The 57,671-nt window shown below is 39.8% G+C and carries 47 protein-coding genes and 1 tRNA gene (1 of these 48 running past the window's edge); 21 read left to right on the forward strand and 27 right to left on the reverse strand.

Annotated elements, in window-relative coordinates; all coding sequences use genetic code 11:
* From H4J61_RS03485 to H4J61_RS03495, 3 genes are all read right to left on the reverse strand, one after another.
* The coding region (locus H4J61_RS03485) for a chorismate mutase (RefSeq protein ID WP_182183726.1) at positions 1 to 365 on the reverse strand (365 nt) is incomplete at its 3' end.
* Positions 366 to 774: 409 nt separating this feature from the next.
* Positions 775 to 1,158 carry an MAPEG family protein gene (locus H4J61_RS03490; RefSeq protein ID WP_182183728.1) on the reverse strand — a complete coding sequence of 128 codons (384 nt, stop codon included), beginning with the start codon at positions 1,156 to 1,158 and terminating at the stop codon, positions 775 to 777.
* Between the two features lie 53 nt (positions 1,159 to 1,211).
* Positions 1,212 to 3,647, reverse strand: a complete 2,436-nt coding sequence (locus tag H4J61_RS03495; protein ID WP_182183730.1) for a penicillin acylase family protein — start codon at positions 3,645 to 3,647, stop codon at positions 1,212 to 1,214.
* Between the two features lie 271 nt (positions 3,648 to 3,918).
* Between H4J61_RS03495 and H4J61_RS03500 the strand changes: the two genes are divergently transcribed.
* The 7 genes from H4J61_RS03500 to msrQ all read left to right on the forward strand — a co-directional run bounded on the left by H4J61_RS03500 (position 3,919) and on the right by msrQ (position 10,291).
* Positions 3,919 to 4,551: an NTP transferase domain-containing protein gene (locus H4J61_RS03500; protein ID WP_182183732.1), complete on the forward strand. Its 633-nt coding sequence runs from the start codon at positions 3,919 to 3,921 to the stop codon at positions 4,549 to 4,551.
* A gap of 78 nt (positions 4,552 to 4,629) precedes the next feature.
* On the forward strand, positions 4,630 to 5,106 hold the full coding sequence (locus H4J61_RS03505) for a (2Fe-2S)-binding protein (protein WP_182136016.1): 477 nt from the start codon (positions 4,630 to 4,632) through the stop codon (positions 5,104 to 5,106).
* On the forward strand, positions 5,103 to 7,358 hold the full coding sequence (locus tag H4J61_RS03510) for a xanthine dehydrogenase family protein molybdopterin-binding subunit (RefSeq protein WP_182183734.1): 2,256 nt from the start codon (positions 5,103 to 5,105) through the stop codon (positions 7,356 to 7,358). The genes H4J61_RS03505 and H4J61_RS03510 overlap by 4 nt, the downstream gene beginning before the upstream one ends.
* 182 nt (positions 7,359 to 7,540) lie before the next feature.
* Positions 7,541 to 8,092, forward strand: a complete 552-nt coding sequence (locus H4J61_RS03515; RefSeq protein ID WP_182183736.1) for a DUF2058 domain-containing protein — start codon at positions 7,541 to 7,543, stop codon at positions 8,090 to 8,092.
* A gap of 55 nt (positions 8,093 to 8,147) precedes the next feature.
* Positions 8,148 to 8,510 (forward strand): glutaredoxin, encoded by a 363-nt coding sequence (locus tag H4J61_RS03520; RefSeq protein ID WP_182136013.1) that lies wholly within the window; start codon positions 8,148 to 8,150, stop codon positions 8,508 to 8,510.
* Between the two features lie 129 nt (positions 8,511 to 8,639).
* Positions 8,640 to 9,647, forward strand: coding sequence for a protein-methionine-sulfoxide reductase catalytic subunit MsrP (msrP, locus tag H4J61_RS03525; RefSeq protein WP_182136012.1), 1,008 nt, complete (start codon positions 8,640 to 8,642; stop codon positions 9,645 to 9,647).
* Positions 9,647 to 10,291: a protein-methionine-sulfoxide reductase heme-binding subunit MsrQ gene (msrQ, locus tag H4J61_RS03530; protein WP_310650029.1), complete on the forward strand. Its 645-nt coding sequence runs from the start codon at positions 9,647 to 9,649 to the stop codon at positions 10,289 to 10,291. The genes msrP and msrQ overlap by 1 nt, the downstream gene beginning before the upstream one ends.
* A gap of 86 nt (positions 10,292 to 10,377) precedes the next feature.
* On the opposite strand, the gene H4J61_RS03535 is transcribed toward msrQ, so the two are convergent.
* From H4J61_RS03535 to H4J61_RS03565, 7 genes are all read right to left on the reverse strand, one after another.
* Positions 10,378 to 10,677: a peptidylprolyl isomerase gene (locus H4J61_RS03535; RefSeq protein WP_182136011.1), complete on the reverse strand. Its 300-nt coding sequence runs from the start codon at positions 10,675 to 10,677 to the stop codon at positions 10,378 to 10,380.
* Between the two features lie 555 nt (positions 10,678 to 11,232).
* Positions 11,233 to 11,424 carry a DUF2892 domain-containing protein gene (locus tag H4J61_RS03540; protein WP_182183738.1) on the reverse strand — a complete coding sequence of 64 codons (192 nt, stop codon included), beginning with the start codon at positions 11,422 to 11,424 and terminating at the stop codon, positions 11,233 to 11,235.
* Positions 11,425 to 11,788: 364 nt separating this feature from the next.
* Positions 11,789 to 12,367, reverse strand: a complete 579-nt coding sequence (locus H4J61_RS03545; protein ID WP_182136009.1) for a hypothetical protein — start codon at positions 12,365 to 12,367, stop codon at positions 11,789 to 11,791.
* 383 nt (positions 12,368 to 12,750) lie between these two features.
* The gene (locus H4J61_RS03550) at positions 12,751 to 14,925 is read right to left on the reverse strand and encodes a malate synthase G (protein WP_182183739.1); all 2,175 of its coding nucleotides are present in this window, start codon (positions 14,923 to 14,925) and stop codon (positions 12,751 to 12,753) included.
* A 582-nt stretch (positions 14,926 to 15,507) separates the two neighbouring features.
* On the reverse strand, positions 15,508 to 16,233 hold the full coding sequence (locus H4J61_RS03555; protein WP_259363077.1) for an LrgB family protein: 726 nt from the start codon (positions 16,231 to 16,233) through the stop codon (positions 15,508 to 15,510).
* 5 nt (positions 16,234 to 16,238) lie between these two features.
* Positions 16,239 to 16,607 carry a CidA/LrgA family protein gene (locus H4J61_RS03560; RefSeq protein ID WP_310649940.1) on the reverse strand — a complete coding sequence of 123 codons (369 nt, stop codon included), beginning with the start codon at positions 16,605 to 16,607 and terminating at the stop codon, positions 16,239 to 16,241.
* A gap of 23 nt (positions 16,608 to 16,630) precedes the next feature.
* The gene (locus H4J61_RS03565) at positions 16,631 to 17,566 is read right to left on the reverse strand and encodes a LysR family transcriptional regulator (RefSeq protein WP_182183741.1); all 936 of its coding nucleotides are present in this window, start codon (positions 17,564 to 17,566) and stop codon (positions 16,631 to 16,633) included.
* A gap of 343 nt (positions 17,567 to 17,909) precedes the next feature.
* Between H4J61_RS03565 and H4J61_RS03570 the strand changes: the two genes are divergently transcribed.
* Both H4J61_RS03570 and H4J61_RS03575 read left to right on the forward strand, forming a co-directional pair.
* Positions 17,910 to 19,493: an isocitrate lyase gene (locus H4J61_RS03570; protein WP_182183743.1), complete on the forward strand. Its 1,584-nt coding sequence runs from the start codon at positions 17,910 to 17,912 to the stop codon at positions 19,491 to 19,493.
* Between the two features lie 757 nt (positions 19,494 to 20,250).
* On the forward strand, positions 20,251 to 22,872 hold the full coding sequence (locus tag H4J61_RS03575) for a TonB-dependent siderophore receptor (RefSeq protein WP_182183745.1): 2,622 nt from the start codon (positions 20,251 to 20,253) through the stop codon (positions 22,870 to 22,872).
* A gap of 623 nt (positions 22,873 to 23,495) precedes the next feature.
* On the opposite strand, the gene H4J61_RS03580 is transcribed toward H4J61_RS03575, so the two are convergent.
* Positions 23,496 to 24,347, reverse strand: a complete 852-nt coding sequence (locus H4J61_RS03580; RefSeq protein WP_182183747.1) for an AraC family transcriptional regulator — start codon at positions 24,345 to 24,347, stop codon at positions 23,496 to 23,498.
* Between the two features lie 202 nt (positions 24,348 to 24,549).
* Between H4J61_RS03580 and H4J61_RS03585 the strand changes: the two genes are divergently transcribed.
* The 4 genes from H4J61_RS03585 to H4J61_RS03600 all read left to right on the forward strand — a co-directional run bounded on the left by H4J61_RS03585 (position 24,550) and on the right by H4J61_RS03600 (position 29,833).
* Positions 24,550 to 25,218 (forward strand): glutathione S-transferase family protein, encoded by a 669-nt coding sequence (locus tag H4J61_RS03585; protein WP_182136002.1) that lies wholly within the window; start codon positions 24,550 to 24,552, stop codon positions 25,216 to 25,218.
* A gap of 255 nt (positions 25,219 to 25,473) precedes the next feature.
* On the forward strand, positions 25,474 to 25,968 hold the full coding sequence (locus H4J61_RS03590) for a (2Fe-2S)-binding protein (RefSeq protein ID WP_182136001.1): 495 nt from the start codon (positions 25,474 to 25,476) through the stop codon (positions 25,966 to 25,968).
* Positions 25,969 to 25,974: 6 nt separating this feature from the next.
* A complete protein-coding gene (locus tag H4J61_RS03595; RefSeq protein WP_182183749.1) occupies positions 25,975 to 28,260 on the forward strand; it encodes a xanthine dehydrogenase family protein molybdopterin-binding subunit in 2,286 nt (761 codons plus the stop codon).
* Between the two features lie 808 nt (positions 28,261 to 29,068).
* Entirely contained in the window at positions 29,069 to 29,833 is a 765-nt protein-coding gene (locus H4J61_RS03600; RefSeq protein ID WP_259363078.1) for an ice-binding family protein, read from the forward strand.
* Between the two features lie 218 nt (positions 29,834 to 30,051).
* Here the strand turns inward: H4J61_RS03600 and H4J61_RS03605 are convergent, their stop codons facing one another.
* From H4J61_RS03605 to cynS, 3 genes are all read right to left on the reverse strand, one after another.
* Positions 30,052 to 31,755, reverse strand: a complete 1,704-nt coding sequence (locus tag H4J61_RS03605) for a bifunctional protein-serine/threonine kinase/phosphatase (RefSeq protein ID WP_182183752.1) — start codon at positions 31,753 to 31,755, stop codon at positions 30,052 to 30,054.
* 329 nt (positions 31,756 to 32,084) lie between these two features.
* Positions 32,085 to 32,897, reverse strand: coding sequence for a formate/nitrite transporter family protein (locus H4J61_RS03610; RefSeq protein ID WP_182135998.1), 813 nt, complete (start codon positions 32,895 to 32,897; stop codon positions 32,085 to 32,087).
* A gap of 178 nt (positions 32,898 to 33,075) precedes the next feature.
* Positions 33,076 to 33,516: a cyanase gene (gene cynS, locus H4J61_RS03615; RefSeq protein ID WP_182183754.1), complete on the reverse strand. Its 441-nt coding sequence runs from the start codon at positions 33,514 to 33,516 to the stop codon at positions 33,076 to 33,078.
* Positions 33,517 to 33,853: 337 nt separating this feature from the next.
* Between cynS and H4J61_RS03620 the strand changes: the two genes are divergently transcribed.
* Positions 33,854 to 35,725 (forward strand): sigma-54-dependent Fis family transcriptional regulator, encoded by a 1,872-nt coding sequence (locus H4J61_RS03620; RefSeq protein ID WP_182183756.1) that lies wholly within the window; start codon positions 33,854 to 33,856, stop codon positions 35,723 to 35,725.
* A gap of 187 nt (positions 35,726 to 35,912) precedes the next feature.
* On the opposite strand, the gene H4J61_RS03625 is transcribed toward H4J61_RS03620, so the two are convergent.
* Together H4J61_RS03625 and H4J61_RS03630 are read right to left on the reverse strand one after the other, a co-directional pair.
* Positions 35,913 to 38,891, reverse strand: a complete 2,979-nt coding sequence (locus tag H4J61_RS03625; protein ID WP_182183759.1) for an EAL domain-containing protein — start codon at positions 38,889 to 38,891, stop codon at positions 35,913 to 35,915.
* A gap of 308 nt (positions 38,892 to 39,199) precedes the next feature.
* A complete protein-coding gene (locus H4J61_RS03630) occupies positions 39,200 to 39,640 on the reverse strand; it encodes a MarR family winged helix-turn-helix transcriptional regulator (RefSeq protein ID WP_182183761.1) in 441 nt (146 codons plus the stop codon).
* 125 nt (positions 39,641 to 39,765) lie between these two features.
* Here H4J61_RS03630 and H4J61_RS03635 point away from each other — a divergent pair, with 125 nt between their 5' ends.
* Entirely contained in the window at positions 39,766 to 40,194 is a 429-nt protein-coding gene (locus H4J61_RS03635) for an organic hydroperoxide resistance protein (RefSeq protein ID WP_182183764.1), read from the forward strand.
* 370 nt (positions 40,195 to 40,564) lie between these two features.
* Here the strand turns inward: H4J61_RS03635 and H4J61_RS03640 are convergent, their stop codons facing one another.
* The 8 genes from H4J61_RS03640 to rpsU form a co-directional block, all read right to left on the reverse strand.
* Positions 40,565 to 42,094, reverse strand: a complete 1,530-nt coding sequence (locus tag H4J61_RS03640; protein ID WP_182183765.1) for an ABC transporter permease — start codon at positions 42,092 to 42,094, stop codon at positions 40,565 to 40,567.
* 9 nt (positions 42,095 to 42,103) lie between these two features.
* Complete coding sequence (locus H4J61_RS03645; RefSeq protein WP_182183768.1) at positions 42,104 to 42,814, reverse strand: ATP-binding cassette domain-containing protein; 711 nt, start codon at positions 42,812 to 42,814, stop codon at positions 42,104 to 42,106.
* Positions 42,814 to 43,680: a putative selenate ABC transporter substrate-binding protein gene (locus H4J61_RS03650; RefSeq protein ID WP_182183770.1), complete on the reverse strand. Its 867-nt coding sequence runs from the start codon at positions 43,678 to 43,680 to the stop codon at positions 42,814 to 42,816. The genes H4J61_RS03645 and H4J61_RS03650 overlap by 1 nt, the downstream gene beginning before the upstream one ends.
* Before the next feature lie 512 nt (positions 43,681 to 44,192).
* A tRNA-Ile gene (locus H4J61_RS03655) sits at positions 44,193 to 44,269 on the reverse strand.
* Positions 44,270 to 44,780: 511 nt separating this feature from the next.
* The gene (gene rpoD, locus H4J61_RS03660; RefSeq protein WP_182183772.1) at positions 44,781 to 46,616 is read right to left on the reverse strand and encodes an RNA polymerase sigma factor RpoD; all 1,836 of its coding nucleotides are present in this window, start codon (positions 46,614 to 46,616) and stop codon (positions 44,781 to 44,783) included.
* A 132-nt stretch (positions 46,617 to 46,748) separates the two neighbouring features.
* A complete protein-coding gene (dnaG, locus tag H4J61_RS03665; RefSeq protein WP_182183774.1) occupies positions 46,749 to 48,506 on the reverse strand; it encodes a DNA primase in 1,758 nt (585 codons plus the stop codon).
* Positions 48,507 to 48,657: 151 nt separating this feature from the next.
* The gene (locus tag H4J61_RS03670; protein WP_182135591.1) at positions 48,658 to 49,104 is read right to left on the reverse strand and encodes a GatB/YqeY domain-containing protein; all 447 of its coding nucleotides are present in this window, start codon (positions 49,102 to 49,104) and stop codon (positions 48,658 to 48,660) included.
* Positions 49,105 to 49,157: 53 nt separating this feature from the next.
* Entirely contained in the window at positions 49,158 to 49,373 is a 216-nt protein-coding gene (rpsU, locus tag H4J61_RS03675; protein ID WP_011045067.1) for a 30S ribosomal protein S21, read from the reverse strand.
* Between the two features lie 419 nt (positions 49,374 to 49,792).
* On the opposite strand from rpsU, the gene tsaD reads away from it, so the two are divergent.
* A complete protein-coding gene (gene tsaD / locus H4J61_RS03680) occupies positions 49,793 to 50,842 on the forward strand; it encodes a tRNA (adenosine(37)-N6)-threonylcarbamoyltransferase complex transferase subunit TsaD (protein WP_182135592.1) in 1,050 nt (349 codons plus the stop codon).
* A 35-nt stretch (positions 50,843 to 50,877) separates the two neighbouring features.
* Here tsaD and plsY read toward each other — a convergent pair whose 3' ends face one another.
* Positions 50,878 to 51,450: a glycerol-3-phosphate 1-O-acyltransferase PlsY gene (plsY, locus tag H4J61_RS03685; RefSeq protein ID WP_182183776.1), complete on the reverse strand. Its 573-nt coding sequence runs from the start codon at positions 51,448 to 51,450 to the stop codon at positions 50,878 to 50,880.
* Between the two features lie 236 nt (positions 51,451 to 51,686).
* Between plsY and folB the strand changes: the two genes are divergently transcribed.
* The 5 genes from folB to H4J61_RS03710 all read left to right on the forward strand — a co-directional run bounded on the left by folB (position 51,687) and on the right by H4J61_RS03710 (position 56,031).
* The gene (gene folB, locus H4J61_RS03690) at positions 51,687 to 52,058 is read left to right on the forward strand and encodes a dihydroneopterin aldolase (RefSeq protein WP_182183778.1); all 372 of its coding nucleotides are present in this window, start codon (positions 51,687 to 51,689) and stop codon (positions 52,056 to 52,058) included.
* Entirely contained in the window at positions 52,058 to 52,552 is a 495-nt protein-coding gene (folK, locus tag H4J61_RS03695; protein WP_182183780.1) for a 2-amino-4-hydroxy-6-hydroxymethyldihydropteridine diphosphokinase, read from the forward strand. The genes folB and folK overlap by 1 nt, the downstream gene beginning before the upstream one ends.
* 24 nt (positions 52,553 to 52,576) lie before the next feature.
* Complete coding sequence (locus H4J61_RS03700) at positions 52,577 to 53,377, forward strand: undecaprenyl-diphosphate phosphatase (protein ID WP_182183782.1); 801 nt, start codon at positions 52,577 to 52,579, stop codon at positions 53,375 to 53,377.
* 217 nt (positions 53,378 to 53,594) lie between these two features.
* On the forward strand, positions 53,595 to 54,749 hold the full coding sequence (locus H4J61_RS03705; protein ID WP_182183784.1) for an acyl-CoA dehydrogenase family protein: 1,155 nt from the start codon (positions 53,595 to 53,597) through the stop codon (positions 54,747 to 54,749).
* 436 nt (positions 54,750 to 55,185) lie between these two features.
* A complete protein-coding gene (locus tag H4J61_RS03710; RefSeq protein WP_182183786.1) occupies positions 55,186 to 56,031 on the forward strand; it encodes a tetratricopeptide repeat protein in 846 nt (281 codons plus the stop codon).
* A gap of 309 nt (positions 56,032 to 56,340) precedes the next feature.
* Here the strand turns inward: H4J61_RS03710 and msrA are convergent, their stop codons facing one another.
* Together msrA and H4J61_RS03720 are read right to left on the reverse strand one after the other, a co-directional pair.
* Positions 56,341 to 56,901: a peptide-methionine (S)-S-oxide reductase MsrA gene (gene msrA / locus H4J61_RS03715; protein WP_182183788.1), complete on the reverse strand. Its 561-nt coding sequence runs from the start codon at positions 56,899 to 56,901 to the stop codon at positions 56,341 to 56,343.
* Between the two features lie 468 nt (positions 56,902 to 57,369).
* Positions 57,370 to 57,671, reverse strand: partial view of a DUF3083 family protein gene (locus H4J61_RS03720; RefSeq protein WP_182183790.1) — the 3' end only. The gene runs 823 nt beyond the window's last position; only the last 302 of its 1,125 coding nucleotides appear in the window; the start codon falls outside the window, past its right edge; the stop codon is at positions 57,370 to 57,372.

Here is a 57,671-nt window from a genome sequence, read left to right on the forward strand (position 1 = left end):
TGGCTTGCTAAGTAACTGTAAGAACCTTTATCACCAAGAAAAGCGACACTAACTGATGGCTCTTGTATATTTGGATTGGCTAAGGTTTGCAGGTAAGCCTGCTGATTAAGCACGGAATCTTCAATAATGGTTTGAAAGACACTGGTCACGTAATGCGCATCTAAGCCTAGTTTTTTACCTTGGGTGATCAAGCGGATCAGTAACTCTTGTTCGCGCTGTTGGTCTCTTACTGGACGAATGAGATGAGCTTTGCTTTTCGCAACATTTAAAGTAAGGGCGCGGCGTTCAGCAAATAATGCCAGTAGTTGCTGATCGAGTTGGGTAATTTTTTCACGTATTTTATTTAAATCTAATGCTTCGTTCACCGCGTTTTCCTAATAGGTAGTTATGAGTGTATTCGCTTTTATTATCATATTCTGCGAGTTATTTATTACTGTTACTTGTTGCGACCACTAAAACTAAAAAACCTCCATTAGGAGGTTTTTAGTGAATGCCAAAACCTAAAGCGCGCTCAGAGAACTGAGAGAAAGAAAGTGTTAAAGAAAAAGGCTAGTTTTGTCATTTGCATAGCTTTACTTTAGCCACCATCACACCAGAGTACAACCGTTTCTTTATGCCAATTTTTATCTAAAGGGATAAAAAAGGCTTATCAGCAAGAATTTTGACCAAGACACCGCGAATAACTGATGTCTAATCACTGATGTCTAATCACTGATGTCTAATCACTGATGTCTAATAACTTAAACGTGATAGCTAATCACTATTATCTGTCAGTTAAATACATTGATAGATAATAGTGAAAGAACTCATGATGCCAACCCCCCATATTAATGAACGTATGACGCCTATATTCATTAAATAGGCAATATTGTAAAGCACTCTGGCAACAATATGGGTAATAGCGAGTTGCTCGATAAAAACGCCGGTGTTTTGTGTCGCTATGGCTAACAAGACGGCAGGGGCGAAGATAAGCAGCGATTCAAAGGCATTTTGATGTGCGGCAAAAGCTCTAGCGCCAAAGCCGGTTAGCTTCGCTTGTTGAGCACGAGGGTGATTGTTGTTGTAACCGCCCATGTTATGCATGGCAATAGCTACCGGAATTTTGGCAATAAAAGGTAATAGGGTGGCGATAAATAAACAAATAATTAAGGTGGTCATTATTGTTCCTTGGTATGTTGATAGTTTGGGTTACTTTGCTTCGCTTCACTTCACTAGTAACTGAGTAAAGTCAGTGTGTACTTGCTTGGGCCGGGTAAAAAGCTAGAGGCTTGACCTTTTATCCAACGCTCATGTCCTAAACCATAATATGGACTCCAAGGATGACCTGATTGACTGGTGGGCATATGAAAAATGCCACTTTCTTCGTGTCCAGGAGAAACCACCATGCGCTGCGAGGCACCAAATGATTGTCCTTGCACTCTTGGCATGTAGCTATCACCGGGTAATTCTACTTCAGGCATATCAAGCCATTGGCCAATAAATGGCACAGCACGACTTAATGGGTGCTGAATTTTGCTGATATTTTGTTTACCCCAAGTGGCGTTCGCCAGTGTGCTTGATTCGGTCATTTGACTGAGTGTTGTCTCAAGGCTAGCTTCAAATAAGGCCGACCAACTTTCATGACTACGCCAGAGAAAGTTCTCGGGCTGCTGATTGATTAACTGCCATAATGGCGTTTCTATTTGGTGACGTATGCTATGAAAACTGTAACTTTTATCAAGCTTGGTCATATTTTCATTGAAAATTTCAAACACTTGCTCTCTGACGGCTAAGCGAAAATTTCTGATCAGGCGATAGGCAACAGAATCTGTGCTTGCTGACAAATGTTCAACATCGATAATTTTCTTCACTTTATACCAGTCATGATGCTTAGCCAACATGGCGTCAGTAAGTACATCAGACAAGATAAATCTTTGCCAACGTAATAAAAATTTAGCCCGGTTATCAAGGGCAATATCGAGTAAGGCTTGTTCATCAAACGAAGCTTTAGCCTCGAGGTTTTGTTTTATTTGTGAAGACCGCGCACCGATGGCATAGCCGCCATTACCGACTTTGTTCAACATATCGCCACCAATAACCCGTGAATTTGCTGTCCATAAGCGCGAATTGTCTGGGTTGATGACTTTGGGATACGCTTCAGCTGGCAAAAGTCCTAACCATTTATTTTCGCCATTGGCCCAAGATGTCGGTATTTCACCAAAATTTGCGCTGCGTTGTGGGATCGGCCCCATGATGGTCCAGCCAATATTACCTTGTTTATCGCCCACCATTAAGTTTTGTGCGGGTAAGCCGGCACGAGCCGCAATAGCGAAGGCCTGCTCTACATTGGTAGCGGTTTCAAATTCAACAATAGCCATGTTAACCGCGGCTTTGTCGTGAGCAATCCAACGATAGGCAAGTAAATCGCCTTGAGCATTTTCACCGATCACAGGTCCCCAAATGGTATCAGTTACCGTGATGTCGACCGCTTCTTGATCTTTTACTGCGATAATTTGTTTACGTTTGATAAAGTTTTGGTAGCCATCGGGCGTTAAGTATTGGCTTTTATCGGCATTGGTTTCAAGAATGATCACATCGCTCCAGTCGCCATAACTGTTGGTAAAGCCCCAAGCAATATGACCGTTGCTGCCAATAATAATGTTGGGTGTGCCAGGTAATGTTGCGCCGGTGACTTTGATGGCCGTATTATCGACACTTTGATATTCAAAAGAGGCTCTAAACCAAGTGTTTGGTACCCGAATGCCCAAATGCATATCGTTGGCAACCATAGCGCTGCCGGTTGAACTGATATTACCGGCAATAGCCCAATTATTTGAACCTGGGAACTCTTCATTTAAAGCTGCTTTTTCTCTGGCCAGTGGTGAGGAAAACCCGTCAGCTATCAGCGGGTCTAGCGCTTGATGCTTTAGCAAAGCCGCCATACCTTCACTCGATGCAGAAGGCCACGCTGCTTTTGGTAATGGCGATGCAGGAAACTCAGTGCCATCTATAGCCGCATCCCAACGACTGCCTTTAGGGTTAAGAAAAGCATACACTTCAGAGCTTAAAAGCGAATGCATTAAGCCTAGGGTTCGTTCGCGCTTTCCGTCTTGATACTGTAAGTCGATATACATACTGAGTACGGTTAAAATGGTATCTTCTTCTTGCCATTCGACGGGGGCTTGGCGTAGTAGTAAATATTCAAATGGTGGCGCTTTAAGGTATTTTAAGCCCTGATTTACCCCGCGGGTGTAGGCTTTTAGTAGGTCTAAATCTGCGGTTGATAATTGTGACACTATGTTAGTAGCGCGTTCACGAAAACGATGGCGGCGAATGTCACTGTCATAGGCTATTGCGGCGTCACCAAATAGGCTGGCAAGTTCGCCAGCTGAATTTCGGCGTAATAAATCCATTTGAAAAAAGCGTTCTTGAGCATGAACAAAGCCTGTGGCGATGGCGATGTCTAAGCGATTATCTGCTTTGATGGTGACAATACCTTGCGAGTCTCGCTCTACAATAGTGCTGGCAGATAAGCCATAAAGTGTTTGCTTACCGTCTAATTGTGGTAAGGCACTGTCGATTTGACTGTATATCCAAGTACTCAACGTCGCGATAACTAAGAAGAGAATAAATAGTATGCCGATCAGCGTATTTTTTAAATGTTTCATTAGGCTTAGCAAAGTAAACAATTTCGATAGCGTAGAGTACCTTAAAACAAATGAAGTTTGAATCTTGATGATTCGCTAAATTCATCCTAACCATAGATTACAGTTACATAAAGAGATACACATATATACATTTGGTAAAATCCGATGCTTGGCTGAAATTGCCTTGCTGATTTTATTTGATGTTACACTCATGCTATTGGTATTCAGATGTATGGGTATTAAGATGGTTTGCCAACAAAAGGCTTAAGATGATGGTAGAGATGAAATTAAAATGACGAGTTGCGCAAATAATAATTTTGCCATCATAGTGTTGGCAGCAGGGCAGTCGTCTCGTTTAGGTCAGATGAAGCAATTAATTAATATCCACGAACAAAGCTTAGTTGAATGGCAATTAGCGCAAGCTTTAAAGGTGACAAGTCAGGTCTATTGCGTTTTAGGTTTTAATGCCAGCCAAATTCAAGCGCGTATTGACCATCTCCCCATCAAGACTATTATTAATAGCAAGTTCTCAGACGGTATGGCGTCATCGATTGCTGTTGGTGTTGCAGGATTAGCTGCTAATATAAAAGTGGTTATGATCGTATTAGTTGACCAATGGCAGCTAACCTCAGCTGATTTGATTCGTCATCAAGGTTATTGGCAAGCTAATCCTCATGCTATTGTTGTTGCACAAGACTTAAGGGCAGTTGCGTCAAACGAAAAAGAAAACATTGGCCCGCCGGTGATATTTTCTCAAGACTATTTTACTGAATTAACCCAGTTAACAGGTCAGCAAGGGGCAAAGCCGCTGCTAGCGCAATACCAAAATAAATTATTAAAAGTACCACTCGCGCATGCGTTTATTGATATAGATACACCAGAGCAATTAACATACATGGTTAAAAAGCTTGGTATTAATACATAACATCACTAGCTAACGCTAGGCTTAATCAAAGCAAGACTAACCAAAGCAAGGTTCAACAAACTTAAAGGAAATGATTGTATGATCACCTTAACGGTCAATGGTAAAGAACATCAATTTAATGATGATGGCGATATGCCCTTGTTGTGGGCATTAAGAGATATTTTAAAATATACCGGTACCAAGTATGGTTGTGGTAAAGGCTTATGTGGCGCTTGTACGGTTCATGTTGATGGCCAACCTGTTCGCTCATGTGTTATGCCAGTGTCGGCTATTGCGCAGCAAAAAATCACCACGATTGAAGGACTTTCTGAGCATGGAGAACACCCGGTTCAACAAGCGTGGCAAGCATTAAATGTGGCACAGTGTGGTTATTGTCAGTCAGGACAGATGATGTCAGCGGTAGCATTGTTAGACCGCAAACCTACACCAAACGATGAAGATATTGAACTCGCCATGAGTGGTAATATTTGTCGCTGTGGTACTTATCAACGCATCAAACAAGCGATTCACCTTGCCGCTGACTTGGGCACTGAAGTAAAAGGAAGCGGATCATGAAACATATTGAAAATGTTAGCCGTCGCGGCTTCTTAAAAACACTCGGTATCAGTTCTACGGCTTTGGTGCTTGGGGTGCAATTACCGTCCATGCTAACGATTCCAAAAGCCTTGGCAGGTGTTATAGCCGCTGATAAATTTTCACCCAATGTTTATGTCCAAATAGGTAGCGACAATATAGTCAGTATTGTGGTGCATAGGTCAGAAATGGGTCAAGGGATCAGAACCAGCATTCCGATGATTGTCGCCGACGAACTCGGCGCTGATTGGCAACAAATAACCGTTGTACAAGGTTTAGGTGATAAAAAATATGGTAGCCAAAATACTGATGGCTCACGCTCGGTAAGACGTTTTTATCAACCCCTGCGAGAAGCTGGTGCAACGGCACGTATGATGCTGCAACAGGCGGCAGCCAAGCAATGGCAAGTTGATGTGAGTGAAACCGCAGCGCTAAATAGCACTATTGTCCATAAAGAAACGGGTCGAACATTATCTTTTGGCAGCTTAGTTGCCATAGCAAGCACGCTAGCCTTGCCTGCACAATCGGCCTTAATATTAAAAGATAAGAAAGATTTTAATCTTATTGGCAAATCGGATGTGGCTTTAGTTGACGGTGAAAAAATCGCAACAGGTGCTACTACTTACGGTTTTGATGTTGAATTAGACCAGATGCAATATACTGTTATTGCTAGGCCACCGGTACTGGGGGCAAAGGTTAAATCATTTAATAGCGCGGCGGCAAAAGCCATTGTGGGTGTTATTGATGTAGTGCAATTACCTGATTTAGAAGAGCCTGCGGTATTTAAACCTTTAGGGGGCGTTGCCGTTATTGCTAAAAATACTTGGGCGGCAATGAAAGGTCGAGAAGCATTAGCAATGCAATGGCATGAAAGTGCGCATCAAAGTTACAACAGCGATGATTATAAACAAGCATTAGCAAAAAGCTGTGATAACCCGAGCAAAGTGTTGCGCAGTAAAGGTGATGTAGGTAAAGCATTAATTGCGGCTAAACAAGTGATCACAGCATCCTATTATGTGCCGGAATTAATTCATGTCCCTATGGAGCCACCAGCCGCTGCCGCACATTTTCATGACGGTATTTTTGATATTTGGGCTTGTACTCAAACACCACAGTCAGCGCAAAGTACCGTGGCACAAATTACCGGTATTGCGCCAGAAAATGTCAATATTAATGTCACTTTATTAGGGGGTGGCTTTGGTCGAAAATCTAAGCCTGACTTTATTGTTGAAGCCGCGATACTCTCTAAACAGTTAAATGTGCCCATTAAAGTGATGTGGACTCGCGAAGATGAAATTCAAAATGGTTATTATCATGCGGTTAGTTATCAAAAGCTTGCGGCCGGTATTGACGAAAATGGCACGGTGACTGCGTGGCAACATCATGTGGCAGAGCCGCCTATTGGCTCAACGTTCAGCCAAGGTGAAGACTTAATTGGCTCAGAAGCTGATTTAGGCTTAATTGATATGCCCTATGATATTGCTAATGTCAGTTGTGCTGCCGGCAAAGCGCCAGCCCATACTCGTATCGGCTGGATGCGTTCAGTCACCAATATCAACCATGTTTTTGCAGTAAGTTCATTTGTGGATGAGCTGGCCCAAGCAAAAGGTTTGGACAGCAAAGACAACTTAATCGCTATGTTGGGCGCAGATCGTAAAATTGACTTCTCTAAAGAGCAGGCTAAATACGGAAATTATGGTGAAACACTAGAGAAATTCCCTGTTGACACTGCACGTATGAAAGCCGTAATAGAAAAAGCCAGTACCATGGCAAAGTGGGGCAGAAAGCTACCTAAAGGCCATGGTTTAGGTATTGCTATGCATCGAAGCTTCGTTAGTTATGTGGCTTGTATTGTTGAAGTATCAGAAAACAGTGACGGGAAAATTAAAGTTAATGACGTTTGGATGGCGGTAGATTGTGGTTTAGCGGTAAACCCTGAACGCATTCGCTCGCAAATGGAAGGCGCGGCTATTTTTGCTTTATCATTAACCTTTTTTAGTGAACTAACCGCGAAAGATGGGGCCATTGAGCAAAATAATTTTGACAGTTATCAAGTAGCTCGAATTGCAGATACCCCAACCACACATGTAGAAATAATTGACAGTGACGCGCCTCCAGGCGGTGTCGGTGAGCCGGGTGTTCCGCCTATTGCCCCTGCTATTTGTAATGCTATTTTTAATGCTACAGGTAAGCGTTATCGAGAATTGCCATTAAAAAAATATGGTATAGTGTAAATACGCATGGTTAGCTAGCTGCAGCGGTTTTAGGCTGTGCTAGCGGCCAATCTAATTTGATAAATTAATCAGAAAAAAGCAGCAAATTATGCTGCTTTTTTATTGAATGCTGTAAAATGGTAAACGAACTGATAAAATAGTAAAAATCGATATTCAATTGGTATTCTACCATAGGAAAATAGATGGCTTCATTACAAGACCAGTTGCTTAAAGCAGGTTTAACCACCAAGCAAAAAGCACGACAAGCAAATAGTGATAAACGCAAAACAGGCAAACAAAAGCGCAGTGGCGTCAAGGTTGACACTAGTTTACAAGAGCAAGTTAAACAAGAGCTTGAGCTGGCGAAAAAAGACAAGCTAGCCCATGATATCGCCTTGAATAATGAAAGAAAACAAACCTTAGCAGCAAAAGAGCAACAGCAGAGAATTTTACAAATTTTGCAACATCATCAAGTGAGCAATGTTAAAGGCGAAGCAGAATATAATTACACTTTTAATAGCAAAATTAAGAAGTTATTTGTTGATGCTGTCACCCATAAAGCCTTAGTTAATGGCCGTTTAGCCTTATGTGGTGTCAATGATACAACTTATATCGTTACCACCGAAACGGCAGAAAAAGTAGCGAGTTTAGATAAAGCAGTTATTTTGGTGCAAAACACCAAGGTGGCTGATGAAGTTATTGCTGAAGATGACCCTTACGCAGAATTTCAAATTCCTGATGATATGATGTGGTAATAAAATCATGTCATTCTTTTAGTTTATTTACTTAACAGTGAGCACAAACCCTACTATGTTTTTAATTCGTTGGCCGATTGGCCGTTTAATTTTGTTATTAAATTTTATATTTTCTCCCAGTGCGCCAAAACGCTCGCCACAACTACAAAAAGAAGTGGATGCTAGTACGGCACATTTAAGCTTGTATCAATTACCTGCTTGTCCATTTTGTGTGAAAACCCGTCGCGCTATGAAGCGATTAGGCTTAAATATTGAATTACGCAATATAAACCAGCATGAGCAATACCGTGAAGAGTTGATCCGAGAAGGTGGTAAAAGAACCGTACCTTGTTTAAAAATTATCAATGCAGATCAATCAATTACTTGGATGTATGAATCAGGTGAGATTATTAACTATTTAGAGAAGTTTTCTCGTTAAGCACTATATTTAATTAAACATGACTTTTAATTAAATATTGAGCTTTTATTAAGAATTTTTTCACCTCTTTATGGGTCTGTATATTGCAAGTTAATCAGATGGCTATAACTAGATCGATCAGAGGTGAAAATGTTAATTAACACGAAAAAAAACCATCAACTGTCCGAGCAGCAAGTAACAGACGAGTCAGTTTATTATGGTCGACGTGAGCTGTTAAAGAAGCTTGGTTACCTAGGTGCGGGTAGTTTATTAGCACAATCTGCCAGTACGAATGCTGGCGCACTAGACTTTTTCAGTAGTAAAGAAGCCGAGGTGTTTAAGCGTCAAGCCTTAAAGTTTGCGCCAGCAGGCGAGTCTTTACAAATACTCACCCCTGAAGCTAAAATTTCCAGCCATAATAATTTTTATGAATTTGGTACGGGTAAGAGCGATCCCGTTGAAAATGCGCAAGGATTTAAGGTTAACCCTTGGCAACTAAGCATTTCTGGTGAAGTCGATAAACCTTATACCTTAGGTTACGATGATTTATTTAAACACTTTCCCTTAGAAGAACGTATCTATCGTTTACGCTGTGTTGAAGCATGGTCAATGGTTATTCCATGGGTAGGTTTTGGCTTAGCAGAGTTAATTAAAAAAGCAGCACCTAATTCACGAGCAAAATATGTCGCCTTTGAAACTTTATATGATCCAGAGCAGATGCCAGGACAAAAAAGTCGAATGGGCGGAGGTGTACAATACCCCTACGTAGAAGGTTTACGTATTGATGAAGCTATGAATCCGCTAACGTTTATGAGCGTAGGTTTATACGGTAAAACCCTACCCGCGCAAAATGGTGCGCCTATACGATTAGTTGTGCCGTGGAAGTATGGTTTTAAAAGTATTAAATCCATTGTCGGTATAAAATTAGTTGAGCATAAACCACCCACAACCTGGAATATACTCGCTGACAGGGAATACGGCTTTTATGCCAATGTTAATCCAGCTGTAGATCATCCGCGTTGGAGTCAGGCAAGTGAGAGACGTATAACCACTGGCGGCTTATTTGCCCGTAATCGTATTGCGACCTTACCATTCAATGGCTATGGTGAGGAGGTTGCTCACTTGTATAAAAATATGGATTTAAGGAAGCACTATTAGTGCAAACTAAGGCAACTGGGGTGAGTAAAGAGGCTTTAAAAGCCGTATTTTTACGCAATAGAGTGATGTTACTTAAAATTGCGATTCACTTGCTGGCTTTTTTACCCTTATTTGTCCTGTATTTTTTAGCCTTTACCGAGCAGTTGGGTGCAGACCCTGTAGAAGAGGTTATTCACTTTACCGGTATGGGCGCCTTTAATTTATTACTGATTTCTCTGCTGGTAACACCGGTTGCGAAAAAATATCGCCAAGGCTATTTATTACAAATAAGGCGATTACTGGGTTTGTATAGCTTTACCTATGCGATGTTTCATTTACTGAATTTTTTAGCTTTTGAAGTGCAATTTGATCTTGTGCTATTTTTTGACGAGATTATTGACAGACCTTACATTACTGTCGGTATGGCAGCGTTAATGATACTTTTTTCTTTAGCAATCACTTCAATAACCGCACTAAGGCGCAAAATGGGTACAAAGTGGCAAAAGTTACACAACGGGGTTTATCTCGCGGTATTACTGATTGCACTACACTTTTTTTGGTCAGTAAAATCTGACATTGTTGAACCCATGATATATTTTACTATGGCCGTATTACTATTAATTTTACGCAAAGATAAAATTAAGCGTTGGTTTAAGTCATCATGATTGGTTTTTTAGTCAAAAAAAACGAAGGCATTAGCCTTCGTTTTATATCTTAGATGTGATACCTAAGGATATTAAATCGTTTGGTTTTAGTCGTCTCGAGCAGTAACTTCAAGCAAGTGATAACCAAATTGAGTCTTAACAGGCCCTTGTACTTCATTCAATGGCGCTGTAAATACAACTTCATCAAACTCTGGCACCATTTGGCCGCGACCGAAAGAGCCTAATGCTCCACCTTGCGCTTTAGAAGGACAGTTTGAATGCGCTTGTGCGATGGCAGTAAAATCTTCACCGGCGACTATTTGTTGCTTTAATGTTAGACATTGCTCTTCAGTATCTACCAATATATGACGTGCTGACGCTTTTGACATTGTGTCTCTCTTATTCATTACTTTAAAATTTATCGGTGGACTTTAACGTATTTTTTTTGAGAATAGAATAGCCAAAAAGATAAATTATATTACTTAAGGTAAAGGGGGGTATAACCGACAAACTAAATAACCTGATAAATTGAGCGTATATCTCTTGATAATGTAATTGATTATCAACTTCATAGATTAAATCTTAGTTGGTTTTTATTCCCCGCCACTTGCGGTGCAAAAAGGAAGATAACCTAACTATCTAAAGATACCCCGTTTTGCGTAGCAAATTTCGCCTCAGCGAAACCCTTGGGACGTGGAGTATTAAATTATCTGGGTATTGGTCTACATAGCCAGTGATTGTTTCTGTATTTGAGCTAGTTAGAACTATTTTTATTTTAAATTATGCTTAATAAAACCTGAGTTAAAAATAGTATTGATAGTGCTTATAACGCCTGGGGTGATATTTCATTTCAGCTAATAATTTATGTCATTCAAGTTATTATAATAACTCAAGTGATTAATTATAATAGTGAGTGGATTAAAGCTTGCTGCATATGACACTCTTTGGTGTTGCTCACCTTATTAAGTATCTTTTAAGCCCATTTTTTTTAAAAAAGTCATCATTAAACACCACTTTGTGAATGATGATTGTAATAAATTAAGGCCAATAAAAGCGGTAAACCATAACCAATTTTGTGAATAGGTTACGGCTAAATAAAGTGAAATTAAAATCATAATACCTGCAACTAGACGAAGTGCTTCATTAAGTGTCATGAGAATATCCTTTTGAGTTAAAGCTTAAGTTAAAGTCAGAATATGTACTTTATTAGGTACATTAGTAAAGTCTAATGTAATTATATTAGGTTTTGCTAATGTAAAAAGCAAGGGTAATTAAAATTAATTTTGATCCGTAAGTTGCATCAAGAGCCAAACTAATGAGCGCTAAAGCTAGGTGATTAAGTTGAGCGACTCTTTTTAGTGACTCTCTTTAGTGACTACGCTCAGTGGTTATGCACAGTGGCTATGGTTTGGTAGGATTTTTTAGTGATTAGGTTTAAGTGAAACACCGGCATTAAAAAACCGCTAAAGGGCGGTTTTTTTACTATCATCAATCAGATTAAGTGCCCTTAACTAGTACTCAGTATAAATTGCTCTGAACTTTACTGACCCTAGCATTGGCCTGTAATGCTTTCTTGCTATTTTTAGCAATCAAGCTAGATTTTTTCTTGGAATCTTTTTCGCTAATATTTTTGTTTTTACTGTCGGTGCTGGTGGATGAAAAGTCAAAATAGGCGAGTACTTGTTGCAGCTTGTCATTAAATTTAGCCGCAAACTCAAAGAGAGAATTTTTTTTAGCAAACTTATGTGGTGCTAAGTTTGCAAAATCAGTGACTTTAATCCCCAACGATGGTTGTTGAGATATTTGAGAAGTTGACTGTATAGTGATTTGACTGTATTGATTGAATACTTCGCTGGTAATACTGGGGTAAGCGTAGTTATTAACAAGCTTATTTGTTGGTGATTTTACCTCGCTAACAACCTTGTTTATGATTAAAACAACTTTAGCTTGGTTTTTCACTTTAGGTGCTGCTTGAGGTGCTGCTTGAGTTGCTGAGCAGTATAAGCCTAATAAACCAATCATAAGCAATATAGCGCCACTTAAGTTAGGTTTCTTTGGTGCTGTCTTTTTAGGTCCTGTCTTTTTAATTATTCTCATTAAATTGTTACCCCGTATCCTTCCTTGGTGTAACGATTGTACCATTGTGTTACAAATTAATATAGATAGGGCTTGTGTTTACGCGATAACAATATGTTGATCTGGGTGTTTTGTCAGGCCAATAACCTGATTTAGTTTATAATTGGCTTATTATAATTTGCCTAATTTACTGATAGAGCCATTAGTCCAGTAAGCTAGTCCAGTAAATCAGTCCAGTAAATCAGCTCAGTAAATTTTGGCTCTATGCAGACTGCGATGTTGAATAAATCACACCAGATCAGCTGTTTTTTAACCATAAAAAAAGGCCGGTGCTGATAAATACTATGATTTATTAGCACCGGCCTTTATTTAGTACCAAGCTTTAGGTGGTTTCAGCTATAGTCTTATTTGGCTTGAGCTTTAAATAACAGTCTATTGTTATGTAATAAAGGCTCAGTATAACCGTTAGGTTGTTTGTCGCCTTGAAGCACTAATGCTAGTGCCGTTTGAAAAGCTATGCTGTTGTCAAAGTCATTCGACATAGCGTGATATTGACTATCACCTTGGTTTTGTTGATCAACAATGGTGGCCATTTTTTTCAAGCTGGCTAGCACTTGTTCTGGTGTGCAAATGTTATGTTGTAACCAATTAGCCATATGCTGACTTGATATTCTTAAAGTCGCGCGATCTTCCATTAAGCCAACATTATTAATGTCAGGCACTTTTGAACAACCAACGCCTTGATCAATCCAGCGTACAACATAGCCTAAAATTCCTTGTGAATTGTTGTCTAACTCATCTGAAATCTCTTGTGCTGACCACTGGGTATTTTCTGCTAAAGGTATAGTTAAAATATCATCGACGTTTGCCGGTACACGGTTCTTCAGTTGCTGCTGCAATTGCAATACATTCACTTTATGGTAATGCAAAGCGTGCAAGGTTGCTGCGGTTGGCGAGGGTACCCATGCGGTATTGGCGCCCGCTTTCACATGATTAATTTTTGTGGCTAACATATTGGCCATTTGATCAGGTATTGGCCACATGCCTTTGCCTATTTGTGCCTTGCCACTAAAACCACAAGCTAAGCCAACATCGACATTATTATCTTCATAAGCAGAAATCCATTTAGTTAATTTGATATCTGCTTTTCTGGCCATAACGCCGGCAGCCATTGAGGTATGAATTTCATCACCGGTTCGGTCAAGAAAGCCAGTATTGATAAATACCACGCGCTCTTTTGCCTGATAAATACAGGCTTTTAAGTTAACACTAGTGCGGCGTTCTTCATCCATAATACCCATTTTTACCGTATGACGAGGTAGAACTAATAGGTCTTCAACTCGGTCAAATAATTCATTGGCAAAAGCCACTTCTTCAGGACCATGCATTTTAGGTTTAACAATATAAACTGAACCTGCGTCACTGTTGCGTAAAGTGTTTTTTTGATTAACGTCGTATGTGGATATTAATGAGGTAATAACAGCATCCATGATGCCCTCAGGTACTTCATTGTTGTGCTGGTCAATAATGGCATTGTTGGTCATCAAGTGGCCAACGTTACGGACAAACATTAAGCTGCGAGCTTTTAGTTTGCCTTCTGTACCATCAAGCTTTTGAAAACATTTATCAGGATGCATCAAACGGGTTTGTTGTTTACCTGATTTTTCAAAAGTTTCAGATAAAGTGCCTTGATTTAAACCAAGCCAATTTTTATAGGCAATCACTTTATCTTCAGCGTCAACTGCGGCAACCGAATCTTCACAATCCATGATAGTGGTTAATGCTGACTCCATTGAAATATCACTAACACCCGCTGTATCGCTTTTTGCAATCGTGCTGTTTTGATCAAATTCAACGATAAAGTGTAAATCGTGGTGTTTAAAAACCAACTCATTGGGCGACGTTTGCTCACCGGTAAAACCAATAAATAATTCAGGCTCAGCTAAGTAGGTGCTTTCACCATTACTGAGTGTAACAACCAGCGCATGGTTAATTATTTGATAACTTCTAACATCTGTGTGAGAGCCATTAACTAAAGGAATAGTTTGGTCTAAAAAGTCGCGAGCAAAGGCGACAACTTTAGCCCCACGTGCAGGGTTATAAGCTTTTGTTTTTTCAGCGCCATCTGCTTCAGATATCACATCTGAGCCATATAAGGCGTCGTATAAGCTCCCCCAGCGAGCATTGACCGCATTTAAGGCAAAGCGAGCATTCATGACCGGCACAACAAGTTGCGGTCCTGCGATAGTGGCTAATTCAGCATCGACATTTTTTGTTGATATGGTGAAGTCAGCCACAGGGGGAACGAGGTAGCCAATAGCGGTTAAAAAGCTTTTATATGCTTTAAAATTAAATTTTTCAGCTTGATGTGCATGATGATAAGCCGTTATTTGCGCTTGCAATGACGTGCGTTTTACCAATAGGGCTTTATTTTTTGGTGCTAAATCGGCGATGAGTTTTGCAAAGCCAGACCAGAAAGTATCTGAAGCTAGTGTTGTACCTGGCAGTACTTGCTGGTTAACAAAATTATATAATTCTTCTGCTACCTGCAAATTTGCGATTGAAATTCTTTTTGTCATAGGGCACCTATTTTGAATAGTTTGAAAGTTTGGAAGAAAGTTTTATTATTTAATACATTGACGAAAAACTACTATCAGCAATCTAGAAATATTGTCTATCTGATGCAATAGCTGCTGGTTAACAATAGGTCTTACTTTAGCCCAGTGTTTTGTTTTTAAACATGCTCATAAAGTTAATTTATTATTAATTATGATCAGCAGCAGGTCGCTTTCATTTTAGTATACCTTTATTGGCATTATTGTTTGTGGTTATCCTTGTTATCCTTAATATTCATGCGGCGAATGAATCATCCATAAAAACGTTGAATAAATTTTTAGTTAGGCAAGTGAAAATCTTAAGATAAATCAGACTGTTTTATTTTTTTAGCCTATATGACAAGGTATTAAAGGCAAAGTTTTGCCATGAAAAATGAGACCAAGCTCACTGACGTTGTGAGTATTTTAGCGCGTTAAAATAATCTGTTATTGGGTTATTTAATCATTGCACCAGGAGTGATTAAAATAGTGGCCTTATATTTGGCCACTATTGGTGTCTATAAACTAGCTCAGCTAACCAATAAAACGAGTATGAGGTTAATCAGGCTAAAAAAGCGTTGCCAAAAAAGTGATAATAAATGGGCTAGTGAGGGCAGTAATAACAGCAGAAACAATTAAAGCCAATGAGCTATAAGCCGCGTGTTGGTAACTAATATTACTGACCGTTGCCGTGCCAATAGCATGACTGGCAGCGCCAATAGCCAAGCCTTGTGCTTTAGGTGATTTAACTTTAATAAACCGTAACCAAGGCGGACCCACTAAAGCGCCAAAAAAGCCGGCGAGAATAATGGCAAAGGCGGTAATAGCGGTATTACCGTCTAATGGACCGGCAATGGCAATAGCAATAGGTGTAGTCACTGACTTGAGTGAAAGTGCCACGGCAATGGTGTAATCCCCGATTAACAGCATGGTAATAATAAAACTGCTAACAATGGCAATGAAGGCGCCAAGCAATAACACTAAAACAATACTCTTCCACTCTTTAGTAATGGTTTCTAAGTGCTGATACAGTGGAAAGCCTAAAGCTACAACGGCGGGCTCAAGCAAAGCATTAAGTAGCCAAGCATTTGAAAAATAACTCTCAAAGCTAATATCTTGCCAAAGTAAGATAGCAATAATGGCTAAAATACACATCAGCATAGGTTGCAACCAAATAGCGTTGAGTTTACGTTGAAAAACTGCAGTTAACTGAAACAGTGCAATTGTGCCAGCGACAGTAAAAATCGAAGACAGTAAATGGTTGTGTAATAACTCAGTGATCATTGTCATCATCAAGGTTACTCAGCATCGACAGCGTAGCGCTGATAATGTAAACCGACAACCGTCAGTAATAGAAAGGTCGTTAGAAAGGTAATAGCGACTATGGCGATGCCAAATTGTTTGATCAATTCAAAGTGGTTCATAATACCAACACCGGCAGGCACAAAACACACCGCCATATGCTTTAAACACCACACGACAGTGCTTTTAATATAATCAGCATTAAAGAGACGAAAATGTAGTGTCAGGGTGAAAATAATCAAGCCATATAAACTACTCGGTAATATCGGCGCAAAATACCCACATAACTTACCTAGGGCAAGGCAACTAAAAATAGCAAAGATGCTATACAAAGCATTGAATGTTTTTTGCTTAAACGTGATCACACTGACTAAACCTTATTGCTGTATTAGCCTTCATTGGCGGCTTCAATAACCAACTGTCTAAACCATATATGACTAGCGTCATGGTGCAACAGTGGGCTCCAAATCATTTTAAGTTCAATATCAGGAATATCGAATGGTGGCTTAAGTACCGTATAGTTAGCATCGTTTTTATGAATTAATGCGGCCCGTGTTGGTAAGGTGGCGACTAATTCATCTTCTAGTGCAAGCTGCATTGCCACGTGATAATTTCGCGTAAAGACTTTAATATTACGTTGTTTACCTAAGCGCGCTAGGGCTTCGTCAACCCAGCCTAATTTTTGCACATCTTTTGGATCCATACCAACACCGACTCCAAAGCCGGTTTTAGATACCCAAACATGTTTCGCACTGAGGTAAGTGTTGAGGTTAAACTTTGACACTATCGGATTATTCGCACTTAACAGGCACGAAAAAGAATCTCGCCAAATAGTTTTTTGATGAAAAGATTGTGGTAACTCATCAAAACGGTTAATGGCCATATCAATTTTACCTGCCTCCACATCATGAAAATTAACATCACTGGGTGTCATGATGTCAATGGTCACGTTAGGCGCTATTTGATTGATCCGCTTCAATAATTTGGGTAGTAATGTCGAAGCCGCATAGTCACTAGCCATAAGACGAAAAACCCGCTGACTATTAAGTTCGTTAAATTCTTCTTCACCTTGCAGTGCTTCTTCTAGCTCTAATAAAATTTTACGAATAGCAGGGGCTAAAGCCCGAGCACGTTCGGTCGGCACCATACCATCGGATGTTCTGACTAAAATAGGATCGTTAAAAAGTGTACGTAATCTTTTTAAACCATTGCTCATTGCCGGTTGGGTAATATTTAATTGACCCGCTGCGCGTGTAACATTTTTCTCTCTAAGTAAAACATCAAGATAAATTAGCAGGTTTAAATCAATTTTTGAGATATTCATAACATTAATAATCTAGAACAAAAGTATAACTTAGATATATGTCATGGCTTATAGTGATAATCAAGTTAATTCAATGGAAAACATAAATTAAACTTATCCTTATTATCGGGTATTTTTCATTGGCTGGGTGGCTTAGTATTTGAATTTATTGAGTTATTGACTTGTATTATTTAGAGTTAATACACCATTATTTACTTTGTGAATGGTAAGGATGCTAATTATATATTTTGTTTATTAACAGCGACTGGTTTAGTATTTGTGTTGTCCGGTGTGACAACTTACATGAGAAGTTACACCATCAATAATTATAAATACTGTCAGTTAAAATTTTGGAGCAAGTCATATGTCTAATTATCAAAGTGCAATCGAAGCAGTTCAAGCAATTAAAGAAAAAGCTGGCAGTTCATGGAATGCCATTAATCCTGAATCAGTAGCCCGTATGCGAGCGCAGAACAAATTTAAAACGGGTTTAGACATTGCTCAGTATACTGCAAACATTATGCGTGCTGATATGGCAGCTTACGACGCTGATAGTTCTAAGTACACCCAATCTTTAGGTTGTTGGCATGGTTTTATTGGCCAACAGAAAATGATTTCTATCAAGAAACATTTTGCGGGTAAAACAGACCGTCGTTACTTATATCTTTCGGGTTGGATGGTTGCTGCACTTCGCAGTGAATTTGGTCCTCTTCCTGATCAATCTATGCACGAAAAAACTTCAGTAGCTGCTTTAGTTGCAGAGCTTTACACTTTTTTACGTCAAGCTGATGCCCGTGAACTAGGCGGTCTTTTCCGTGACCTAGACGCAGCAAGCGAAGGCGACAAAGCGGCTATCCAAGACCAAATTGATAACCACGTAACACATGTTGTGCCAATTATTGCTGATATCGATGCAGGTTTTGGTAACGCTGAAGCGACTTACATCATGGCTAAGCAAATGATCGAAGCTGGTGCATGTGCACTTCAAATTGAAAACCAAGTGGCTGATGAAAAGCAATGTGGACATCAAGACGGTAAAGTAACGGTTCCTCATGCAGATTTTCATTCTAAAATTCGTGCATTACGTCATGCTTTCTTAGAACTAGGTATAGACAATGGTATTATCGTTTCACGTACAGACTCTGAAGGTGCTGGCCTGACTAAAGAAATCGCCGTAGTTAAAGAAGTTGGCGATCAAGGTGACATATATAACTCTTTCCTAGACGTTGAAGAAATTGACGTAAGCGATATGGCTGAAGGCGATGTGTGTTTCAACCGTAACGGTAAGCTAGTTCGTCCTAAGCGTTTACCTTCTGGTTTATACCAGTTTCGTCAAGGTACCGGTGAAGAGCGTTGTGTATTTGACAGCATCGAAGCGATTAAAGCGGGCGCTGACTTACTTTGGATTGAAACGGCAACACCAAACGTTGCTGACATCACGGCAATGATGAACGAAGTACGCAAAGAAATTCCAAATGCTAAGCTGGTTTACAACAACAGCCCATCATTTAACTGGACACTAAACTTCCGTCAGCAAGCCTTTGACGCCATGGTTGCGGCTGGTGAAGACGTATCTAACTATGTTCGTGCTGATTTAATGCATGTTGATTATGATACAACTGAGTTAGCGGTTGCTGCCGATGACAAAATCCGTAGTTTCCAAGCGGAGACTTCACGTGAAGCGGGTATTTTCCATCACTTAATTACACTACCTACTTACCATACCGCGGCGTTATCTACCGATAATCTTGCGAAAGAATATTTTGGTGATGCAGGTATGCTGGGTTATGTTGAAGGTGTTCAGCGTAAAGAAATTCGTCAAGGTATCGCCTGTGTTAAACATCAAAACATGTCAGGTTCTGATATGGGCGATGATCACAAAGAATACTTTGCAGGTGAAAATGCGCTTAAAGCCGGTGGCGCTAATAACACTTCTAACCAGTTTTAATTGCAGATTAGCATAATAGTTGGCTGGTAAAAGCACAGCCAACTGCAGTGAAAACAACAATGCCTTTAAGCAGTAAGGCCAACAATTGAAGCACATTTAGCTCGACCGTTGGCAAGAAAACCAAAATCCGATGAATAGCTTTCATCGGATTTTTTTATGTTCATTTTTTAGGTTGATTTTTAGGCAGTAAAGATTTTTAAGCATTTAAAAGCTAAGCTAACTATAACAGTGATGAAATAACTACCAGCCGATTCAACCCACAGAATTTATCTGTTCACGAATATGATTAATCGTTAAATGCCGCTATTTACCTTGGGATCTACGGCTGAGTTATTAGCTAATATGGTCATTTAAAACGATACGAACAAGATGGGGGGAGTTGTCATTAACTTGATGTTTTTTAATGTAAAGAAAAGCCTTTAGTATGAATGAAATAATAATGTCTTAGCAAAATACCCATGCTGCTTTATTGGTAAGAGCTTAAATTAGTTTATAAAATCTTACGGTCAAACTGCAGATAAATTAAATCTTATTATCGATTGCTATTCATTATTAGGTAAAGGTCCGACATTTCTCGTAGTTAAATGACAATTGGTAACATAACTTTACATTTAAGTTAAGTTTCATGTGGACTTACCTGTTAAAACCAAGTTTTATTTGTAGTGAAAAGCTGCTAATTTGTCTTAGTTAAATAGTATTTTAATGAAAAAATATAATAAAACACCAACAATTATAAAAGCACAAAAAGGAAGGAAACATGACAGTCTTAAATAATCGTAAACACTTACTTGCTCTCAGTATTACCGCCGCATTATTTGCTTCACAAAGTTATCTTGCCGTTGCGGCAGAAAAAGACAGTGTAGAAAGAATACAAGTTACCGGTTCTCACATTCAGAGAACGGACATGGAAGGACCATCTCCATTAACATCACTCAGTGCAGAAGATATTGCCAATAGTGGTGTGACTGACCTTATTGGCCTTTTTACCAAATTACCTATGGCAGGACAAGGCACTTTTTCAACGCAAGGAAACAGCAGTGACAATACCAGCAATGGTGGTTCAAGTGTTTCATTACGTGGTTTGGGTGCTGACTCAACATTAATATTAGTGAACGGCAGACGCGTTTCTGTGTCACCATTTGCTAATAATATTGATACCGCCTTTGTTGATATCAATAATATTCCATTAGCGGCTATTAAACGCGTTGATATTCTAAAAGATGGTGCCTCAGCCACTTATGGCTCTGATGCTGTTGCCGGCGTTATCAATATTATCTTAAGAGATGATGTTGAAGGTGCTGAGATTTCAGCCAAACTTGGTGACACCGCTGATGGCGGTGGTAAAGAAAAAAACCTTAGTATTGTTTGGGGCAGCTCAACAGAAAAAAGCAGCCACACTTTTGCTTTAGATTACTTTGACCGCGAAGAAATTCTTTATGCTGATCGAGATTATTCAAAATCAGCTAACCAAAAAGCTTTAAGACCTAACGACCCGTTCGCCACTGACTTTAGAAGTTCATCAGGGTTCCCAGGCACTATTGCTTTAGCGAGTGACTCAACTAATCGTTTGCCTGATACCTTTGGTAATGATGTTTGTGCTGAAGCAGATATTGTGGGTAATCTTTGTCGTTATGACTACGCGCCTGTAATGACCTCAGTTCCTGCTACTGAACGTGCTAGCTTTATTTATTTAGGTAAGTACGAAATTAATGACAATTTACGTGGCTTTGCTGAATTAAACGGTCAACATTCAAAAACCACTATTCGTGGTGCTGGTAGCCCAAGCTTTAACGAGTTATTTATGGCGGGAGACAACGTTAACCACCCTTTTGCCAACCTACCGACTCATGAGTTTTATCAGCAAGATTTAACCATGCGTCGACGTATGCTCGATATTGGCAATCGTGAAAAACGTGTTACCTCAAATTATTATCGCTCAATTATTGGTCTACAAGGCGAAATTAAAGATTGGAGCTGGGAAGTTGCATATAACTACATTAAAAGTGAATCGACAGAGCGTGGCGTAAATGGCTTCCCTAATTCTCGTCGTACGCAAGAAGCGATTGACAGTGGTTTATGGAACCCGTTTGAACCCTCAAGTAACAGTCAAGAATCATTAGACTTTATTGAAACTACTACCACACGTATTGGTAAATCAACCAGTAAGTCATTTGATGGTAAAATCAGTGGTTCATTAATGGAAATGGCACATGGCGATCTTGGTTTAGCGGTAGGTGTTGAATACAGAGAAGAGAGCATTAGCGACAACCCTGATGATCAATTCTTGCGTGGTGAAGTTTTCGGTACGGAAGCAACCCAAGCTAACGGTTCTCGTGACAATACCTCTATTTTTGCTGAGTTAGCGATTCCAGTACTTGATAATTTAGAAGTACAGGTGGCGGTACGTCATGAAGATTACAGCGATTTTGGTACCACTACCGATCCAAAAGTAGCCTTTATTTGGCAAACAACTGATTCATTATCACTACGTGGTTCATACGGTACGGCGTTTAGAGCACCGTCATTGCATCAAATTGGTTTAGGCAACACAGATGAATCGCCTAACTTAGTTGATTCGGTACGTTGTGCTGCTGTTGGTAATGTTAATAAAGCTTGTGAGCCACAAGAATATACCGCAGTACTGTCAGGTAATGATGATTTAGGCCCTGAAGAGTCTAAAAGCTATAACTTAGGTTTAATCTATGAACTAGCTGATAACATGGATTTTTCAGTAGATTATTATGATTATGATATCGAAAATGTTATCACGAAAGATACGCAGTTTAAATTTAGTACCTTGGGTAACGATCCCTCTGTAGTTGAGCGTTTACCGTCAAGTGTTGCTGGCGATCCGGGTGAAGTAGTACGTATTTTTGATCAATATGAAAATATTGGTAATATCACCACATCAGGCTTAGACGTTGAAGCTAATTACGGCTTAGAAACTGATATGGGTGATTTCAGATTTACCTATGCGCTAAATTACGTTTTATCTTATGAAGATGCTCGCCCGAATGCTGATGGCTCTATGCGCATTGATACTCAAGAAGGTGACTTTGAACAACCTGAAGTACGTTGGTCATTCAATACGGTTTGGGTACAAGGTGACTGGAACGCAAGTATGGCGGTTAACTATGTTGGCGAATTCAAACAAGATGCTGCAGTGGCTGCTGAAGGTATGAATGATATAGATTCATTGACAACGGTTGACACCACAGTGAATTATATCGGCATTAAAGATACCACTTTAAGTATTGGTGCCACCAACTTGTTTAATGAAGAACCTCCGTTTTCTTATCATGATTTTACGGGCTTCGTCAGTGGTACACACAATAGCCAAGGCCGTTTTGTCTACGTTAAAGCAAGCTACAAATTTTAAATAACACTTAGTATGTAACCATATATAAAAGTATTTAAAATTGTTAAAAAGCTCTTACTTAGGTAAGAGCTTTTTTTATGCAACTTTTAGGCTTTGTTTCGCAAGATTGTTGCTAGGCTATAAAGTAAAATATTTAAAGGATTACAGAGCAAATGAGTATGTTAGCCACAATTTCTTTTATAGGAGAGCATGTAGCGCAGAGTAAGTTGTTTGTAGGTCGCATTTTAGTCAGTCATCGATTAAGCGGGCCATTCATATAACGTTGGGTTATTTTTTTGTAGGTCAGACTTTAGTCTGTCAACCGTTAAGCGGGCCATTCATCTAACGTTGGGTTATTTTTTGTAGGTCGCACTTTAGTCAGTCATCCATTAAGCGGGCCATTTATCTAACGTTGGGCTATTTTTTGTAGGTCGCACTTTAGTCAGTCATCCATTAAGCGGGCCACTCATCTAACGTTGGGTTATTTTTTGTAGGTCAGACTTTAGTCTGTCAACCGTTAAGCGGGCCATTCATACGATGGGCCAAAAAAATATCAGCAGCAGAATATTTTTGTCGCTAATTTTTTGTATCTATGGCAGCTAAATTGCCTTAAGGCTGAGCAGGTATTAGTCACTAAATTTAGTTTACACTTTTCGCATTTCTTCATTGAGTGGCGTTGTTAGTGTGGTTCCTTGATTTTTAATCATCTGCCGAAAAGCGCCAGGAGTTATGCCATAGCGGCGTTTAAAGTGTCGGTATAAATGGCTTAAATTACTAAAGCCTGTAGCGAATGCTACTGCTGTTATATCTGTGTCTGAGCTGGCAAGTAACTTAGCCACAGCATCGCAGCGCACCTTGAGGAGATATTCAATGACACTGAATCCTGTGTGCTGACGAAATTGACGCGCAAAATGACTTCTCGATATGTTAACTTGATTTGCCACCATTTCCAGCGTGATATCCATGGCATAGTTGTCATGAATCCAATTCTGCGCTTTAGTCATTCGCAGCGATGATTGCGCACTTGTTTTCTGTTCATAACCGGCACTACTCATATGAATAAGCAATAACCGCAAGTATAAATTCTCTTTTAAACTCGCATGCAGTAGCGAGCTGGAATTAGGGGATGCTTCGATTTCATGGGCAATCTTTTGCATTTCCTGAGTGCTGTCATCAGTGTTAACTTGGTTATTGTTGATTAAAAAGCCACCTTCAGATAACGTATTTAAAAACAGGCGATTAGTAGGGTTTGACAAAGTATCAAATGACGGTGGATTAATGCAGACAAAGAGTAACTTGGTAGCGTTTTGCTTATCAATAGCAATGGTATGTGGATATTTAGCGGGGATAAAAATAGAGTGTCCAGCTGAAAAGTGATGCACCTCGTCATTAATGCTGATGTTTACACTGCCTTGTAAACAGACAACAAACTCATGCAGGTTATGGTGGTGTTGCTCGATATCATGCTGTAATACAACACTGGAAGCCCAAAGCATAAAATAGTCCAATAGTATAGTTATAGGGTTCAATGCTATGCGACAGCAAGCAATAAAGATACTAAAATAACACATACTTGCACTATTGTGCCCTAAGTTGTGACCATCAAAAAGATTGCCAAGGTCAATGCTTAACTCTAGCAACTGAATGGCAATCGAATGGCAATAGCTTAGTTGATATTTTATCTTATTGGAGAAAACTATGGTTGTTGTACATCACTTAAATAATTCTCGGTCTCAACGGGTTCTTTGGGCTTTGGAAGAGCTTGGCGTACCTTATGAAGTAAAACAATATCAACGTGATCTCAAGACTAATCTAGCGCCTGCTAGTCTTAAAAAAATACATCCTTTGGGTAAGTCTCCAGTCATTACCGATGGTGACATTACTGTGGCAGAATCTGGAGCGATTATTGAATATCTTGCTCAAACTTATGGTGAAGGTAACTTCATTCCTGAGACTAAAACTGAAGCACATCGCCAGTATCTATACTGGTTACATTTTGCTGAAGGTACTATGATGCAGCAATTATTGTTGAAACTCATTTTAGAAAAGGCAGTGCAAAGGTCGAAACCATTTTTTGTTAAATACATAGCTAAAGCCATTATGCAAAAAGTCATGGCGGGCTATGTTGGGCCCAATATCACGGCTAATTTAGCGTTAATCGAGCACCATTTAACTGATAATGAATGGTTTGCTGGCGATCAGCTATCAGGCGCTGACATTCAAATGAGTTTTCCTTTAGAAGCATGGGCAGCAAGGAAGACAGTTGACCAAGATTATCCAAAAATTATTGCCTACGTTAAACGTTTTCAGGCTCGAGCAGGGTATCAAAAAGCCTTAAAATCGGGTGGCACCTACGATTATGCCTAGCTTTGGCAGTTTAATAAAAAGCCATCAATAGAAAGTGTTAAACTTAGCGTTATACAGTAGATGATAAAACGGCGTTGTCAGTGCCATGTTAATCGCTGGCTTTGTTTTGGGAGATCAGTTCCTTGAAAACATCGCTTTATTAATCTCAGTCAGTGCCAAGCACGTTTAGATAAATAATTAGCCACTGCCATAAGTGGCGTACTTAATAAATTGATGAGTTGTTAATGTTTCAACTCAATTTTGGGAGAGAAAGCTATGATTGTATTCAAGTTAAATGGGAACAAGGTTTCCTCTGCTGCTGATGTAAACACACCATTATTATGGGTTATCCGTGATGAATTTGGTTTTAAAGGCACAAAGTTTGGTTGTGGTATTGGTCTGTGTGGTGCTTGTACCGTACATATTGACGGTGCACCAGTCAGAACATGCTCTTTTCCATTAATAGCCGCAGAAAATAAAAATATCACCACGATTGAAGGTTTAGAAAACAAACATCCATTACAACAAACATGGATTGATGAACAGGTGCCGCAATGTGGCTACTGCCAGTCGGGACAAATTATGCAAGCCGCTACTTTATTAGCCAGTAATTCGTCACCGAGTGACCAAGAAATTGTCGATCACATGAGCGGAAATTTATGTCGCTGTATGGCTTACGTACGCATTAAAAGTGCGATTAAAAATGCGGCCGGTGTGATGTCAGCCGATGTGCAAACTTTTGATCCTAGCTCTTCAACGCAACAATCATAAAGGCGTATGGCAATGAAAAATATTAAAGATGCAAAAAATAATGTCAGCTTATCTCGACGTCTATTTTTAGTAGGTTCGGTCAGTGGTTCGCTGTTAATGGCTTTTGCCCCCTTAGTTGGCGCAGTAGGCTTAGGTGACAGTCCTCAAGAAACCCTGAAAAATAAATTATTTTCCCCAACGGTTTGGTTTGAAATTAACCCATTAGGTGAAGTGAACATTAATATTGCTAAGGCAGAAATGGGCCAACATATTGGCACTGCACTAGCACGCGTTGTTGCTGATGAACTAGGGGCTGATTGGTCTAAAGTCTCCATCACGCATGTCGACACCGATCCTAAATGGGGTTATATGGTCACGGGTGGTTCATGGTCAGTTTTTCAAACATTTAAGCCCATGTCTCAAGCGGGTGCTGCAGGGCGTATAGCCTTAATAGAAGCGGCAGCGAAAATCTTAAATTGCCCTGCAGAGCAATGTAGCGTAGAAAATGGCGCGGTACTTTATCAAGATCGCTCAATTAGTTTTGGTGACATTGTTGCCAAAGGCCATTTTAATCGTGCCTTTACACCAGAAGAGATTAGCGCTTTACCGTTAAAACCTGCAAGTAAAAGAAGCTTAGTAGGAAAACCGGCCTTAGCGCTTGATATTCCGGCTAAAACTAATGGCTCAGCCGTTTATGGTATTGATATAGAGTTGGCCGGTATGGTCTATGCTCGCCCGATTATTCCACCGACCCGATATGGCAGTAAAGTCACGAATGTTGACGACAGTGCCGCCCAGAAAATCAAAGGTTATTTGGGTTATCATCTCTTGCAAGACCCGAGTGACCACCTTCAAGGTTGGGTTAGTGTCGCGGCGGATAGTTATTATGGCGCCATTCAAGCGGCTGATGCCTTAAAGGTTAGCTATCAAGTGGGTAAAACAGCTAAGGTCAGTGAGCAAGATATTCTCCAAGAAGGAGAGCGTTTAGTTACTGATAAGAGCGAAGGCGGATTGTTTATTGATCAGGGTGATTTCTCAGCGGCAAGTACTAAAGCTGATAAAGCGATTGATGCAGTTTATCGCACGCATACCGTTTTACACTTCGCTTTAGAGCCAGTTAACGCCACCGTAGAAGAAAAAGATGGTCTTTGGCATGTTTATACCGGTAATCAATGGCAGTCATTAACCTTGCCAGCGATCGCCAAAGCGCTGCAAGTAACTGATGACAAAGTTGTTATGCATCAGCAATATCTCGGTGGTGGTTTTGGTCGTCGTTTATTCGGCGATTATGCGATACCTGCGGTATTAACCGCTAAAGCAATTGGCAAGCCAGTAAAAATGGTATTTACTCGTGAAGATGACTCTAGATTTGATCAACCCAGATCGCCGTCTGTCGTCTCGTTTCGAGCGGTGTTTGATCAGGAAAATAAATTTACCGGTATGGAGCATGCACTGGCTGCCGGTTGGCCAACCTTAGCCATGGCACCAGGATTTATGCCTGAAAGCTTAGATAAAAAAACGCGTGTTGATATGTTTTCTACCAGTGGTGCCGATCACTGGTACAGCATGGACAATCATCGTGTGCGCGTGGTCAATAATAGCCTAGCACAAGAAACCATACTGCCTGGTTGGTTAAGATCTGTTGGGCAGGGTTGGATTGTTTGGGGATTAGAATCATTTATTGATGAAATTGCCCATCAAAGCAAAACTGATCCGATTGATTTTCGCTTATCCATGCTTGACGGTTTAGGTAAACAAGCCGGTAAAGCACCAGAAAGTGTCGGTGGTGCCAAGCGATTAGCGAATGTACTCAACATTCTTAAGCAAAAAACCAAAGATGTTAAACTCGCTAAGAATGAAGGCATGGGTGTTGCGATAAGTTCGGGACAAGAACGTACCATGCCGGCTTGGATGGCTTGTGCTGCTCAGGTTCATGTTGAGCCTAGCTCAGGAAAAATAACCGTTAAAAAGCTCACCATGATTGTTGATGCTGGTGTTATTGTTCACCCGGATGGCGCATTAGCGCAAGTTCAAGGCTCTATGCTTTGGGGAACAAGTTTAGCTTTACACGAACAAAGCCCGATAGAAAATGGTCAGGTGAGTAATCTCAACTTAAACACCTACTCACCATTACGTATGAGTGACGTACCTGAGCTCGATATTGAATTTGTTGAAAGCGATGAGTTTCCTGTCGGCTTGGGCGAACCTGGCGTAGTATCGATAGCACCCGCGATAGCCAATGCTATTTTTCAAATAACGGGTGTTAGAGTGCGAGATTTACCTATTACCGCCGCAGCAATCAAAAATGCTTAAGCAATAAAGGTTGTCACTTTTAAGTGAGTTATAGTGAGTATATAAAGGCTATAACTAACTCGTTTATTAAAGCCCTTAGTTGTCTTCATCGCGACTAAGGGCTTTTTATTTTCAGCTCCCATGCTAAATGTGCCTGCACATTCTAGACTCAATATTTTTATGCTGCATGCAATACTTAGCTAAACAGCTAAACAGCTAAACAGCTAAACTCAGCATATACAATGTAGGCTGTGGATTAGCCGTTGTTGAGCAGAGAACCCCCCCTAACTGACAATCGCTCAAAGGTTGTTCATCTTGAAATAATCAAGGCATTGCTGGCAAAAGTCTAGCTTAAGGGTAAGTGTTGACCTGCTACTAAACCTTCCCTGTGTTCAACACTATGGCCGTTAAACTGTATGAAGTCATAATAGGAAAACTTTTACCCTAGGTGCTTGTGGATTGAGTACCAATATTGTTTAACCTAGTGGTGGATAAATACTGATTGTCGGTAGCTTTATGGTTGCGTTTATTAAATTTTTTAAGCTAAAATCGGGACTTCAATGTTCTTTTTATTGTTATTATTTTCTGGCGACGTCCATCAAGCGGTAAGTGAGATAAATAGCGATAACAGTGCCTGAAGGTGTTTTTCAATGGTTAATTCACCCTAGGGATTTAATGAAAAATTCATTAAAATATATCAGTTGTTATTATAAGTTATCTTGCTACTAGCAACATATGCTTTCGTTTTTATGTTTAAATAGCCAAAATGGAATCTTATTAGTAACAACTTTGTTACTTGAAGTTAACAGTTCCATATGGAGAAATATTTTTGAAGATATTAATAAGTAATGCGAAAAAATCACTATTACCACTCATTATCGCTAGTTTATTTGCTGGAAATGCTATGGCTAAAGGAAGTGGAGCGGCTAGTGCTTATGCCGTTGAACTTGGCGCTGCAGGTACTTTCACTATTTTAAGTAAATCTGGCATTACCGATGTGAAAACTTCCGCTATTACAGGCGATGTAGGTACTAGTCCAATTACCGGTGCAGCGCTGCTAATTAGCTGCCCTGAAGTAACAGGCACCATTTTCACGGTTGACGCCAATGGCCCACTTTGTGCGATAAATTCAGCATACGACCTCGGTGTTGCCGTGGGTGATATGGAAACTGCCTATAATGACGCTGCAAGACGCCCAGCAGATAGCACAGAACTTGGCGCAGGAGAAATTGGCGGTTTAACGCTAGTACCTGGCGTTTATAAATGGTCTACGAACGTCAATATCAGCACAGATGTTACCTTTAAGGGCACGTCGAATGATGTTTGGATAATGCAGGTATCAGGTAATTTGAATCAGGCGAATAGCACTAGGGTTACTTTAGCCGGTGGTGCATTAGCCAAGAACATTTTTTGGCAAGTTGCAGGTCAAACTGCCCTTGGAACAGATGCCTTTTTTAAAGGTATTGTTCTGAGTAAAACATTGATTTCTTTGAATACACACACCGAAGTCAAAGGCAGACTCTTCTCTGGAACCGCGGTGACATTGCAAAAAAATACCGTTACAGCACCGGTTGAATTTCCTGTAAGGCCATAATTAAAATCAAGGTCTGCTGACTAGTGTAAAGTATCGACACGCTAATGATAAAGAGGGTTAGAGAGTAAACTCTCTAACCCTCTTTTTTATGTCATTGTTCAAAACGGTCAAAATTTATTTATTGCAAAAACTCATTTATTGCAATAAATAATAGCGACAATTTTGTTAATTTCAAGCTAAGTCATGAACGTATAAATTCACACACTGGAAAATATTTTTTAAAGTGCCTGTACAATCAACAGCAGTAATAGAATAAGACTAACCCATTGCCAAAACATGACAGGATCACGCTGTATTAGCGGCGGTTTAGTTTTTGTTAAAAATAGTTTATTCGGCTGTCGCAAGTCATGAACAAACTCCGATAACACAGAGTAGCGTTTTAAGGGATCAATTTTTAAAGCGCGTTCAAGTGTATCGTCAATCCAAAGGGGTAATTCAGTATTATCATTGATCATCGATTTATAGTTGAGCTTACGTTGCGCTGATACGCTGTTCGCTTGTGCTATTTCACGACCATATGGAAATTTACCTGATAACATTTGATAAGTGATCACGCCCAACGAATAAAGGTCAGATGCCTGTGTGCCTAATTGTCCTAAAAAATATTCAGGGGCTGAATAACGAATGGTACCGCGCATAATTTCTTCGGTGTTAGCATCGGTAACACCGGCAATAAAGGTTGAGCCAAAGTCTATTATTTTTACCGTCTTAGTATTGTCGATCATGATATTAGCTGGGCGTAAGTCTTGATGTATCATGTCTTGGCGGTGAAAAGCCTGTAAGCCTTTTGCGGTTTGCTCAATAATGTTTCTAACTTGTTCTAAGCTTGGTTTTGGATGGTCTATCATCCATTGATTTAACGAAATGCCATCAATAAATTCTGTCACTAAATATAAATAATGACGTTTTCTTTTCGGAAGAATCGCTTTAACAACATGTGGATTGTTAATGCGTTTAGCTATCCATTCTTCTAGCATAAAACGCTCAAGGTATTGCTTGTCGGTTCTTAATTCAGTGGATGGCGTTTTTATCACTAAGGTTTGCTGTGTGTCGTTGTCGCGTGCTAAAAAAACATGGCTTCGGCTACTAATATATATTTCGCGGATAATTTCATAACCATCAAACTGCATTCTTGGTGAAAGTCTTGGCGGTAATGGCAATAAGGTGAGTTGATGCACTTCATCAAGTTGATAGCTGGGCACGTTATCAATACGGACAATTTGAACACTGAGGTTGTCATCACTTCCTAAGGCAAGTGCTTGTGCAATAATGGTATCAGCAGCATTTTCTAAGCTCTGGGCATTGTTAATGCTATTGGCGATTTGAGCATTATTTAAAAACTCATAAACGCCATCAGTGGCAATAATATAGATATCGCCTTGCTCAAGTAGCTGGCTTTGATAATCAATGTCAAATGTTTGGTTAATCCCTAAAGCGCGAGTTAAATAGCTAACATCGGCGGAAACAACTCGGCGGTGATCTTCGGTTAATTGCTCTAATTGTTGACCTGATAAACGATAAATTCGCGTATCACCTGAATGAAAAAGGTGTGCCGTATTTGACTTTAATATCAGCGCACTGAAGGTGCAGACGTAGCCTTTGTCTTTATCAAAGCGATAAGGGCTATTACGTGTTTGTGAATAAAGCCATGAATTAATCGATTTAATGACTTTTTGTGCAGAATTTTTAACAGACCATGAATCAGACGTACAGTAGTAATCCTCTAAAAAACTCGATATTGCTGTTTCACTGGCAATTTGGCTGACGTTACTTGAGCTAATACCATCAGCCATGGCAAGTACAATCCCTTTGCTGCTAAGCATGGGTTCTTTAGGAATGATGTTGCCGAGAAAGTCTTGATTGATTTTTTTTCGACCTTTATTGGTCGCGCCGCCAATACTCACAGTTAATGCTTGACTCATTACTTGTTTCCAATGGTATTAAAATTAGCTTAAATCGGTAAAGTTTGAAGCAATAAAAAGACTTAGTAACCTAAATTACGAAGTCTTTTATCTGCATTGATATTATTCCAAGTTGATTAATTACCTGCTCATTTTTAATGGTTACAATGAAAAACTACGGCGTTATAAAATTTATAAGTAGCATAACTACAGACTAAATTTTATGGCTTGTATTTAGCCATTTTTCCCCATTAAAAAGTAGTTCACTTATTTAATCAAATGGGTATTAGTTATTTATTAATTGACTCATACAAGCTTATGCTTTGAATAAGCCATTGATAAAGCGTGAGTTAAGCAAGTTTTCTGCTTGGCGATGTTTTAACATGTGTAAAGTATAATGGTAAACCTACTAATAATAAGCCACCGGCAAGGTTACCTAGTACCGTTGGAATTTCGTTCCATACCAAATAATCATAAACAGTAAAGTCACCCCCCATGATCATTGAGAATGGGAATAAGAACATGTTAACAATTGAATGTTCAAAACCCATAAAGAAGAACAACATTACGGGCATCCACATGGCGGCCATTTTAGCACCAGCAGAAGTCGAGATCATCGCACCAACCACACCCATTGATACCATCCAATTACATAACATGCCACGGAAGAATATAGTGATCCAGCCACTTAAGCCATGTTCTTGGTAACCTACGGTTCTTGCTTCACCAATACTTGCTACTTTAGCTGCAATAGCACCGCCGTCAGCCGAATAACCATAGGTTAAAATAAAGGACATTAAAAAGGCTGTGGTCATTGCTCCGCCAAAGTTACCTAGAAAGACCAAGCCCCAGTTACGCATTACACCGCCAAAGGTAACACCAGGACGCTTGTCTAATAAGGCTAATGGTACCAGTGTAAATACACCAGTGAGTAGATCAAACTTCATCAAATAAAGCATGATAAAACCAACAGGGAAAAGACAGGCGCCTAAAATAGGGCTACCTGTTTTAGTTGCCACCGTAATCGCAAATATCGCAGCTAGGCCTAAAATAGCGCCGGCCATAAAAGCACGTATAAGAGTATCTTTGGTAGACATGTAAACTTTCTGTTCACCTGCGTCCACCATCTTGGTTACAAATTCACTGGGTTCTATATAAGCCATTGTTATATCTCTATTTAATAGTAAGGTTAATTCATTTTACTGTTTACCTAACAAAGCAAGTTGAATGCCAGTCATGTAACATGTTAATTCTTATTGAATATATTGTTTTTTACTTGGTTTGTTTGGCTTTATTTGCCAGCGTTGCACAACTTTAATTAGCCTGTCGCACCAAATAAGATCACCATGATTTATAGGGTAAAAATTTACCATTCAAGGTTAAAATGACTCTATCTCCTTTTGGATTTTCTTCTTTTTCTACTTCCATAGAGAAGTCGATAGCACTCATGATGCCGTCACCAAACTTTTCTTGAATAACCTCTTTAAGGGTACCGCCATAGACGCCTACCACTTCGTAGATACGATAAATTAATGGGTCTTGTGGTACTGACTTATCCCACTCTTTGGTTGGGTAGGCCATTAGGGCTTGCTTTGTTTCTTTAGGTAAGGCTAAAAATTCAATTATTTTATCAGCTTCAACTTCAGGCCAACTGTTCATGCCTAAACAGGCGGAGGTTGTCCAAACGATAGACATACCCACAGCGTCTGCAATATTCTGCCAACTAAGTTCTTTTTCATTTTTGATTGCAAATATTGCTTCAGTTACATCGAGCTTATTCATGTGACTTCCTTAAGATTAAAAATATTATTTGATTAAGTTAGCTGTTTAATCTTGGTGCGTTATTTTCAACACAGTGCAAGCATTTTAAATTACGCGTTGATTTAACCATCAAACGACTAACCTTGTTATCTACTGACATTAACAATTGCGAAAACTATGCCAATAGCTCGCATTTAATTAAGCTTCTGATTTTTATTGATATTAATTATTTTACTGGTCTGTACAAGGCCACGATTTTTCGTGATAAACGACATTTCGTGCTGTTTTGCACGAAATTTCGTTGCTTGGCTTAGAAATTGAATGGTGGGGTTAGTTGATAAGTCATCAGGAATTTTTTATGCAAGCGAACTTATTTTTAAATGCACCTAACGCACTGTTATATATTGATCCTTTTAATAATAAAATTTTGCAGTTAAACCACAAAGCTGCAGTATTATTTGCTATCGAAAGCGACGTTGAGTTAGAAAATAATACGTTAACAAAGGTTAGCGTAACGCAGCTTTTTACTGGCTGTTTAGATAAGTTAATTCATTTTACTCAACAAATATTAGCGCAGGGCGAAGCGTGGACAAACGATCTGTTTCTCACCATCAATAATGAAAAAATATATTTAGATATTACGGCTAGCGCTTTAGACAATAAGCTTTTGTTCTCTTGCCAAAGTGCCAAAGTGACTTATGCCCGTTACTACCAAGCAACAGCGCAAGCTAAATATAAAGCGGGTATTGTCCATTGGAATGCTAACGAAAGTGTATTTGAAGAAATTGAGCGACAAAATCAATTGTTACTCAGTGCGGTAGGTGATGGCATATATGGCGTAGATGTTGACGGGAATACCACCTTTGTAAATGCAGCGGCCGAGCAAATATTAGGCTGGGGAAAAGCAGAACTTGTCGGGAAAAGTATTCATGACGTGATTCATCACTCGCATGCCAATGGCGAGCATTACCACGCTTACAAATGCCCGATTTATGCTGCTTTTAAAGATGGAGAAGTACACAGTGTTGATGACGAAGTGTTCTGGTCAAAAAGTGGTATGCCAGTGGCGGTAGAATATAAAAGTACCCCAGTAACTGAAAATGGTTTATTAATCGGCGCCGTAGTTATTTTTCGAGACATAACACAAAGAAAGTCTATTCAAGCTAAATTGTTAAACGCTTTAAAAGAGGTAGATACACTAAAAGAGCGCCTTGAAATGGATAATGCGTATTTGCTTGAAGAATTAAATGCAGATTTTAATCATCACCAGATCATTGGTCAGAGTATGCAGGTGCAGCATATGGTTAATCAAATAGAATTAGTGGCAGCTACTAATGCGAATGTCATCATTACTGGCGAATCAGGTACAGGTAAAGAGTTAATTGCTAGAGCGATTCATGAAGTCAGTGAACGAAAAGCCCGGCCATTAATTAGAGTTAATTGCGCGGCAATACCGGCAGACTTATTTGAAAGTGAATTTTTTGGTCATGTAAAAGGCGCTTTTTCAGGCGCAATATCAGACCGAGTTGGACGCTTTGAACTGGCAGATGGCGCGACTATTTTTTTAGATGAAGTCGGTGAAATTCCTTTACAACTGCAAGGGAAATTATTGCGGGTATTACAAGAGCAGCAGTTTGAGCGGGTAGGAGAGTCGAAAACCAGACATGTTGATGTCAGAGTTATTTCAGCCACTAATCAAAAATTAAAGACCTTAGTTCAGCAGAATAAATTTAGAGAAGACTTATATTTTAGGCTCAATGTATTTCCTATTCATTCACCGGCATTACGAGAGCGTAGCGATGATATTCCGCTTTTAGTAACACATTTTATTGATAAAGTGTGTTTAAACTTTAATCGACCTAAACCACAAGTGTCAGTTTCGCAAATGCAGTATTTAACTCGATACCCTTGGCCCGGCAATATTAGAGAACTGGAAAATATTATTGAACGTCAGATAATCTTAGCCAAAAGTAATAAAATAAACTTCGAGTTTTTGGCTAATGAATCGGTATTTAATCATGAATCATTTAACCCTAAAGTTGCTCCGCAGTTGATGAGAGTAGAGGAGCAAAAATCACTTGAAAAAACGAATTTGGCTAATGCGTTAAAACATTGCCAAGGTAAAATTTATGGTGAGAAGGGTGCTGCTCAGCTATTAGGCTTAAAACCGACAACATTGGCGTCAAAGTTAAAAAAATATGGCTTAAATCGTCAGGAATTTACGCCTTAATCAGGTGATAGCTAGTGGCTGTTGGATGTTATAAAAATACTATGGACTAGACAGTTACCACATTTTATTATCTTGACGATTGAGAACAATATTATGATTATTTTGCGTTAAATTAATCCTATGTAGACCTGAGATGATTTACCACCTTGTGGCTGCCAGAGTACTTATAATACTTGCATCATATTATTTAAGGTAGCCAAGCTGGATAAGGCTGCCAACTGCTCAGCCAGGTTGGAATATCACTGGCGGGCATCGGCCTTGCGATGCCGTAACCTTGGGCTTTATTACAACCCAATTGTAACAAAGCCGTACCATGTTCAACAGTTTCTACTCCTTCAGCAATCACCTCAAGCTGGAAGGCTTTCGCCAAACTTACCACAGCCAAAACAATGGCTAAGTCATCTGCGTCAGTGAGCATGTCGCGTATAAAAGTCTGGTCTATTTTAATCAGGTTGGCGGGTAGGCGTCTGAGGTACGTTAGGGAGGAATATCCGGTACCAAAATCATCTAGGGCAAACTGCACGCCCAGGCTAATACAAGCTTTCATGGTCGCTATAATGTAATTGATGTCACTAAAGGCACTGGTTTCTAATATTTCTAACTCTAACAAATGTGGTGAGACATCAGGATGTGCCGCCAATAATGTCGCCAAGCGTTCAACAAAATCAGTTTGCTGAAGTTGATAAGCACTGATGTTGACGCTAATCGGCAGTGTAATGCCGATACTTTGCCATTGGCTTATTTGGCTCAGCGCGGTATCGATAACCCATTCCCCTATCTCTAGGCTAATGGTGTGATTTTCTATGAGTGGTAAAAAATCTAATGGCGGCACTAAGCCGCGAACCGGGTGTTGCCAGCGGATCAAAGCTTCTACGCCCACGACTTCACCAGTAGACATATTCACTTTTGGTTGATAGTACAAAACGAACTCATGTTTATTAAGTGCTGCACTGATATGACTGATGCTTTCTAGTTTGAGGTTAGCGGCGTTATCGAGGGCGTTATCAAACAAGTGATAACAATTCTTACCTGCTTTTTTCGCCATATACATGGCTTGGTCGGCATGACGGATAAGTATGTCTGCATCGGCATCATCTTGAGGGTAGATTGCAACACCTATGCTAACCGACACCTTCAACACCAGATCACCCACAGTGATAGGCTCTGACGCTGCACGTAATAAGCGCGCTAATGCCATTTTGTAATCTTCCACGTTAACTAAATCATTTAATACGGCGACAAATTCATCACCACCGATACGGGCAAGTGTGTCCACTTCACGTAAGGTATCACTCATTCGATGAGAGACGATAATAAGTAGTTCATCACCGACCGCATGGCCATAGGTATCATTGATATCTTTAAAGCCATCTAAATCCATAAAGATAACCGCGAGCGAGTTATGATGGCGCTGGCATTGCAGCATAGCTTGGTTTAGTCGATCAGCGAATAATGCACGATTAGGTAGCTTAGTTAAGGCATCAAAATGGGCCATCTCTTCTAGTTGGCATTGATGATTTCTTTGCAGGGTAATATCACTAAAGAGGGCAACATAATGGCTGACTTTACCAACAACATTTTTTACGGCACTGATGGTGATACCAGCAACATATTTTTCACCATTTTTGCGATGACTTAATATTTCACCAACCCATTGACCAGAAGATTTAATAACTTGCCACATCGCGCTATAAAACTCAGCTGGATGACGGTCTGTTTGAAAGAACTCTGGGGCTTGGCCAACGACCTCCTCGCGGGAGTAACCGGTAATGCCAGTAAATTTTTTGTTAACGTCAATAACCCTATTTTCCGCATCGGTAATCACAATACCTTCTAGGGCATGGGTGAATACACTCGCGGCAAGGGTGAGTTCATTGGCGCGTTTATCTATCTCTTGGTTGGCACGTATTAATTGAGCTGTGTGCTTATCTTTCTCTTGATTTTGAAAAGCCAGTTCTTCGTTGGCAATAATGAGTGCTTTTTGGGCTTGTTTACGTTGGCTGATATTTCGAACAAGCGCATTAAATTCAAAGCCATCAGCTAGCTTAATAAAAGAAATCGTTAACTCTATCGGAAGATGATGTCCGTCTTGATGTAATGCTTCAACCTCAATTATTTTATTTAGAATAGGACCTTCACCCGTGGCCATAAAATGCTCCAAGCCCTTTTTATGTGCAGCACGCAATGGTATTGGAATAATCAGGTTTGCCAGTTCCTGTCCTACAGCTTGCTTATTTGTCCAACCAAAGACATCTTGTGCTTGAGGGCTCCAGCCAATAATATCGCCTTTGGCATTCATCTGAATTAATGCATCCTGTGATGTATCCATCATGGCATTGAGACGTTCTGCATCTTCGTCCACTGTATTAATTAGCTGCTTGTATCTTAGTAAATACGGAATGATAATCGCGGGGAGCATTAGTAGCAATATCATCACAGTGACCATTAAGGCTAATGTGTTTGGAGCAACGCCATCGATGACTTTATCGGTGGTTTGTGGAATAAACTGCAGCGCTGTCATCGCGCTATAGTGCATAGCAGAGAAAGCTAAGCCCATAACTACCGCACTAACCATGTGCTTTTTAGTTATAAATTTGTATTGGCTTTGATGAATAGCTTGATACTGTATTTTCAGTGCCACTATGGCCAATGCCACAGCAAGAAAGCTGGCAAGATAAACTAAACCAGCGTCATGAAACATCAGGGTGTTTGAGCTGATGGTGGCTAGGTTTATATAGTGCATCAGGCTGATGGCTAAAGCCAATAACAAGCCAGCGGCTAATAGTCGGAAATAGTTAAAGGTTTTCTTTGTTATCAACCACATAACAATACTACAAGCAAAAATTACAGGCAGAACAGACAATATTATTGCGGGTACATCATAGCTAACTGGTATTGCGGGCTTTAACGCTAACATGCCAATAAAACTCATGGCCCAAATACCTATGGCCATCACTGAAGCAGCGAATAAATTCCAAGCTATTTTTTGACTACTTTGACTACTTTGACTACTTTGACTACTTTGGTGGGTGGAAATATTTCGCTCGACCATGCCAAAAGCACTGAACGATGACAAGATAGCAATGAGGATGGATAGCAAGACTAATATAGGATCATAAGCTGTAATCAGTGCTTCAACAGTTATAACATTATAGTCGGGATTCATTGCTATCAAACCTCAAAAACTTAATGAAAATTAGGGGGGTCGTATTTTAATATAGCCTTATCCACACTAAGTTTCAAGCAGTACTGAAAGGCTGACTTGTAGGTTTTCTATTATGAACATAGGCATTTTTCAGTTAACTCTTATCTTGTCTGTATCAATTAATAACTAGCAGATTTATTGATAACCGCATTAAGCTTAACTTTTAGTGACGCTAACTTTTGAGCCAATTATATTCACTTTATGACCCATCTATTTTTGCTGATTTAGTGTTAGTTTACGCTTAACACTTATACGCTAAACATTTTGGTTTAGGACTTGTCGGCTAAATCATTCACCACCAAATCGAGTAATTGCATTAGCTGATTTGCTTGCATGCTGTCGATACTATTGAACTTACAGCTTATTTCATTAGGAATGTTTACCGCCTTTATTTTTAAGGCCTGGCCATCTTGTGTTAGCTCAACAAGACGCTTGCGCTTGTCGTGCTGGTCTTTAATTATTTCTAACAAGCCTTTGTCAGCGATTTTCTTTAAAATTTGTGTCATCGCACCACCATCAATCACGGTTTTTTCTACCAGCGCTGCAATGGTTATTTTGTCTTGTTCCCACAATGCCATCATAACCACATATTGTGGGTAGGTAATATTAAGCTTCATTAGTGGCTCACGATAAGCTCGAACAATGCTGTTTGATGCCATATATAAACGATGACACAGCTGGTTTTTGAGCGTTAATTGTTCAAATGACATAAGTTGCTCCTTGAAGTGATATTTTAGGTGATATTTTAATTTGCATGCAAAGTATTTGCAATCAGTATTTGTTTGATATATATTACTTTGTATACAAACTAAATTATTGTCACTTGGAGTTAACTATGAACGTATTAGAAAATATTGCTTACACAGCAAAAGCAACTGCAACCGGTGGTCGTGAAGGTATAGCAAAATCTGACGATGGCCGTTTAGAGCTTGCATTATCTACGCCTAAAGGTTTAGGTGGTGATGACGGACAAGGTACAAACCCTGAGCAATTATTTGCTGCAGGCTATGCAGCTTGTTTTATTGGCGCACTTAAATTTGTCGCGGGTGAAGAAAAAACCAGTCTACCAAACGAAACTTATATAAATTCAGAAGTGTCTATTGGTGCTATTGACGGTGGTTTTGGTATCGCGGTTAAGCTAGCGATATCATTAGGCGATATGGATAAAGCACAAGCACAAACCATGGTAGATAAAGCGCATCAAGTATGTCCTTATTCAAATGCGACTCGTGGCAATATTGCAGTGGAACTTTCAATTATTTAATATGCCAGATAAGTTGATATAAAAGCACGCATTGCCAACAGCAAGAGCGTGTTTTTTTCTGCCTGTAATAGTGTGCGGGTAATAGCTTGGGGGAATAAATCAAGCTATTACCTTGATTTATTTTCCCTAAGCTATATTTTATTTTAAACTAAGAAAGCGTTAATATAGCCGTTTTATGCCAAACAATGCTGTTATGGGATGTTTAGGTTAAGTTGCCATTTTGATGTGATATTTACCCGCTAACGGTCGTTTAATTTTACAACACCACAGGCTTAACATGACAAAACTCATGGTGCCGCCATTTTTATTTGCTGCTCACGGACAAATATAAAAAGTGTTTTGCCAAAGTTGGCGAGCAAAGCAGCCATACTTAGCAGCTTGCTTGGCTGGTTTGCTCAAATTTGAGTAGTCGTCTTGAGATAATATCAATGGCGACATTAAGCAGGGCTGTACAGGTGATAAGCATGAGTGCGTTACTATAGCGTATTTCGCTGAAATTACTGTCGATATAAAACCCCAAAGTCATAATGCCTAAAATACCAAACACTGCGGTTTCTCGCACTATGATCTCAAAGCGATAAAACATCAAAGCCATCATGCTGGGATAGATAGTTGGCATGATGTGGTAGTTAAATTGATTTAGCTTACTTATCTGCATTTCTTGGGGCGCAATAGCGTTACTTTGTTTCACCGCCAAGTAAGCGATAACACAGCCATTATGTATCGCTAAAGCAATAATAGCAGGTAGCATTGATGGGCCAAGCAGCATTAAAAAGATAAAGGCTAAGATATATTCAGGCACTGAACGACCAATTAATAAGCTGAATCGGCCGAGCCAAGTTAGCGGGGCAGGCCAGAGGTGCTTACTTGCCATCATATGGGCGCTTAAGCTAATAAAGTGAGTAGCTGCCAAGGCCAGTAGCGCCAAGGTAATGGTGGCTATTGCACCAGGCACCGCTTGCTCTAAAAAAAGAGCGCTAAACCAAACGGTGAGTGATGACCATTGTACCTCAGCCAATGTCGCCGCGTTTGCTATGGCGGGAGGTAAAATATCATGGGTTATAAAACGCACCAGTAAGCTGCTATCGATGTGAGGAATATCTATCAGTGTCACACAGGCAATCACCAGATAAACCCCGAGTAACTTAGGTGGGCACCAGTAACGAATGGTGCCAATAAGAGCAATAAATATCATTAATAACGCGGCCCCCTCGCTATAGTTTCCCTGTCTAAAAGCCGTTTCCATGTAAAAACCTAGCGTGGGCATACCGATAAAGCCGAGTACGGCGCTACTGCGCAAGGCACATTCAAAACGGTAGCGAGTGTAGCTCATCAGTTGCGGCATAACTTGGGCGATTTTACCATATGTGAAACGGCTAATCATATCGGCACGGCTATCAATACTTTCTAAAGGGCTATCTGACGATTGATTGATGATATCGTGAAATACGCGGGCAAAAGTGGCGGCAAATGGGATGCTAATGGCCAAAATTCCGGTCAGGGGAGACAGCCCAAAAACTTGTAAAAATAACAGAGCCCAAAAAATCTCATGAATGGCCCGCAAAAAAGCACAGCAGCTAGATATTAACGGGTGTTGGTATATTAGTGCGAGGGGAGCCCCCAGTACTAAGCCTAAACAGACGCCGATAATGGCAAAGTTAACGGTTTGCATAATGGCTTGTAATAAGTATTCAGTGGCGAAAAAATCAGGGGTGACTAACCCATTTGCCATACGAGTTAACTCGAGGAAAGGGTCAAAATTAACAATGTCTATATCCGCAAAAGGCAGAATAATCAGGGCAATAAGCCAAATTGATAACGTGACTTTCTGCCAATAACCTAAAGCATACTGGGGGTTTTTCAATGATGGTATTGGTTGCAGTTGCTTGGGTTGCGACATAAAAGCAGCTTACGCGATTGCGCTAGTTTGATAGAGCGCCGTGATTTGCTCTTGGTTGATACTTTGCTGTTGGCTATCGAGTATCAAGCGACCTTTATCTAACGCGATAACACGGTCAAAAGCGCTCATGGCTAAGGCTCTGTCATGAATCACCATAATCACACTGTTGTGCTGCGCTAATACGGTGTTGAGCAGTCTTGATGCCATTAAGGGATCTAGCGCTGAAAAAGGTTCATCGCCGATAAAAATATCTTGTTGTTGATACAAAGCTCTGGCTAAGGCTACTCGTTGTCTTTGCCCACCCGAGAGTTGATCCACTTTCTTTGTTAAGGGTTGGTCTAATTCTAACTGCTGACAAAGTGCTGCAATATCGTGTAAATCTTGCTTGAAAGGTCTAATTAAATTGACCAAGTTGTATAACCAGTGGTGTCGAGCTAAAGCACCCATAAATATATTGTGATAGATGCTGAGATTATCCACTAAACCCTGGCGCTGTGAACACAGAGCCGCACGGGTTGTTAACGCTTGATAAATATGATGTAGCAGACTAGATTTACCTGCACCAGAGGGACCGATAATCGCAACTTTCTCACCTTCATTGATGGTCAGACTCAGATCAAAAATTACCTGAGTAGAGCGCTTTTTTTGACCGGTTTTTTTACGGGAATTAGCGCCAGCAGTTTTGTCATAATGAAGGTTTAGGTTGGCAAGGGTGAGCATTAATCGATAAGCCCTATTTTTTTAGCCACGTCTTCCACAGGTTGAAAATCTTTGTTTTCAGCTTTAACAAAAGCAGAACGTGGAAAACTTTTTAAAAGCTCAGGACTATTCATATTAAGCAATGCGGCTTGAACTTTGTCAGCAAAGCCGGCGCCAAAATTGGCTTTAACATCAGCACGTATTGTCCATTGGTAATCAGGGTAGGTGGGGCTCTGCCAAATAACCTTAACTTTATTAGTGTCTATTTTACCGGCGGCGAGGGCACTTTCCCACACTTTATAATTTACCGCACCCACTTGGTAAGTACCTGATTGAACTTGCACAATAGTACGGTTATGGTCGCCCGAAAATCCCACCCGTTTAAAGGCTTGTTGTGGTTTTTGCTTTAAGTGCTGCTCGATATAATATTGTGGCATCAATCGACCTGAGGTTGAACCTTTTGAGCCAAAGGTAAAGGTTTTGTCGGTGATATCAGGAAAACGTTCACTCAGTGCTAAGTCTGTGCTGTAGTGGGCAATAAAGTAGCTTTTAAAAAACTGATCTTCATAACCTTGTGCAATCGCTTGTGAGCCTGGCACTAATCGTCTGGCTTGTACCCCAGATAAACCACCAAACCAAGCAAGCTGCACCTGATTATTTCTAAAGGCGGTTACCGCGGCTGAGTAAGACTTAACGGGCACATATTTTACCTCAACGCCAAGTTGCTTGGATAAATAGAGGGCAACCTGCTCAAAGCGGGTTCTCAGCTGAGACTCATCTGCATCGGGAATAGCGGTAAAAGTAAAGGTGGCCGCACTCGCGTTGGCACCTACAAAAAGGCTTAGGGTTAAGGCACACAGTGCGAATAATTTGGTCAGTGTTTTCATAATATCTCTGTTAATTAGGGTCTCATTAATATTTTTATGTCATAACGTTGGGCGTGTTAAGTCGCGCATTATCTCTTAAAAATAATAATTAACACACTATTTAGCGATAATAATGCCTGTTAATGATAAGGCGAAGGGTTTCATTACACTTAGATTAAAATAATAAGTACATAATTTGAATAAGTTAAAAGGGGGGGGGGAACTGGAGATATACCCATCATTTTTCTGGCACAAATTCATTAATGAAAGAATTAACACAGACACCCTCCTTTAATTACCCCTCACCCTGGCGATGCTAATTATAGGCAACCAATAGGTTACTGTTTAGGCTCTGGTCATAGTAACACTGAATTTGATTATATTGGGTTGGTGTTACTGAGAGTGTTGCTAAAAATATTGGTTTTTATAAGTTCTTATTAATGGTCAATAATCGCTAACTGGCTAGTTATGTAAGATTTTATTGGTTTTCAGGCACAAAAAAAGACGCTACAAGGCGTCTTAAATCGTTAAAATGGTGGCCCCTCCCTGACTTGAACAGGGGACCTGCCGATTATGAGTCGGACGCTCTAACCAACTGAGCTAAGGGGCCATAATTCTACTTTGCTTTGATAAGCGCGAAAGGTTCATCGAAAGCGGCGAGCAGTATAAGCATTTTTTATTTTGTTGTCACCCTTATAAAGTTAAAAATTTGATAAATAAGTCTAATAGTTCAATAGTTGAGCGATTTGCTGTTTCGGTAATCACTCGATGGAATTTATTGGTTACTTTATAGTAAACAGTTTAATTAATGAGAGCCTACAAATGCTCGACATAATAAACTTTTGCGTTTTTTGTAATCCACTTAAGCTAGTTATTACTCTAAAATATGTGATCGACAATATGATTTACATTGTTCTACTCATTAACATCTATGTAAGCATTAATTACAGGTCTTATATGTTTAAGAGATACTATTATGATGGTTTGCTAGCTACTAGCATCACTAAGGCAACAGCGCGCAAATAGAATGTAAACTAGCGTCTCGGGTTTACAGTAAATGCTAGGTAAAAAAAATCCAGCTATTAGCTGGATTTTATGTTTATATATTTCGAGAAGAAATATTACTCACCGTCTAAGAAACTTTTCAATTGCTCAGAACGTGAAGGATGGCGCAATTTGCGTAATGCTTTTGCTTCAATTTGACGAATACGTTCACGTGTTACATCAAACTGCTTACCCACTTCTTCTAAAGTATGATCAGTGTTCATGTCGATACCAAAGCGCATTCTTAACACTTTTGCTTCACGAGCCGTTAGGCCCGCTAGTACTTCATGTGTCGCATGCTTTAAGTTTTCAGCCGTGGCAGAATCAACAGGTAATTCACCGCTACCGTCTTCAATAAAGTCACCTAAGTGAGAATCTTCATCATCACCAATCGGTGTTTCCATTGAAATAGGTTCTTTAGCGATTTTTAACACTTTACGAATTTTATCTTCCGGCATAATCATGCGTTCAGCTAATTCTTCAGGTGTTGGTTCGCGACCCATTTCTTGTAACATTTGACGTGAAATACGGTTAAGTTTATTAATCGTTTCAATCATGTGCACTGGAATACGAATAGTACGTGCCTGATCGGCAATTGAACGAGTAATCGCTTGGCGTATCCACCACGTAGCATAAGTTGAGAACTTATAACCACGACGATATTCAAACTTATCAACTGCTTTCATTAAACCAATGTTACCTTCTTGAATTAAATCCAAGAATTGTAAACCACGGTTAGTGTATTTTTTCGCAATTGAGATAACTAAACGTAAGTTAGCTTCAACCATTTCTTTTTTCGCACGACGAGCTTTCGCTTCGCCGATCGACATACGACGGTTAATGTCTTTAATGCCGTGAACATTGAGATAAGTCTCTTCTTCTAGCATGTTCAGTTTGTATATACAGCGTTCAACATCTAGTTCGATGTCAGCCATTCTCTTTGAGTGAGGTAGGCCCGCTGCTTTTTGTTCTTCAAACCAATTTTTTGAGGTTTCGTTACCCGGAAATATTTTGATGAAAGTAGTTTTTGGCATACCGGCACCAACCACACAGTGTTTCATGATTAAGCGTTCTTGAACACGTAAACGGTCCACAACACTGCGCATGTTTTTCACTAGGCGGTCAAATACTTTGGGTACGATTCTAAATTCTTTAAATACTTCAGCTAATGCATCAATTGCTGCTTGTGCATCAGTATGGCCACGGCCTTTAGTTTTAATAACTTTGTTAGCATGCTCGTAGGCTGTGCGCAAAGCAGTAAACTTTTCACGGGCTTCTTCAGGACAAGGGCCAGTATCTTCTTCTTCCTCATCGTCCTCATCAGATTTATCTTCGTTAGCTAACTCTTCTTTAGAAAGCTCTGATCCGATATGAGTTGCCGCGGCTGGAATTTCTTCGTCTTGGGCATCAGGGTCTAAAAATCCAACGATAATATCGCTTAGACGTACTTCTTCAGCTTCAAAATTATCCCATTGATCAAGCAAGTAATTAATTGCTGGCGGGTATTCAGAAACAGAACGTTGTACTTCTTTGATACCTTCTTCGATGCGTTTGGCGATAACAATTTCGCCTTTACGCGTCAGTAGCTCTACCGTGCCCATTTCACGCATGTACATGCGAACGGGATCTGTAGTACGACCAATTTCACTTTCAACAGTCGCAAGCGCTTGCGCAGCAGCTTCAGCAGCATCTTCATCAGTATTCGCTTCACTCATCATTAACGTGTCGTTATCAGGAGCGTTTTCAAACACCTGAATACCCATGTCGTTAATCATTCGAATGATGTCTTCAACTTGATCTGAATCGATAATATCCTGAGGTAAATGATCGTTAACTTGTGCAAAAGTTAAATAACCTTGCTCTTTACCTTTTACTATTAACTCTTTAAGTCTAGATTGAGGGGCTTGATCCATTGACGAGTGTCCACCTATTTATGGCTATCAAAATTACAACAGTTAGCCGGAAATTATAGCGAAATAATTACTAAATTACCAGCGGTAAACTGCGCTTCTGTTTATTTTAAATATAACTTAAACGATATTATTCTATGCGCTTAGTAAACCGTGCAATTCTTGCTTTTCGGTTAAGGTTAAGCCGATACTACGTTCTTTTTCTAATAATTGCTCTGTGCGTTGTTCAATAAAAACATTTAAAAAGTTTTCAATTAAATCTAAAAACATGCTTTCAGCATTTTCTGCTTCAACATGATGTTCTAAACACAGCAGCTTTGTTAGTTGTTTTCCGGCTTCCTGGCCTCTAAAATGCTCAATTAATTGTGCACTATTTACCTTTGGGTTTTGCTTACACAATGCTAGTAACGTATTTAGCAAAGGTATACCTGGCATATTTAACTCATTTAAAATTGCCGAGTCTGGTAGTATCTCTACTATATGGGGATGCTCAAGTAGTAATGCAATAGCGAGTCTTACTGGGGTAATTTTAGGCCGCTTAGCTTTAGCTTTATTTTCAGCGACGTTAGCAAAGCTCTTATGTAATTTTTTTAGTTGCATTTCGTTACTTGCACCAAATTGATTTGCTAATTTAGTGACAATGGCGTCTTTAAGATTACTGTCAGGTAGTTTAGCTAAATAAGGCTGAAAAGCACTGACAGCAGCACCTTTTCCTTCGGGAGAGCTCATGTCGATTTGGTTTAGCAAATGCTCAAACAAAAATTGTGACAATGGCGTGGCATTATCTAATATGCTTTCAAAAGCCGCCTGGCCTTGCTCTCTGATCATCGAGTCAGGGTCTTCGCCATCAGGTAAAAAAACAAATTTGAGACTATAACCATCTTGAATTAACGGTAGGGCATTATCCAGAGCACGCCATGCGGCATCACGGCCAGCCCGGTCACCATCGTAACAACAAATAACTTCTTTAACGGTGCGAAATAGGGTTTGTAGTTGTTCAGGCGTTGTTGCCGTACCTAGTGAGGCAACCGCATAGTCAACACCGTGTTGAGCAAGTGCAACTACATCCATATAGCCTTCAACCACCACTAAGCGAGTTAGTTGCTTAATGGCCTGTTTCGCTTCATAAAGGCCATATAACTCATGGCCTTTATGGTAAATTCGCGTTTCTGGCGAGTTGAGGTACTTGGGTGTACCATCACTTAATACCCGCCCGCCAAAGCCGATAACTCGGCCACGCTTATCGCGAATAGGAAATTGAATGCGGCCTCTAAATCGGTCGTAAGGTTTGTTTTTATCGCCTTGAACGGCCATGCCTAAATCAACCAGCTGTTGATTTATTTGGCCGCTGCGACCAAATACTTTCATCATGCCGTCCCAAGCATCACTGATATAACCTATACCAAAACGCTTAACTATTTCACCGCTTAAGCCTCGGCCTTTTAAATAATCAATCGCGACATTTTTGTCAGTAGCCACTTTTAATTGCTGTTGAAAAAAACGGCTAATTTGCGCCATTAATTCATAGTCATCTTGTTTTTGACTGTAGGTTTTTTGATCTTGTTTTTGTTGTGCAGGTGAGCGCGTGTTTTGTTCGCGTGGCACGTCCATATTGTAATGGGAAGCCAATTCTTCTACTGCATCAGGAAACTCTAAACGGTCAAATTCCATCAAAAACGAAATGGCATTGCCATGTTCACCACAACCGAAGCAGTGATAAAATTGTTTATCTTGGCTAACGCTAAAAGAGGGAGATTTTTCGGTATGAAAAGGGCAACAAGCCTGGTAATTTTTACCGGCTTTTTTTAATGGTACGCGAGAATCTATGAGTTCAACAATATCGGCTCGAGCCAATAAGTCATCAATAAATTGTCGAGGGATCATACCAGCCATAAACACTATTACATCCAGATAAAACTCTATTTTACACCAATAAGACTTGGAAAATAGTAGCTTCTTATATTCTAGTTAAAATAAAACCGCGAGGCCTAAGCTATCGCGGTTTATATTCAGCATGAACATTGAAGTTCAAAAGGAAGCTTAACTAACTGTTTAAAATTACTCTAACTTGGCCACTAACTGCGCCCATGTCAGCTTTACCTTGCATTAGCGGTTTTAATACCGCCATGACTTTACCCATATCAGCCATTGAGGCTGCACCGGTTTCGGCAATTGTTTCTGTAATCAGTTGGTTAATTTCATCTGCAGATAAGGGTTGCGGCAGAAAATATTCTATAGCGATAACTTCTTCAGCTTCTTTAGCGGCTAGTTCATCGCGACCACCTTCAGTAAACATTTTGATAGATTCTTTGCGCTGTTTAACCATTTTGGTTAACAAGGCAATGACATTTTCATCAGTTGCTTCTGTTTTGTGATCTATTTCTGCCAGCTTTATCGCAGAAAGTGCCATACGAATTACGCCAAGACGAAGTTTGTCTTTGGCACGCATGGCATTTTTCATTTCATCTTGCAGTTGACTAAGTAGACTCATAATTTAATTTACGCTTAAGTTAACTCAGTTGACTTAGGATTTACTAAGGTATCTTAGTACATGCGAACGCGACGAGCGTTCTCACGAGAAACTTTTTTAGCTGCGCGTTTTACTGCGGCTGCTTTCTTACGCTTACGTTCCCAAGTCGGCTTTTCATAAGACTCGCGACGGCGAACTTCTGAAAGGATACCTGCTTTTTCACATGAACGTTTAAAACGACGTAATGCAACGTCAAATGGTTCGTTTTCTCTTACTTTAATTACTGGCATGTACTATTTTACCTTAGTTAGGAATCTATATTAAATGGTGTCTGATTTCAGCTAAATAGCCTCATCTTCACCCACTCTATTAAAAATTGGTGACGTATTCTAATGCGAAGGCCATAGTAATGTAAAGTGGAATTAATTTTTTCACTGGATTTATTAGCTCAATAGCGGCCTGAACACACTAATACTAGTCGCTGTGTAAATAGCTGCTGTAATATTAACAAAATTGCTCACTCGGTTTCTTTGTCATAAATTTTAAAGGCTAAATGGGGGTTTTAAATTTTTTGGCTATCTTTATGCGCTATAAATTGAAAGTTGCCTAGGGCATAGGTAAAATCAGCAACCAAATAACGGCTGCACCTTATATACAAGTGAATAGTCGAATTCACTATTGATGCAACAGGGCTAGGTAAAGAAAAATTATGCGAATTTTAGGTATTGAAACCTCTTGTGATGAAACCGGTATTGCGATTTATGATGATGGGCAAGGCAATTTACCCGCGGGTATAGTTGCACATAAGTTATATAGTCAAATCGCCGTTCATGCTGATTATGGTGGGGTAGTGCCTGAGCTGGCATCACGTGATCATGTCCGCAAAACTATTCCCTTAATAAAAGAAGTCCTAGCTGAAGCTAATTTAACCCCTGCTGATTTAGACGGTGTTGCTTATACGGCTGGACCAGGCTTAGTGGGCGCCTTACTTGTTGGTTGTTCAATTGGTCGTAGTTTAGCTTACGGCTGGAACTTGCCTGCTGTGCCCGTGCACCATATGGAAGGACATTTACTAGCGCCAATGCTAGAAGAGAATGTACCTGACTTTCCCTTCGTCGCTTTATTAGTGTCTGGTGGCCATACCATGTTGGTGCGTGTTGATGGTATCGGTCATTATGAATTATTAGGTGAATCTGTTGATGATGCCGCAGGTGAAGCTTTTGATAAAACAGCTAAATTACTAGGGCTTGATTACCCTGGCGGACCCGTATTAGCGAAAATGGCAGAAAGTGGTCGAAAAGGTCGTTATAAATTTCCAAGACCTATGACGGATAAACCTGGGCTAAACTTTAGTTTCAGCGGTTTGAAAACCTCAGCCGCTGTGACCATTCGAAAAGAAGAAAAAGCAGAATTAACACCTGAGCAAAAAGCACAAATGCAAGCTGATATCGCTTATGCCTTTCAAGAAGCCGTTGTTGATACGCTAGCCATTAAATGTAAACGGGCATTAAAACAGTGCAATTTAAATCGTTTAGTTATTGCGGGTGGTGTTAGTGCCAATACGGCGTTAAGAGAAGAATTAGCAGAAATCACCAAAAAGTTAGGCGGGGAAGTTTTCTATCCTAGGCCTGAGTTTTGTACTGATAACGGCGCTATGATTGCTTACGCGGGTTTACAACGCCTAAAAGCTGGTGTTGATACCGACTTAACCTTTAAGGCAACGCCACGTTGGCCCTTAGATACCTTAGAGCCGATTTAAGCTTGTAGGTTTGCGATTTAAACCGGTAATAAAGGCTACTTCTTGGTAAAAGATATTTTGCTTTCTTTGCCCTGTAGTAGCCTAACTATATTGTCTTTGTGTCTAAATATGATCAGCGCTGATAACATCAATACAGGGTAGACATAAATGGGCTTTAATAACCAAGTGTACAATGGCGCTATTGATAGGGTAACAATGGCGGCCAAACTCGAATAGCGGCTAACTTTAGCGACCAATAACCAGGTTAAAATAAGTAGCCCGCCTAAGTCCAAACCAATAGGTAGTAGCACACCAAATGCAGTAGCAACCGCTTTACCGCCCTTGAAGTTAAAAAATATTGGGTACATGTGGCCTAAACAAGCGGCGAGAGCAATCATACCTAGATACAAGGGTTCTAAGCCTAGGAAATAACCACCCCAAACCGGTAATGTGCCTTTAAGTATGTCAAAAATCAGCACAGACACCGCAACAAATTTATTACTTATACGTAAGACATTTGTCGCACCTGGATTTTTTGAACCTGCTGAGCGGGGGTCTGGTAAGTGCAGTAATTTGCAAAGTAAAATGGCACTCGAAATTGAACCTACTAAGTAAGCCATAATCACCATTAAAAACGTTACAAGTAAACTACTGATACTAAGCTCCTTCTAAAACAGGTGTTAGCAAAGTTATAAAAAAATTTATTCTTTTTAGCTTTTTGACATTGTAGCGCGATGTTTACTAGTTTTTCTAGACCTGCACAGGTAAACTCGCCATTTATTTTCTAAAGTATGTTGTGGCGATTGCGGGGTTTATCTCGATAATGCAATGGCTAAATACTGCCAAGCCATGTAAGGGTTTTAGTGTGGATAAAGTCTATATTGAAGGGTTAACCTTTCAAACAACCATCGGTTTCTTCCAGTGGGAAAAAGAAATAAAGCAAACACTTGTTGTTGATTTAGTGATGGGCTGGAATACGGCGCAAGCTGCAGAAAATGACGAATTAGCTAAAACACTTGATTACGCAACAATTTCTGAAGCAATTGTTGAGTTTGCCAACGCTAATCCGGTAGATTTAATTGAAACGCTTGCCGAACGTATTGCTGGCTTTCTAATTGCTGAATATAAAATTCCTTGGCTGCGCCTAAAAGTAATGAAACCAACGGCGGTGCATAATGCGACTACGGTAGCTGTTGAAATAGAACGTGGTGAACAGTTGTCAGGCCAAGCATTGTAATGGCTGAAATTTATATTTCGCTAGGTAGTAACATAAATCGTCAACATTATATTGAACAAGGCTTGCAGGCTTTAACCGATGTATTTGGCTCGCTTACTTTATCTTCATTATTTGAAAGTGAACCTGTCGGCTTTGCCGGTAAAGCTTTTTACAATATGGTGGCTGGAGTAAGTACTGAGCTTACTTTGGCTGAAGTGGCGGCAACACTGCGCGAAATAGAGTTTGCACACGGTAGAAACCAAGACGCTAAAAAATTTAGTCCGCGGACATTAGATTTAGATTTATTACTTTATGATGACATTATTGCTGACTCTCCAGCGCAAATACCGCGTGATGAAATTAGCAAAAATGCGTTTGTATTGTGCCCTTTAGCTGAAGTTGCAGGGCATTTGGCTCACCCGATTATTGGCCAGTGCTATGACGAATTATGGCAACAATATGATAAAAGCCAACAAAAGTTAAAAACAGTGGCTTTTATTTGGCCAAAAAAATAAGAAAAATAAGGAAATATAACCCCGATGAGCACAATTGAAGTTTTTATTTTAGCGTTAATTCAAGGTTTAACTGAGTTTTTGCCTATTTCTAGTTCAGCACATTTAATCTTACCCTCAGTAGTTTTCGGCTGGAAAGATCAAGGCTTAGCGTTTGATGTTGCCGTGCATGTTGGCAGTTTACTGGCAGTCGTGCTTTATTTTCGAAAAGAAGTGTGCTGCATGGCTGTGGCTTGGTTTGCCACTTTAAAAGGTGAGCGAAATAATTTTGATGGTAAATTGGCTTGGTGGATTATTTTTGCCACCATCCCCGCCGGTTTATTTGGTTTACTCGGTAAAGACTTTATTGAAGAGCATTTACGCAGTGCACTTGTTATTGCCGCCACAACACTATTATTTGGTTTTTTGCTTGGCTTTGCTGATATTAAAGCTAAACAAAATAAAAGCATTGAAAATTTAGGTTTTAAAGGTGCCATGTTAATCGGCTTGGCACAGGCTATCGCGTTAATACCGGGCACATCGCGTTCTGGTATTACCATGACTATCGGCTTGATGTTAGGGTTAAGCAGAGAAAATGCCGCGCGTTTTTCTTTTTTATTGTCGATTCCAGCCATTGCCATGGCAGGCAGTTATTTAACCTTGAAGTTAATTTTGGAAGCCGGCACGGTAGATTGGTCAGCAATGGGCTTAGGCAGTGTGTTAGCGTTTGTTAGTGCTTATGCCTGTATTCACTACTTTCTTATTTTAGTGGGTAAGTTCGGCATGATGCCATTTGTGATTTATCGCTTAGTGCTTGGTGCTGGTCTGCTTTGGTTTGTGGCCGGATAATTGTTATAATATATTCAACTTATGAAAAATGCGCTTTAGCGCATTTTTCATATCTACATGTATTTTTTAGATACCAAAAGGGTAGTTTGCTAGCGCTTTTGGTATTGCTTTATCACTATCAGTCGTACTAATGCCCATTGTACTTTTTAATGTTGCTAATAAGTTTTAGCGATTAATATAGTGATAGATATTCAGCCAATAAAAAGTGAGAAGTTTGATGGATTTGTCTCTAACTGAAGAACAAATAATGATTCAAGATATGGCCCGAAAATTTGCCAATAGTGAATTAGCACCTGTAGCCGCACAGCTTGATGAAACAAGAGATCAAAGTTTATTTTTAAAAAATTTAGCGCAACTCAATGCCCTCGGTTTTATGGGCCTAAATATTAAAGCTGAATACGGTGGCGTTGAAGCAGGTAGTATTGCTTTTAGCTTGGCGATTACCGAATTAGCCCGTGCTTGTGCATCAACAGCGGTGACAACTTCAGTCACTAATATGGTCGCCGAAGTTATTCAAGCGGTAGGTAACGATGAACAAAAAAGTAAATACTTGCCAAAAATTTGCAGTGGTGAGTATCGTGCCGGTGGCTTTTGTTTAAGTGAAGCGGCGGCAGGCTCAGATCCCGCAGGGATGAAAACGCAAGCCGTTAAAGACGGTGATGACTATCTTCTTAGCGGTAGTAAAATTTACATTACTAGTGGCTCGTTTGCTGATGTATTTGTGGTTTGGGCCGTTACCGACCCAGCCGCAAAAAAAGGTAAGGGTATTTCGTGCTTTATTGTTGAAGCCGGTACTGCCGGTATGACCATAGGTAAGTCGGAAGAAAAAATGGGCCAAAAAGCGTCACCAACCAATGAAGTGCATTTTGACCGTTGTCGTGTGCCAGCATCAGCCATGATGGGCGCTGAAAATAAAGGCTTTGGTGTTGCCGTGGGTGAGTTGGCTGGTGGTCGTATCGGTATCGGGTCATTAGCCTTAGGTATTGGCCTTGCTGCACTTGATTATGCTAAAGCTCATATTATTGAGCGTAAACAGTTTGGTCAATCACTGTCAAACTTTCAAGGCTTACAGTGGACGTTAGCAGAACGTTATACCGAGATGGAAGCTGCACGATTACTCTTAATGCAAGCCGCTTATACTAAAGATCAAGGTCAACCCTTTGGTATGGCAGCTTCAATGGCTAAGTTGTTTGCCGCTGAAAAGGCTAATAAAGCTTGTTATGACGCCTTACAGCTTATGGGTGGTGCAGGTTATATTAGAGAATATCCACTGGAGCGTATGGCGCGTGATGTGCGTGTAACATCAATCTATGAAGGCACCAGTGAAATTCAAAAAGTGATCATTGCTCGAGCATTATTGCAAAAAATCTAAGTGCTTACATCGGTGATTTACAACGGAGATGAGCTTTGCTGATGTCCGTTTTTTTATGCTTGTTTTTTAGGTGAATAGACAGACTAGATCAGGATGTGCAAAGCAAAGCTGACGCTATTTAACGGTTGGTATTATAGCGGGTGCAGCAGTATAAATAATCTCATATAGAAGCCTTAAAGCTTAGCCTTTAAAGACTTAGGGTTCTAAGGTTAGTGTTTTAAGATTTAGTGTCTAACATTTAGTCTCTAACATTTTGACCCTGTAACGTATGTTCTGAGCTAAAAGTTGTGTTATCAGGCTGTAATCCTCAATTGTCTTGTTTTTGACTTTGACTTGCGCTTTGTTGAGTCGTTATAAATATTTAGCCCAGTTGCTTGTATCTTTAATGCTTTGCCCCAATTTAAAAACATATATCTTTATTATTGGAACGGCATTGATGACAAATTCTCTTGCGATCAACTTAGAAAACTTTCAACAAGTTATTATTGAAGAATCAAAAACTAAACTGGTATTGGTCAGTTTTTGGGCTCAGCAAATTCCAGAAAGTGTTGCATTACGCGACAAGTTGACGATGGCATTAGCTAATTGTAGCGACACGCTCTTGTTTACCACAGTCGATTGCGAAAGCCAGGGACAAATTGCTCAGCAGTTTGGTATTCAAAGCTTACCAACAGTAATTTTAGTACAAGATGGTCAGCCACTTGACGGGCTAACTGGACCACAAACAGATGCAACAATTAATGAGTTTTTAGATAAATATTTACCGAAACAGCAAGATGTTTTATTAGCAGAGGCGAAAACACTATTGGCAGAAAATAAAGTGTCGGAAGCATTTCCTATTATCACTCAAGCCTATCAGCTTGATAATGAACGTGCTGATATTAAGTTAGTGCTATCAGATGTTTATATTCAAACTGGTAAAATTACTGAAGCAGAGGCACTACTCAAAAGTATTAAAATGATCGATCAAGACAGTGCTTATCAATCCTTAATGGCAAAATTAGAATTAGCGACGCAAGCCGCAGACTCTCCTGAAATTCAAGCACTTGAACAACAGTTAGCCAATGATGCTGATAATGTTAAATTACAACAAAAATTGGCGGCGCAATATAGCCAAGTTAATCGCCATGACGATGCACTGATGATGCTGTTTTTGTTAGTGCAAAAAGATGGTGCCGACATCGCTAGTAAAGATTTACTGCTTGATGTGCTTAAATCGTTACCTGAGGGTGACGCATTGGCGAGTAAATATAGACGTAAGCTTTATACCTTGATGTATTAAGTCGTTAGCTTAATCAGGCGCGGATTCAAAACTAAGTTAGCCTAACTTATACTGGATTTTACTCAACGCATAGCAAGTAAATTGTTATGCGTTTTTTATCAGCAAATTTTTATTATTGTTCAGACAAGGCGAGTTAAATTACTTGATGTTATATCGCTACATTGATTAATACCAATCTCACTAATTATCTGATCATTTTTACTGGTTAAAATAACCAACTACTACGTTATTTATTTAATAATTAGAACATCTAGTTATTAAATAAATGCCTTATATTTGGCCATTTTTCCTGCGTATAAAGTTGACCACCTAATTAATGAAATTGGTATAAGTTTCATTTTTTAACAAGTATGCAAACTCGCTTAAAAACGTTTGAATTTTTTTTGCTACAACTAGCTGACAATACTTATTTTCTGGGTTGTTGGTGACATAATCTTGATGATAGTCTTCCGCACTGTAAAAATTAGTGGCGGCTTTAACGACAGTGACTATCGTTTGCTCAGCGTATTGCTGTGTATGCAATTGAGCAATTTTTGTTTTCGCCACCACTTGCTGTGCAGAGGTGTGACATAAAATTGTTGAGCGATATTGACTACCGATATCATCACCTTGACGGTTAAGTGTTGTCGCGTCGTGAATAGCAAAAAAAACCGTTAAGAGCTGCTCAACAGCTAACTGCGATGGGTTAAACGTTATTTGTACTACTTCTGCGTGATTAGTGATGCCGCTACAAACTTGCTCATAGCTTGGATTGATAATGTCGCCATCTGCATAACCGCTGGTTACCGATAATACACCTTGAATTCGGTTAAAAATATTCTCAACGCACCAAAAACAGCCTGCGCCTAAAGTAATTGTTTCTATGCTCACTGTTCATTTCCTTGTTAAATTTTGTTTAGGGTGACTGAAAGTAGATTTTCAGTCAGATGTAAGGACGTGTAGACGTCTATAATATTTATTTTCAGAAGATAACACTTAGCCGTTTAGATGTCTATGTTTCTTGTTGTTTAAATTATTTTTTAAGTTCTCGTTTAAGCTATTGTCGGTATTAGCCGAGTCAGTAGTAGTGTTGATATGGTTTTTAGGCAGGCAGACAGCTATGAGGGATTTAGCATGAGTTCATTCCACACAAATTAACTATATATGTCGTTAACTATCGCCATAACCTGATGTTATGCGGCTAGTCTGCTTAATCGGCATGAAGTATGAGTATGAATATTGTGTATGGTCTGTGGTGATGTTATTAAGTTTTGATGATGGAATGTTTACAGTAATCTGGTTATCAGTAAATAAGTGACCTAGAGCCAGGGTTCTAGTTAGCTCTAGGTGTTATAACTATCAGTTATTATGCGATAAGTTATAGGCAACGTGTTGATGAAAGCGTAAGGTTAATGGGTCTTTTTCGGTTGGAATTTCCAGCTCTGTGGCAAATAAATGCATGGCCTGTTCTATTTGATTGACAAATTTCGCATAGTTTTTTTCTTCGCCATTATGGCAATTAGCAACAAAGATCAGTTGCACGTTATCAACCAATTCATGCGCTTGCCATCTACTGACAATACCACAGGGGCTTTGTTTTGGGTTGTAGCCTAACATTTGCAATTCTCCAACTTTCGAGACTAAATCATGCAAACTATGCC

This window comes from Colwellia sp. MB3u-4, from assembly GCF_014077065.1.
Classification (GTDB): Bacteria; Pseudomonadota; Gammaproteobacteria; order Enterobacterales; family Alteromonadaceae; genus Cognaticolwellia.

Coding starts and splice junctions, on each gene's coding strand:
- H4J61_RS03490 (WP_182183728.1), bottom strand. CDS start 1,158: ATGACCACCTTAATTATTTGTTTATTTATCGCCACCCTATTACCTTTT.
- H4J61_RS03495 (WP_182183730.1), bottom strand. CDS start 3,647: ATGAAACATTTAAAAAATACGCTGATCGGCATACTATTTATTCTCTTC.
- H4J61_RS03500 (WP_182183732.1), top strand. CDS start 3,919: ATGACGAGTTGCGCAAATAATAATTTTGCCATCATAGTGTTGGCAGCA.
- H4J61_RS03505 (WP_182136016.1), top strand. CDS start 4,630: ATGATCACCTTAACGGTCAATGGTAAAGAACATCAATTTAATGATGAT.
- H4J61_RS03510 (WP_182183734.1), top strand. CDS start 5,103: ATGAAACATATTGAAAATGTTAGCCGTCGCGGCTTCTTAAAAACACTC.
- H4J61_RS03515 (WP_182183736.1), top strand. CDS start 7,541: ATGGCTTCATTACAAGACCAGTTGCTTAAAGCAGGTTTAACCACCAAG.
- H4J61_RS03520 (WP_182136013.1), top strand. CDS start 8,148: ATGTTTTTAATTCGTTGGCCGATTGGCCGTTTAATTTTGTTATTAAAT.
- msrP (WP_182136012.1), top strand. CDS start 8,640: ATGTTAATTAACACGAAAAAAAACCATCAACTGTCCGAGCAGCAAGTA.
- H4J61_RS03535 (WP_182136011.1), bottom strand. CDS start 10,677: ATGAATAAGAGAGACACAATGTCAAAAGCGTCAGCACGTCATATATTG.
- H4J61_RS03540 (WP_182183738.1), bottom strand. CDS start 11,424: ATGACACTTAATGAAGCACTTCGTCTAGTTGCAGGTATTATGATTTTA.
- H4J61_RS03545 (WP_182136009.1), bottom strand. CDS start 12,367: ATGAGAATAATTAAAAAGACAGGACCTAAAAAGACAGCACCAAAGAAA.
- H4J61_RS03550 (WP_182183739.1), bottom strand. CDS start 14,925: ATGACAAAAAGAATTTCAATCGCAAATTTGCAGGTAGCAGAAGAATTA.
- H4J61_RS03555 (WP_259363077.1), bottom strand. CDS start 16,233: ATGATGACAATGATCACTGAGTTATTACACAACCATTTACTGTCTTCG.
- H4J61_RS03565 (WP_182183741.1), bottom strand. CDS start 17,566: ATGAATATCTCAAAAATTGATTTAAACCTGCTAATTTATCTTGATGTT.
- H4J61_RS03570 (WP_182183743.1), top strand. CDS start 17,910: ATGTCTAATTATCAAAGTGCAATCGAAGCAGTTCAAGCAATTAAAGAA.
- H4J61_RS03575 (WP_182183745.1), top strand. CDS start 20,251: ATGACAGTCTTAAATAATCGTAAACACTTACTTGCTCTCAGTATTACC.
- H4J61_RS03580 (WP_182183747.1), bottom strand. CDS start 24,347: ATGCTTTGGGCTTCCAGTGTTGTATTACAGCATGATATCGAGCAACAC.
- H4J61_RS03585 (WP_182136002.1), top strand. CDS start 24,550: ATGGTTGTTGTACATCACTTAAATAATTCTCGGTCTCAACGGGTTCTT.
- H4J61_RS03590 (WP_182136001.1), top strand. CDS start 25,474: ATGATTGTATTCAAGTTAAATGGGAACAAGGTTTCCTCTGCTGCTGAT.
- H4J61_RS03595 (WP_182183749.1), top strand. CDS start 25,975: ATGGCAATGAAAAATATTAAAGATGCAAAAAATAATGTCAGCTTATCT.
- H4J61_RS03605 (WP_182183752.1), bottom strand. CDS start 31,755: ATGAGTCAAGCATTAACTGTGAGTATTGGCGGCGCGACCAATAAAGGT.
- H4J61_RS03610 (WP_182135998.1), bottom strand. CDS start 32,897: ATGGCTTATATAGAACCCAGTGAATTTGTAACCAAGATGGTGGACGCA.
- cynS (WP_182183754.1), bottom strand. CDS start 33,516: ATGAATAAGCTCGATGTAACTGAAGCAATATTTGCAATCAAAAATGAA.
- H4J61_RS03620 (WP_182183756.1), top strand. CDS start 33,854: ATGCAAGCGAACTTATTTTTAAATGCACCTAACGCACTGTTATATATT.
- H4J61_RS03625 (WP_182183759.1), bottom strand. CDS start 38,891: ATGAATCCCGACTATAATGTTATAACTGTTGAAGCACTGATTACAGCT.
- H4J61_RS03630 (WP_182183761.1), bottom strand. CDS start 39,640: ATGTCATTTGAACAATTAACGCTCAAAAACCAGCTGTGTCATCGTTTA.
- H4J61_RS03635 (WP_182183764.1), top strand. CDS start 39,766: ATGAACGTATTAGAAAATATTGCTTACACAGCAAAAGCAACTGCAACC.
- H4J61_RS03640 (WP_182183765.1), bottom strand. CDS start 42,094: ATGTCGCAACCCAAGCAACTGCAACCAATACCATCATTGAAAAACCCC.
- H4J61_RS03645 (WP_182183768.1), bottom strand. CDS start 42,814: ATGCTCACCCTTGCCAACCTAAACCTTCATTATGACAAAACTGCTGGC.
- H4J61_RS03650 (WP_182183770.1), bottom strand. CDS start 43,680: ATGAAAACACTGACCAAATTATTCGCACTGTGTGCCTTAACCCTAAGC.
- rpoD (WP_182183772.1), bottom strand. CDS start 46,616: ATGGATCAAGCCCCTCAATCTAGACTTAAAGAGTTAATAGTAAAAGGT.
- dnaG (WP_182183774.1), bottom strand. CDS start 48,506: ATGGCTGGTATGATCCCTCGACAATTTATTGATGACTTATTGGCTCGA.
- H4J61_RS03670 (WP_182135591.1), bottom strand. CDS start 49,104: ATGAGTCTACTTAGTCAACTGCAAGATGAAATGAAAAATGCCATGCGT.
- rpsU (WP_011045067.1), bottom strand. CDS start 49,373: ATGCCAGTAATTAAAGTAAGAGAAAACGAACCATTTGACGTTGCATTA.
- tsaD (WP_182135592.1), top strand. CDS start 49,793: ATGCGAATTTTAGGTATTGAAACCTCTTGTGATGAAACCGGTATTGCG.
- plsY (WP_182183776.1), bottom strand. CDS start 51,450: ATGGTGATTATGGCTTACTTAGTAGGTTCAATTTCGAGTGCCATTTTA.
- folK (WP_182183780.1), top strand. CDS start 52,058: ATGGCTGAAATTTATATTTCGCTAGGTAGTAACATAAATCGTCAACAT.
- H4J61_RS03700 (WP_182183782.1), top strand. CDS start 52,577: ATGAGCACAATTGAAGTTTTTATTTTAGCGTTAATTCAAGGTTTAACT.
- H4J61_RS03705 (WP_182183784.1), top strand. CDS start 53,595: ATGGATTTGTCTCTAACTGAAGAACAAATAATGATTCAAGATATGGCC.
- H4J61_RS03710 (WP_182183786.1), top strand. CDS start 55,186: ATGACAAATTCTCTTGCGATCAACTTAGAAAACTTTCAACAAGTTATT.